This window comes from Sorangium sp. So ce448 (genome assembly GCF_051520915.1).
Taxonomy (GTDB): domain Bacteria; phylum Myxococcota_A; class Polyangia; order Polyangiales; family Polyangiaceae; genus Sorangium; species Sorangium cellulosum_B.
On the sequence record NZ_CP150343.1, the window covers coordinates 3455344 to 3510992 of the forward strand.

Below are 55649 nucleotides of genomic sequence, written 5' to 3' on the forward strand. Positions count from 1 at the left end.
CCGGTCGCCGCGCGCCTCGCAGCTGCGCACGGCGTCGTCGAAGCGCCGCTCCGCCTCCTCGAGCTGGCCGGACCGCGCGAGCACGCAGGCCAGCAGCGTGAGCCCGGTCACGTACGTGTCGTGATCGGCCTCGCGGACGCGCTCCACGCCGTGCGTGAGCCGCTCGAGGGCGTCGTCCAGGTTGCCCTTGCGGAAGGCCGAGCGGCCGGCCGCGATCTCGAAGCGCGCGGCGAGCGCGGCGTCGGCGCGGCCCTCGCGGGCGTCGAGCAGCGGGATCACCTCCTCGACGCGCGCCGCCGATTCCTCCCAGGCGCCCGCCCAGTCGAGCGCGGTCGCCTCCTCGAGCAGCGCCTCCGCGATCATCCGCGGGTCCTTCATCGTCCGGGCCAGCGCCCCCGCGGAGCGGAGATCGTCGAGCGCCTCGCCGGTGCGCAGGACGCGGTAGCGCACGCGCGCGCGGCCGAGGAGCGCGAGGTACCGCTGGCGCTGATCGTCGCCGTCGGCCCAGAGGAGCGCGGACGCGTAGTGGCCCTCCGCCACCGCGTTGTTGTGCCGGTCGCGCTGGAGATCGCCGAGGAGCAGGTACGCGTGCGCCGCGCGCGCGCGCGCCCCGGCGGCCGCGGCGTGGCGCGCGATCGGCTCGAGCAGATCCGGCGCCCTCGGCCGGGCCTCGGCCATGAGCTCCCAGACGGCGAGCGCGTGCCGGTGCATCGCCGCGCGCTGGTCCTCCGCGAGCAGCGCGCAGATGGCCTCCTGCAAGAGCGCGCTCCGGAAGGCGTAGCTGGCGCCGCCGCAGAGGGTGCCCTCGCCGTGCGCGGCGCCGTGCGCGCCGCGGGGGACGAGGAGCCCGCGCGCCACGAGCGCGCGCAGGGCGCTCGGGACGTCGATGCGCGCGCCCGGGACGTCGACGTGGTCGACGCGCTGCGCCTCCTCGCCCTCGCGTTCGAGCGCGCGTTGCACGCTCGCCGCCACGTCCTCCGAGAGCTCGAAGCCGAGCACCGCGCAGAGCCTCGCGCACGCGGCGAGCTCCGGCGGGAGCGCCTCCAGCTGCCCCGCGGCGAACCACTGCCACGCGGGCGACGGCGGGAGCCTCTCCAGCTCGGCGGTCGCGAGCTGGTGGCCGCTCGATCTCGCCCGCAGCCGCACGAGGCCCGCGCGCTTGATCGCCCGGGTGAGCTCCACGAGGGCGCGGGGGTTGTAGCCGGCCCACGCGCAGATGCGCCGGAGCGTCGCGCTCGGCGGAGGCTCCGCGGGCCGGAGGAGCTCCGCGCAGAGCAGGAGCCCCGCGGCGTCGTCGAGCGGCGGGAGCGCGACGTGATCGCGCGCGTGGCCGCGGGCGCTCAGCGCGTGGCGCCGCGGCGTCGGCGAGCAGCGCGCCGGCGCGCCGGCGAGCAGCACCCAGAGCGCGACCGACGCCTCGCGCCGCGTCGCGAGGTCGAGCGCGTCGAGCGTGGCGCCGTCGGCGAGGTGCGCGTCGTCGACGATCACGACGACGGGCCGCTCCATCGCCCTCCGGCGGAGCCCCTCGGCGAGCGCCCGGATCACGCTCCCGCGGCGCGGCGGCGGCCGGCCTGCGGAGCCGCCCGTCCAGCCGAGGATCGCGGCCACGGCGGGCCACACCTCGCCGCCCAGCGGCTCTCCGAGCCGCTCGACGCAGAACGCGCGCGGGTCGCCGGGCGCCGAGAGGGCGCCGTCCCTCGCGCCGAGCACCTCGGCGAGCAAGGCGGCCGCGGTCTGGCTGAAGCCGCCCCCGGGGCGCGCGCCGAGCTCCGGCTCGGCGCGCAGCGAGATCACGAGCGCGCCGGGGTGCGCGCGCCGGCTGCTCTCGGCGAGCTCCTCGGCGAGGCGCGACTTGCCGGCGCCGCGCTCGCCGATCAGCGCGCAGAGGCCGGGCCCGAGGCCCGCGAGCGCGCGCTCGCGGCTCTCCTCGGCGGCGCTCTGGGCGTCGTCGCGCCCGACGAGCGGCGGCGCGGCGCGCGCGGCGTCGCGATGGCCCGAGGGCGGGGGCGCGTCCGGGGCGAAGAAGTAGCGGCCGTCCTCGCTCGCCGCGGCGACGTCGAACCCGGCATGGGCGTTGACGAGCTCGGCGCTGAGCGCGATGCCGCGCCACGGATCCGAGGGGAGCCACGACTCGGGCCGCTCCACGGCGATGCCGGCGGCGTGGACGCCCTCGGCGTCGCGGCGGAGCTTCAACGGCGCGATGTGGATCGCGAGGGGCGCGCCCACCGAAGCGACGATCTCCCGCCCCGCGAGGAGCGCGCGCTCCGCGGCCGCCTCTTTCGGGCCCGGGAAGATCGCGACGAAGCGGTAGCCGCGCTGCCGCGCGAGGTGCCCGTCGTGGCGGGCCACGGCGGCGCGGACCTCGGCCTCGGCGCCGCGGGCCTCCAGGGCGAGCACCACCGTGTCGTGCCGGTCCGTGGAGCCGGTGGCGACGTCGTCTCCCGCGGTCGCCGCGGCGCCGCCGGTCAGGGCGAGCGCCTCGGCGCCCGCCGACGCGAGCGCGGCCCGCAGGCCCGCGGCGTCGGCCGGGCGGCGCGCGCGCTCCTTGGCGAGGCAGGCGAGGACGAGGGCCTCGATGGACGGCGGGACCGGGGCGATCTCGCTCGGCCTGGGGGGGAGCCGGCCGAGGTGCCCCTGCGCGACGTTCGCGGGATCGCCCGCGAACGGAGGGCGCAGCGTGAGCAGCTCGAAGAGGAGCGCGCCGAAGGCGTAGAGGTCCGCGCGCGCGTCGAGCGGCTCGCCCCGGAGCCGCTCGGGCGACGCGACCTCGGGCGTCCCGAGCATGGCGCCCAGCGTGGTGAGCGCGCTGTCCGCCGGGTGGCAGACGACGCCGCGCTCGCGCTGCGTGAGGCCGAAGTCGAGGAGCCGCACGCCGCCGTCGGGCTCGAGGAAGACGTTCTCCGGCGCGAGATCCAGGTGGACCAGGCCGCGCTCGTGCACCACCTGGAGGCAGCTCAGCACGCCGAGCGCGACGTCGAGGGCGGAGCGCAGGTCGGGCGCGGCGGGCAGGCCCTCGAGGTGGGCCGCCAGCGTCTCGCCGCGGAGCCGCTCCATCGCGATGTACGCGCGGCCGTCCTCGAGCACGCCGTTCTGGAGCAGGCGAGGCGAGGCCGGGGGACCGAGCTGCTCGAGCGCCCACGCCTCGCTGCGGAACCGCTCGCGCGCGAGCAGCGAGTGGGCCCTGCTGATCTTGAGCACGGCGGGAGCGCCGTCCTCCGCCCGCGTCGCGGCCCAGAGGACCGAGAAGGCGCCCGCCGCGAGCGGCGAGCCGACGCGGAAGCCCGCGACGGACGGCGGCGTCTCTGCGTCGAGATCGACCGGCGCCGGGCGGGACGGCGCCGTGGCTCCGTCCGTCGAGCAGGAGGTGAGCACTGCGAGTCGGCGATGGCAGGAAGGGCAACGCGGCAAGAAGACCTCGGAAGACCTCGGATGACCTCGGGTGGGGCCCGGCGCGATCCGTGACCGATATTACCGGTTATGGGGGTTGTCACGAGCAGGAAAACCGCATTGCGCGACACCTCCTTATGCCCATGGCGAAAGTGCGTGCTCGGTCTGCTCGGCCTGCTCGGTCACCCGCGACATCGTGGGTGTCGTGTCGACACCGGAGGACAGCGGCGTCCCTCGCGCTGCGCGAGGGGGACCGCGGCTGTTGTCCTCCGAGCAGCGGGGCGAGCGATCGGCAGGGGTGAATCTCCGTCGAACACCCACCTTCGGAGAGGCGGAGTCGGGTCCGCGCGTGACTGTCGCGCACGGACGTCGGCGGGGCTCGGCTGAGCCGCGCCGGTCCGCGAGCTGTGGTGTATGCTGTTCCGAGCGGTCGGAGGGCTGGATGATCCATCGACAGACGGGCGAGATCGAGCTCACATCCGGGCTTCGCATCGGGCCCTCGTACTCGGAAGCGCAGTTCTTGTCGTCGCCGCTCGCGCGGATGGCCAACGCCCTGAGCCAGGCGCAGCCGTGGAGCGGATACCGGACGTCGCGCCAGCGCATCGGCTTCCGGACCTTCCGCATCACGCTGCACTTCTGCAGCGGCAAGATCGCGTGGGTCGAGCTGTTCGAGGTGGGCGCCGAGTCGAAGGCGTTCTGGAACGACTGGTCCGAGAAGGAGGAGGCGGAGCGCAAGGCCAGCCACGACGCCTGGCTGGCGTCGATCCTCGGCGCGCCGCCGTACGAGTATCCCTGGGGAAAGATCAACTCCCAGTACGACCCGCGGGGCGGCTACAGCAGCATCGTCGTGCGCTTCGGCTAGCGCGCCGGGGCGCCGGGGCTCGATGCCGTCGCTGGTGCACGGGCCCGCGCCGCCCTCGGCGTGGGATCCGGGGCGCTACAGCGCTCGCCGATAGCGGATCTCCGGGAGGCTGCCGGCGCCGACCCGCGCCCACCGCCGCGCGCCGTCGCGGGTGAAGCCGGAGAGCTCGTAGAAGCGGCGCGCGCGGGTGTTCCCCTCGAGGACCCAGATCGTCATGGTCCTGTGGCGGCGCCGGGCCAGGTCGGCCTGCGCCGTGTCGAGCAGCGCGGCGCCGAGCCCGCGCCCCCACGCGGCGGGCAGGAGGTAGATCGTGTAGAGCTCGCCGACGTCACCCGGGTCGTCGTCGCGCGTCGGCCCCGCGCTCGCGAAGCCGAGCCCGGCGTCCTCGGCGCAGAGCACCCAGGTCCGCGTCCCCGTCGCGGCGTCGCGGCTCAGGATGCCCCGCCAGCTCATCTCGCGCGCCGGCACGGAGAGGGCGTTGAGATCGGCCGCCGGCACCAGGCCCAGGTAGGCCGCCTGCCACGAATCGACCTCGATGCGCGCGATGACGGCCGCGTCGGCCGGCCGCGCCCGGCGGATGACCGCCCCTGTGATCCTCTCTGACATGGTGTCTCGCACCCCAGGTTGGCTTTCGCCGCGGCGCCCCGCCAGGGCGCCGCCCGCCGTGCTCGCCGGCCGGAGGCGCGATCAAGCGGTGCCCGACGCCGCATTCATCATGATGCTCCATCCCTCGCCCGCGATCGTCCCCTAAGGTCCCTTTGTGCGCGGTGACGCTGCCGAGCGCTGCAAACGGAACCGAAGGAGGGAACCATGCTGTGCAAGGAGATCATGAAGCAAGACATCCAGAGCGTCCTGGCCGACGACACCATCCAGACGGCCGCGTGCAAGATGCGCGACGCGAACATCGGCTTCCTTCCTGTCTGCGACAGCGCCGGGAGGGTGCTCGGGGCGCTGACGGACCGCGACCTCGCCATCCGGGTGCTGGCCCACAACCGGCCGCTGAGCACGAAGGCGGGCGACGTCATGACGCGCGGGGTGGTCGCTTGCCGGCCCGACGACGACGTGCAGCGCGCGGAGCAGCTGATGGGGCAGCACCACAAGTCGCGCGTCCTGTGCACCGAGGCGGACGGCCGCCTGGTCGGCATCATCAGCCTGTCCGATATCGCGCAGAGCGAGGACGACAGGCACACTGCGCAGACCATCCGCCGGGTGACCGAGCGGGAGGCGGTGCAGCACGACAGCACGCGATAGCTCGCCGGGCGCTCGCCTGAGCGCCTCGCGGCGCGTTCACCCCGGCGCTCCGCCGCCGATCGCGCCTATCGCCTCGGCCGTGAGCAGGCGCGTCCTCCGGCCCGACGCGAGCGTGAGGTGCTGTCCCCAGCTCGTCTGGTGCGGCATGTCCCCCTCGACGAGCTCGCTCGCCCGGATCTCGAAGCCCGCCGCGCGGTAGGCCGGGCGCAGCGTGTCATCGACCCACGCGTCCGAGAGCTCGGGGAGGCCGAGCCGCGCCGCGTAGGGCCTGTCGTCGAAGACGCTCTGGTTGAGCAGCGCGATGAGCTCCCCGCCCGGTCGGACGAGCCGGCGCAGCGCTTCGAGCACCGGCGCCTCGGGCAGCACGAGGGCCGAGAGCAGCGAGGCCCAGGGGAAATTGAGGGTAAGGGTGTGGGCGAGCCCGGTGAGCTCCTCGGGCAGCGCCTGCACGGACGCGACGACGAAGAGCGCGTTCGGCCGGCCGCCTCGGGCGACCTTGCGGCCGGCGCGCCATGACACCTCGCGCATCCGCTCCCCCGCGGGGTCGATGCCGATGCAGTACGTCTCGGCGTCGGCGCCGGCCGAGCGGTACACGAAGCGGCCGTCGCCCGTGCCGACGTCGATGAGGACGCGCGCGTGGCCGGCGAGCTTCGCCTCCAGGTCCGCGCGCGTCCACGTGACGGACGTCTTCCCGAGCTGCACGATCATCGTCGCCTCGAGCGCCGCTCTCCCCGGTTCTTCCCTCAGCCGGGGGCGCCCCCGCCCCCCGCGCGGTGCCCCTCGGCGCTCGCCGCCGCGAGCTCCCGGCAGGCGAGCGCCCGCGCGAGGTCGTCGCTCGCCTCGCGGAGCATCCGCACCAGCATCGGCAGCCGCGGCGCCGCCGGCGCGCCGTCCGGGGCCCGCCCGAGCGCCGCGGTCCGCGCCTCCGCGCGGGCGACGAGGTCCCGCTCGACGCGGTACGAGGGGAACAGATGCGTGAAATACGCGGACGCGAGCTCGTGCGTCCGCGTCTCGAAGACCTGCTGCACCCGCTCGAAGAACGCCTGCGCGTACGGCTCGAGCAGCGCGCGCTGGAACGACCAGTTGAAGCCCGACATCGCCGCGCTGGTGAGGTGCAGCGAGCCGTACCCGTCCTCGTGGAAGCGCGCCCACGCCGCGGCCTTCGCCGCCGGATCCGGGCGCGCGGCCTCGGCGCGCAGCGCGGCGCGCTGGCCGCGGTCCGACGGGTCGCGCTCGCGCTCGGCCGCGAGCCGCTCCTCCGCGCCCTCCATGCCGCGCGCGATCCACTTCACGGCGACCGTCCAGCGCATCTCCTGGTCGATCTCGAGGCCGTCCACCTCGATCTCGCCGTCCGCGAGGCGCGCTGCCAGCGCGAGATCCGGCGCGGAGTACGCCGCGTTGAAGAGCGCCCGCGCCCACACGATCTGCGCGTCGCCGCGGGGGGCCGACCGCAGGGCCGCGAGGGCGAGGCCGGTGAACGCGCTCGCCTCGGCCTCGCGCAGGGGATCCGGCACGTAGCGCGCGAGCGCCGTCACCGCGTTCGTGAGCACCGGGTCGACGAGCGAGAGGTCCGGCTCGGCGGGCAGCTTGTCCCTCACCAGCGCGAGGTACGCGGTGGAGGCGAGCTTCTGGTCGCGCACCATGCTCCAGAGCGACGACCAGAGCAGCGTGCGCAGGAGCGGATCCTCCACGCGGCCCATGTGCTCGCGCACGAACGCGAGCGAGGCCGGGTCGAGCGCGATCTTCGCGAACGTGAGGTCGTTGTGGTTGGGGAACACGAGGAGCGGCGCCCGCTGCCCCCGCGCGGCGGCGATCTCGGTCGCCGCGCCGTCGATCTCCGCGGGCACCGAGTCGACGACGAGCGCGCCGCCCTCCTCGCGCGCGAGCGCGACGTCGATGCGGTGCGGCCGGAGGGTCGGGTAGTCGGCGGGCGCCGTCTGCAGCACGCGGAGCCGGCCGATGCGGTCGCCCTCGGGCTCCCACTCGGCCGTGAGCGTGTTGAGGGACGCCTGCTCGAGCCAGAGGCGCGACCACGCGCCGAGGTCGCGGCCGGAGCCCTCCTCCAGCGCGGACAGGAACTCGCGCAGCGTCGCGTTGCCGTACTGGTAGCGCTTGAAGTACCGGCGCATCCCCTCGCGGAAGGCCGGGAGGCCGATCGCCGCGACGAGCTGCTTCATCGCGGCGGCGCCCTTGCCGTACGTGATGCCGTCGAAGTTCAGGAACGTGTGCTCCGTGTCGGCGAGCTCCCCGGCGATGGGGTGCGTCGTCACGAGCTGGTCCTGCCGGTAGGCCCAGCTCTTCATGACGTTGAACGCCTTCCAGACGGCCGGCTGGAACCGGGTCGCCTGTTCCATCGCGAGGAAGGCCATGTACGTGGCGAAGCTCTCGTTCAGCCAGAGATCGTTCCACCACCGCATGGTCACGAGGTTGCCGAACCACATGTGGGCCATCTCGTGGAGGAGCACCTCCGCGCGCGTGAGGCGCTGGTGGTCCGTCGGCGGGTCCCGGAAGATCATGCGCTCGCTGTGGGTCACGGCGCCGACGTTCTCCATGGCGCCGGCGTTGAACTCCGGGACGAAGACCTGGTCGTACTTGCTGAAGGGGTAGGGGTAGTCGAAGAACTCCGGGTAGAAGTCGAAGCCCTGCTTCGTGATCGTGAACAGCTCCTCGGCGTCGAGGTGCCTCGCGAGCGACCTGCGGCAGTAGAGCCCGAGGGGGATGCCGCGGTGCTCGTCGCGGACGCCGCTGTACGGGCCGGCGATCAGCGCGAAGATGTAGGTGCTGAACCGGGTCGTCTCCTCGAACACGCGCGTCGTGCGCCCGAGGCCCGCGCCGAACGTGCGGGTGACGCGGGCGTTGCCGATGACCTCCCAGTCCTCGGGCGCGGTGACGGAGAGCCGGTAGCTCGCCTTGATGTCCGGCTGATCGAAGCAGGGGAAAACGCGGTGGGCGCTGAACGGCTCGAGGTCCGAGTAGACGTAGTCCTCGCCGTCCTCCGGGTCGCGGAAGTGATGGAAGCCGTCGCCTGTGTGATCGTAGTCGTTCTCGTAGACGACGCGCACGCGCGTCTCCGGGGCGAGCAGCCTCCCCGGGAGGAGGATGCGGCAGTCGGACCACGCGGGCTCGATCTCGACGCCGTTGATCTCGAGCCGCTCGATGCGCCCGCCGCGGAAGTCGATGAACGTGTCGCCGTGGCCGCGGACGTCGAAGTACGCGACCGCCTCGCCTCGGTAGCCGCTCTCGCCGCGCGAGAGGTCGAGCGAGAGCTCGTAGCGCGCGCTGCCGATGCGCGCGGCGCGCTCCTCGGCCTCGCGCTGGGTGAGCACGTCCCGTCCAGGGCCACCGGTCTTCTCCGCCATCATGCGCGCACACCCTAGGCCGAAGGGCCGGAGGGAGGCCAGCGATCTGCCGTGGTCGCGGTCGCTGCGCGGTCGGGCGACCGCGCCGCGTGTCCGGCTGCCGCGTGGCCGCGAGGCGGCACGAGGGGGCGCCTGCCAGGCGGCCGGGCGAGGGACGAGGGAGCGGACGACCGAGCGAGTAGGCCGTCCTGCACGGGCGACACACCGGGGCTCGGACCCCTCGAAAACGCCAGGTCGAGCGAGTTTCGGGGCAAGTTTGTGCCAGAGAACGCGTTTTCGGCGAAATTCTGTGCCAAACACCCGCATGCACCCTCCTCGTTGTGCCAGAAGGGGGTGCCGGACCCCTCCGGACCGCACAGCAGAGCGCGCGGGGTGCCGGCTCTCCCCGGGCGCAAGGAGCGCGAGCGGGTGAGCGCTGCGCGGCTCGTCGTGGCCTGGAGCGCCCTCGAGGGGCCGAGGACGTGCGTGTGCCGTGGTTTCGCCTACGCGGGCTCGCTATGCTCGGAGCATGCAGCGCGCGCCGACGTCCTGGGTGATCGACCCCGACGATCCGCGGGCCCCTCCGCAGGAGCTCTGGGACCGCATGACGCCGGAGGAACGGCAGCGCGTCCTCGACACGCTCCCGTCGGAGTTCGAGATCTCCGAGGCGTGCCCTCCCGAGGGCGACTTCCACTTCAACCCGAAGGTGGCGGCCAGGGACGCGCTGGGCGGGTACTTCCAGCGCATCGGCCGGCGCGTGTACCTCGCGTGCGAGCTGCCGGTGTACTACCCGGCCGAGCGGATGTTCGCGCCCGACGTCATCGCGGTGCTCGACGTCGAGGTGAAGGAGCGCGCCCACTGGTCGGTGAGCGCCGAGGGCAAGGGGATCGACTTCGCGCTGGAGATCCTCTGGCGCGGGAAGAGCAAGAAGGACCTCGAGGACAACGTCACCCGCTACGCGTCGCTGGGCATCTCCGAGTACTTCGTCTTCGATCGCAGGCGAAGGCGGCTGCGCGGCTTCCGGCTCGCCGAGGGCAGCGCGCGGTACCAGCCGATCGTCCCGCAGGAGGGCCGGCTCGCGAGCACGGTGCTCGACCTCGACCTGAGCCTGGAGGGAGACCGGCTGCGCTTCTTCCACGGGCTGGCGCCGCTGCCGGAGACGCATGAGTTGCTCGCCCGGCTCGGCTCGATGGTGGGCGATCTCGAGGCGCGCATCGAGGAGACCGAGATGAGCCTCGACGAAGAGCGGCGCCGCCTCGATGCGGAGCGGCAGCGCGCCGACGAGGCCGAGCGGCGGCTGGCCGAGGCCCTGGCGGAGCTGGAGCGCATCAAGCGCGAGCGCGGCTGAGCGCACGCAGAGGCGCGCGACTCCCCTGGTCCCAGCCGAGCTTGGCTCAGGGCGCCGGAGGGCTGCGGCGCCACACGAGCGCGACGGCGATCCCCGCGAGCGCGAAGGCCGCCTGGAGGAGGTGGACGAGCAGCGAGATCGCGACGGCGGAGCTCGCGGTGAGGCCGAGCAGCGGGGCGGCGAGCGTGAAGGCCCCGTCGGTGGCGCCGATCTGGCCCGGGATGAGGTCGCCGGCGGCCGTGCCGGCGGCGCCCACGCCGTACGCGGCGAGCGCGCGGAGCGGGCCGCTCTCGACGCCGACGACGGCGAGCAGCACGCCGTACTGCGCCGCCTGGAGCGCGCGGCCCGCGAGGCAGGCGGCGAACGGCCAGGCCGGGACGGGCGGGCGCTCGTGGACGGCCTCCTGGAAGGCGGCGGCGAGCTGGCCGGCCCGGGCGAACCGCCGGGTGATCCACGCCGAGGCGGCGCGCTGCCGCGCGGCGAAGGCGACGCCGAGGCCGCTCGCGACCAGGAGGGCGGCGTGCGCGAGCACGCCGAGGGCGAGCGGAGAGGCGCCGCCGATGTGGAAGAGGGCGACGGCCGCGAGGAGCGACAGCGGGGCCGAGGACAGGAGCGCGAGCGACTGGTTCGCCGTGGCGATGGCGGCCGCGCGCGCGGCGCCGACGTGGGGGGAGAGCAGCGCGGCCCTGACCGCCTCGCCCGCGGGGCGGCCGGCGGGCATCAGCGTGATGACAGGGTAGGTGACGACGTGGATGCGAAGGAGCTCTGCAATCGGGACGCGGCGCGGCGCGCAGAGCACGCCGGTCGCGAGCGCCTCGCAGCCGATGCGCGCCGCCTCCAGCCCGATCAGGAGAGGCGCAAACGGCGCGGCGCGGGTCACCGCGGCGAGCATCTCCGCCGCGCCGACGTGGCGGATGAGCGCGGCCAGGGCGGCCAGGCCGAGGCCGCCGAGCGCCGCGTGGAGCAGCGCCTTTCGCCGCGCGCGGCGGGCGGCGGGCGCGTCCGGGGCGGCGGGCGGAGCGGCCGGGACGCGCGCCTCGTCGCCCGGCGCTGGACTGGAATCGCTGCCGGCGCATTCCTCTGCCGCTCGGGCCGGAGGCAAGGGAGCCATGGGAAGGGGGTGTGCTGCGAGGAGCGTGCCGGCGCCGTGTGGGTGCGGCGTGCGCACGCGGCGGTGAGCTGCCTCGCGGAGCGCACGCGCCATGCGCATGCAGCGCGCGCACGCGGCGGTGAGCTGCCTCGCGGAGCGCACGCGCCATGGGCATGCAGCGCGCGCACGCGGCGGTGAGGGTTCGAGCTCCTCGGCGAGCAGGAGCTCACGTGGGGGCCTCCGGACGAGCCGCGGTGAGCGCCCCGGTGCTCGCGGGCGCGGCCGCTCACGCCGGATCGAGCGGGGCGTGGAGCCGCGTGCCGGGCACGACGATGCCCCCGCGGTCGCCGGGCGTCAGCGCGCCGTACCGCTCGCGGAACACCGGCGGCAGCGGCCGCGCCCCGGGCGGAGCGAGCCAGAGGCGGAGCAGGTGCCGCTTGCGATCCGGGTCGGGCCAGTCCTCGAAGGCCGTCCGATCGTGGAGCAGCGTGTGGTTGTGCACGAGCTGGATGTCGCCCGGGCGGAGCTCCATGGTCATGTGGAGCGCGGGGTCGTTGGCGAGGGCATCGAACAGGTCGAGCGCCTCGATCTGCCGCGCGGTGAGCGGCGGGACGTCCGGAAAGCGGCGGGCCGACTCGATGTATTGCCGCTGGTAGATGCCGGACAGGAGCCCTGTGTGCCAGCTCAGCACCGGGATGCGGAAATAGGGCCGCTCGCCCGCCGGCACCTCGCTCCGGCGATCGGTCTCGATCGGCGCGAACAGCGCCTCCGTCAGGTCCGGGCGCGCCCGCCGCATCTCGTTGTACAGCGTGACCGAGCTGACGAGCGCCGAGAGCCCGCCTGCCCTGGCGGTCCGGAGGCACAGCAGCGCCACGACATCGCACGAGTCGGTGTGGAAGGTCTGCCGCTCGCGCGTCTGGTAGATGCGCACGCTCGGATCCTGGCTCGACAGGCCGAGGTCCTTCACGTGACCGAGGACGTGCCCTCGCGCGTTCTGCGAGCGCGCGCTCCCCAGGTGGCTGCCGATGCCGAGGAACGCGATCGCGGCCGCGCGGAGGCCGCCGCGGTCGAGCCACGGGCCGCGCAGCCCGCGGAGCAGGGCGAAGCCGCGGCCGTCGAGCACCTCCACGAGCACGCGGCGGAGGCGCGCGGCGAGCGATGGCAGCGGGAAGGCCTCGCTTCGGAGGTGCGCCGGATCGGCGCCGGTCTCGGCGAAGCGGCGGACCGCGGCCTCGACCTCCTCGATCTCCGTCGGCGTGATGTGCTCGATCCAGCCGCCGCTCTGCGCCATCGCGGGGCCGTACCAGGCCGCCGGGCCGGGGATCTGCGCCGGGATCTGCGAGAGGTCGGTGCTCGGTGCGGTCACTTCGGAGCTCATCGTCTGGCCTCGGGCCGCGGCGCTCTGGGCGAATGCCGCGGGCGCGCACCCGGCGCGCTGCGGCTCTCGCTGCGAGACGATCCTCGTGCGGCTTTGCCTGGAGGGGACGGTACCAGCGGAAGTATCTTGCCGCGATGCCGATCCCCGACTTGGCCCGCGTGGGCGCCTTCCTGGAGGAGGTCGCGAGCGAGCACATGCTGCCTTCCTGGCGCCGCCTGGCGCCGGGCGACGTGACATCGAAGGCGACGGTCGCTGACCCCAGCGACGTCGTGACGACGGTGGATCTCGCGGTGGAGCGGCGCCTGACCCGCAGGCGCCGCGCGGCGGCCGCTCGCGGGGAGAGCACCCCCGCGAGCGGCCGTGGTACCGTGCATGCGTGGCTGGCCGGCGCAGCGATGAGCGCGTGAGCGCACCGACGGCGCGCGCGGAGCGGGCCAGGCCGCCGCTGGCCCAGAGCCTCCGGATCACCGTCCTTGCGGGGAGCGACGCGGGCCGCTCGGCGACGATCGCGGAGCGCCGCGCGTCGATCGGCCGCGCCCGCTCCGCGGAGCTTTGCCTGAGCGACCCCGCCGTCTCCTCGTTTCATGTGGAGCTCTCCTCCGTCGAGGGCGGGCTGCGCGTGCGCGATCTCGAGAGCACGAACGGCACCTACTTCGCCGGCGCGCTGATCGAGAGCGCGGTCGTCCCGTCGGGCGCGGTCCTCGAGCTGGGAGACTCCAGGATCCGGGTCGAGGCAGGCCACGCCTTCGCCCTGCCCAGCCACGACGCCAGGAGCTTCGGCGAGCTGCGCGGGGCGAGCGCGGCGATGCGCGAGCTCTTCCACGTGCTCGCGAAGGTCGCGCGCACCGAGCTCGCCGTGCTCTTCGAGGGCGCGACCGGCACGGGCAAGGAGCTGGCCGCGCGCGCCGTGCACGCGGCGTCGGCGTGCGCGGGCGGGCCGTTCGTCGTGCTCGACTGCACCGCCATCCCCGGGAGCCTCGCCGAATCGGTGCTCTTCGGGCACGATCGCGGCGCGTTCACGGGGGCCTCCGAGGCGCGCGGCGGGATCTTCGAGGCCGCCGACGGCGGGACGCTGTTCCTCGACGAGATCGGCGAGCTCCCGCTCGAGCTTCAGCCGAAGCTGCTGCGCGTGCTCGAGCGCCGCGAGGTCCTGCGCGTCGGCAGCACCGCGGCGCGGCCGCTGCGCGTGCGCGTGCTCTCTGCCACATGGCGCGATCTCCGGGCGATGGTGAACCAGGGGAGGTTCCGCGAGGACCTCTACTTCCGCCTCGTCCAGGCGCGGGTCGAGCTGCCGCCGCTCGACGCGCACCGCGAGGACGTGGCGCTGCTCGTCGGCCACTTCCTCGCGTCCCGCCCGGCCGGCGCGCCCGGCGCGCGCGCCATCTCGGACGAAGCGCTCGACGAGCTCTGCGGGCGCGACTACCGGGGCAACGTGCGCGAGCTGAAGAGCGTCGTGGAGCGCGCGGCCGCGCTCGCGGACGGCGAGGTGGTGACGGCGGCGGACCTCGCGTTCGAGCGGATGCTCTCGGGCGAGCGGCGGCGGGCGCCGCACGAGGCGCACAGGGCGCGGAGCTCGGAGCTGCCTCCCGAAGGCGCGCCGGGGGACGCGCTCGCGCCGTTCAAGGAGGCGAAGCGCGGGCTGATCGAGGAGTTCGAGCGCGACTACCTGACACGGCTCCTCGCGCGCGCGGGCAACAACATCTCGCGCGCGGCGGCGCTCGCCGGGCTGGAGCGCCACAGCCTGCGGGATCTCCTGCGCAAGCACGGCCTGCGCGACGCCGCCGGGTAGGGCCGCGCAGGCGCTCCGTCGCCGAAGCAGGCGCAGTCCGTCGCTCCTCCGGCGAACGTGTCCGCCCACCAGTCCTTGCGGCGTCGCCGTACGCAAGGCGCTCGCGCGCGTCGACTCGGCCCTCTAGGATGGGCCGATCGTGATGCGATCTGCGGAGCCTCGCGGAAACGACCTCGTCGCGGGGAGATACCAGGTGATCCGCCGCCTCGGCGCGGGAGGCATGGGAGAGGTCCACGAGGCCCTGGACATGAGGGCGCCGGGCCGCCGCGTCGCGCTCAAGGTGCTCGACGCGGCGCTCGCCGACGATCCGCGCGTCGCCGCGCGGTTCTTGCGCGAGGCCGAGACCGCGAGCGCGATTCGCCATCCCGGCGTCGTCTCGATTCACGGCGTCGAGACGGACCCCGCGCGCGGGCCCGTCGTCGTGATGGAGCTGCTCGAGGGCACCTCGCTCGACCGGGTGCTGGCGCAAAGGCTGCTCGGCGCCGAGGAGGCCGCCGCGCTCGGGATCGAGGTGTGCGAGGCGCTCGCCGCGGCGCATGCGTGCGGCGTGGTTCACCGGGACATCAAGCCGGGCAACCTGCTGCTCCTCAGGGAGCCGTGCGGCGGGGCCTCGGTCAAGGTGCTCGATTTCGGCATCGCCTCGGCCGCCGGCGCGCCTGCGCTCACGGCCCCGGGGGAGTTCCTCGGCACGCCGACGTTCGCGAGCCCGGAGCAGCTCGCGGCCGACCCGGCGGTCGACGCGCGGAGCGACGTCTACTCGCTGGGAGCGACGCTATTCGCGGCCGTGACAGGCGGTCCGCCGCGCCCGCACCCGGACGCCGAGCTGCGCTCACCCGAGCGGATCCGCGAGGCGCTGGCGCGGTCGGGCGCGCCTGCGCCGTTCCTCCGCGCGGTGGAGGTCGCCCTCGCCCCGAGGCCGGACGAGCGCCACGCGTCGGCGCGCGCGATGGCCGCGGCGCTCCGCGAGGCGCTCGGCGACGGCGCAGCGCGCCTCACGGGGCGGCTGCGAGCGCTGTCCGAGCCGACCGACATCGTCGACGCACCGCGCACCGCCAGGGGCCGGATGAGGCGGCCGCGCAGCCCGGAGGAGACGGCGGACGCCGGCGCAGGCGCGCCGCCGCGGCCGCGCAGCCCGGAGGAGACGGCGGACGCCGGCGCAGGCGCGCCGCCGCGGCCGCGCGGCCCGGAGGAGACGGCGGACGCCGGCGCAGGTGCAGGCGCGCCACGGAGGTCCTTGCAGGCGGCGAGCGCGCCGCGTGCAGCGGCTGCGGTGCTCGTCCTGGCCGGAGCCCTCGCGTGCTGGGCCGCTGGGAAGGACGCGCCGCCACCGGCGCTCCAGGCGCGGCGAGCTGCGGCGGCGCTCTCCTCCCCCGCCGTGGCCGCGAGGGAACGCGCGCTCGACGGGGCCCTCGAGCGCACCTGTCGCTCGTGGGGGCGCGCCCTCACCGCGCGCCAGCACGACGGCGGAGGGTTCTCCGGCATCCGCCAGGCGCCGCCGGCCGCCTGGGACACGGCGCAGCAGCTCTATGCATTGCTCGTCGCGGACCGCGCCTGCGGTGGCATCCTCGCCGAGCCGGCGCGGCGCGCGGCGCTCGGGTTCCTCCACGCGTCGCGCGGAGAGCACGGCTGGGCCGGCGCCCCGACCCACGCGGGGGTCGTTCAAGCCACCACGGTGGCGGCGGCGTGGGCCGCGCTCGCGTTTGCAGGCGCGGGCGACGCCGACGGCGCGGCGCGGGCGCTCGACGTGCTCACCGCAGCCCAGCACGCGGACGGCGGTTTCGCGCTCGGCGCAGGCCCTGGCGCGTCGCCGGCGTCTGCGGGATATCCGACCGTCATGGCGCTGTGGGCGCTCGTCGAGGCCGGACAGGCCCTCCCGGCCTCCAGCGCCGCTCGCGGCCGCGCGGCGGGCGAGGGCGCGGCGGCGTACTTGCGCCGGGCCCTCGCGGGCGACGCTGCGCCGGGCCACGCCGCGGCCGTGCGCGGGGTGGCAGGCCTGCTGGAGCAGGCCGCGTGGGTGCTCTGGCGCGCCCGCGCGGCCCACCCCGGCGCGGAGGACGCCGGCCTCGCGGCGCCGCTCGCGGCCGAGCTGATCGCGCGGTGCTCTCCCGAGCCCGACGCTTCCGCGCCGCGCTCGGGCTTCACGTGCGCGCGCCGCCCGAACGACGACGGCTCCGTGAAGCTCGATCTGCGCCAGGGCGCCGAGCCCATCGGCCTGTCGACGTTCTGGTTTCCGTGGGCCGGCCTCGCGAGCGCCGCGCTCGCGGCGGAGCCGGCGGCGCTCGACGGTCCGACGCGCGGACGGCTCGCGTCGCTCGCCCGGTGGGCGGAAGCCCATATCGCCGCGTCGCCCGAGCTCGATGCGCTCGAAGCGTACGTGCTCTCCGAGCACCTGCTCGCCGCCTCGGTGCTGCTCGAGCAACGGCGGGGGCGCGCCTCGAACCCCTCGGCGGGTGCTGTCGTGTTCGGGAGAGGAGCTGCAGCATCCGGAGGGCAGAGGTGAGGGCGCCTGGCATCGCCGACGACGCGGTCGCTCGACCCGCCCCTCCGGAAGCAGCGCGGGATGGCCGGGGTGTGCGCGCCGCGCCCACGCCTTGCGCGGTCACCCCTTGGGCTCGCCCGGGGGTGACGTTGCTCCGGGCTCACGCCGCTGCGCTCGGCGGGCACGAAGCACGGCGTCGGCGCTGAACACCGCGAGCCCGCTCCAGATGAAGGCGAAGCTCACGGCCTGGGCCGTGGTGAACGGCTCGTCGTAGACCAGCACGGCCAGCAGGAACTGGCCGCTCGGCGCGAGGTACTGGAGGAAGCCGACGGTGGTCAGCGACAGGCGGCGCGCCGCGTTCGTGAACCAGACGAGCGGCAGTGCCGTGATGATGCCCGTCGCGGCGAGCAGGAGGTGGGTCCGCAGATCGGCGTGGCCCGCGGCGCCGGCGCCCTCGGCGTGGAGGGCGGCCAGGTAGGCCGCGCCGAGCGGGGCGATGAACAACGTCTCCAGGGTGGAGCCGGGGAGCGAGCCGACGGCGGCGACCTTCCGCAGCAGGCCATACACCCCGAACGAGCTCGCCAGGCCCAGGGCGATCCAGGGGATCGAGCCGGCGCGCACCGCCAGGTACACGACGCCCGAGGCGGCGAGGCCGAGCGCGAGACCCTGGGCGGGCCGCAGCCGCTCGCGCAGGAAGAGCATGCCGAGGAGCACGCTGAGCAGCGGGTTGATGAAGTAGCCGAGGCTGGCGTCGAGCAAGCGCCCCACCGCGACGGCGTAGATGAAGAGGACCCAGTTCGCCGACACGAGCGCGCCGGTCACCGCCATCGCCGCGACGACGCGCCGGTCGCGCAGGGCAGCGCCGAGCGAGCGGCGCTGCCCTGCGGCCAGCGTGAGCGCCACGAACGAGAGCAGGCTCCACACGGTGCGATGGGCCAGGAGCTCGACCGCGCCGACGTGCCGGAGCTGCTTCCAGAAGACTGGGACGACGCCCCAGGAGCTGTAGGCCGCGATCCCGTAGGCGACGCCCCACGCGGCCTCCCTTCGGCTGTCGCGAGCATCTTCGGGCGTGCGCATCAAGGTCGTGCTTCCTCGGCGGCGTCGCTCGACGCCGCCCGTCGCCCGGCGCCGCTGCTGCGAGGCGCCGCTCGCGTTCGATCGGACGGCGAACATGGCGAACCTGCTCGGCCATTTCAAGTCCTGCTCACGAGCGCCGGGCTCGCAGGCTCGCCGCGAGGCCGCATGGCATCCGCGTTGCTGGTTGCGGGGCGCGGCGCTGGAGTCCGCAGCGAGCACAGCGAGGTAGGTATGCGAAGTGTCTACGCTTCAGCAGGGCTATGTGCAGCGATGATGGTCGCGTGCACGGGAGAAACGACCGGCGAGACGCGGCCTGGAGGCGCACACCCTGAAGACATGGGGTTCGTGACCGTCCAGTGGTCCATCGAGGACAAGACCGACGCCGCTCAGTGCAAGGCGCGCGGCGCGACCGCGGTCGAGCTGGTCCTCATCAACACGAAGAGCAACGAGGTCACGCGGCAGGTGGTCCCCTGCGAGCGGTTCGACGCGAGCGTGCAGCTCGTCGCCGACGACTATGTCGGGACGCTCTCTCTCGTCGACGACAACGGCAAGCCGGTCAGCGATCCGCAGGCGGTGGGGCCGTTCGCGGTCTCCGGGGACGAGTCGACGACCCGCAAGGTCAGCTTCCCCGCCGCCGGGAGCCACCGCGGTGCGCACCGGCAGCCCGAAAGGCCACGGCGGTAGGTCACAGGCGGATCGCGCCGGGCGCGCCCGGGCCCCTTCACGCGCCGATCGCGGGCCGATCGCGGCTGCCCGCCCGCGGCGGCGCGCGATCGAGCCGCCCTCACGGCGGCGAGGGCGCTCGGTCCCTCCCCGCACCGCCGGGGAGCCCGCCCCCTTCGATCAGCCGGAGGAGCTTGTCCTTCGTGGTCAGCCCCACATGACGAGCCACCTCCTTGCCCCCGACGAACGCGACGACGGTCGGGAACGCGCGGATGCCGAGGCGGCGGGCGATCGCCGGGCACCGATCGCCGTCGACCGCCACCACCTTCAGGCGCCCTGCGCCTTCCTCCGCCAGCTTGTGCAGGATGGGCGCGAGCGCGCGGCACGGCGGGCACCACTGCGCGGTGAGCTCGACGAGGACGGGCACCCCGGCCTCCAGCACCTCGGCGTCGAAGCTCGCCTCATCGATCTCGCGGACAGGATTCGTGGACATGGCGTGAACCTCCATGCCCTGGCAGGTCTCGAGGGCGGCATCCATTACAGCGCTCACCCGTTGTAATGTGGGGGCGGCTCGACACCTGACCTCCTGGACCATGGGCGCCATCAAGGACGCGGACGATCTCCTCAACCACGTGTCGCACCTTGTGCGCTCCGAGCGTTCGGCGCTCGCGGCGCTGGCGCGCGCGGAGGGGGTGACACCGGAAGATGCGGTCGACTGCGTGCAGGAGGGCCTCTGCACGCTGCTCACGCTCGCGCAGCGGGGCGCCCTCCCGGAGGACGTCGGCGCGTGGGGGGGCGTGCTCGCCGGGACGGTGCGGAACGCCGCGCGCAACCGGCGCCGCCGTCATTTCCGCGCCCGGCCGCACGACGACGTCGACGCGCACCCGGAGGCCGCGGGGGACGCCCCGGCGACCGACGAGGCGATCGCGCGCGCCGAGGAGCACGTCCGCCTGCGCGCGTGCGTCGAGGAGCTCTGCGAGATCCAGAAGGCCGTCGTGACGCTGCGCATGCTCGAGGAGCAACCCGGAGAGGACGTGGCGCGCGCGCTGGGCATCTCGGCCGGCCACGTCGCGGTGCTCCTGCACCGGGCCAAGCTCGCGCTGCGCGCGTGCATGACGTCGCCGCACTGAGCCCGCGCGCCGCGCGTGCTGCCGCGCGCCCTCGCGAGCGCGCGCGCGGCGCGGGCGCGCCGGTGTCTGCTATGTCTTGGGCGAGACGTCATGAGCGCTTCTTCGTCCGCTTCGTCCGCTTCGTCCGCTTCGCCAGCCTTGCGCATCCTCGCGCCCGATGAGCCGCCCGCGTTCGAGGTGGTGAACCCCGAGGGCCGCTCCAGCGCAGTCCTGCTCTGCGACCACGCGTCCAACGCGGTTCCGAGGAGCCTCCCCGAGCTGGGCAGGCAGCACGAGGCGCTCCGCGAGCACACCGGCTGGGACATCGGCGCGGCGCGCCTCTCGCGCCGCCTGTCCGCGCTCCTCGACGCGCCGCTCGTGCTCTCCGGCTACTCGCGGCTCGTCATCGACTGCAACCGGCCGCTGGGCTCGCCGACGTCCATCCCCGAGATCAGCTGCGGCGTGCCCATCCCCGGCAACGCCATCGACGCCGCGGAGGCCCGCGCCCGGGCTGACGCGTGCTTCTGGCCCTACCACCGCGCGATCACCGCGCTCCTCGACGCGCGGCGGGACCGCCGTGAGCGCACGGCGATCCTCAGCGTGCACAGCTTCACGCCCGCGATGCCCGGCCAGGACCGGCCGTGGCACGCGGCCGTCCTCTACGGGCGCGACCGCAGGCTCGCCGCGCCGTTCCTCGAGGCGCTGCGACGCGAGCCCGGGCTCTGCGTCGGCGACAACGAGCCCTACCGCGTGACCGAGGGCGGCGACTACGGGATCCCCACGCACGGCGAGGCCCGCGGCCTGCCCTGCGTGCTCCTCGAGATCCGCCAGGACGGCCTGCTGAGCGACGAGGGCGTGGAGGCCTGGGCCCAGCGCCTCGCGGCGAGCTACCGGGCCATCGAGGCGAGCGGCGTCGACCTGAACGCCCTCTCCACGGACGCCTCCGCCGGTCGGTGACGTAGGCGGGGCTCGGGGCCCGACGGCGAGGGGATCGCGCCCCTCGCCGTGGCGGGGAAAGTACGGCCTGCGATGATTGACAAAAAAAATTGTCAATGATACCCACGGCGGTGTGCTCGACGTCGACGTCATCGAGGATCCGGCCGCGGCAGCGGCAGCGCTCGAGCCTGTCAGGAGCCGGCTGCTCTCGGAGCTCTCGGCGCCCGCCTCCGCCGCGACGCTGGCCACGCGCCTGGGGATCGCGCGCCAGAAGATCAACTACCACCTGCGCGCCCTCGAGGCGCACGGGCTCGTGCGCATGGCCGGGACGCGCAAATGGGGGGGGCTGACGGAGCGCCTGCTGGTCGCGAGCGCGGCTTCCTACGTCGTGTCGCCCAGCGCGCTCGGGCCTGTCGCCGCGGATCCGGAGCGCGCCTCGGACCGCCTCTCCGCGACCTACCTCATCGCCCTGGGCGCGCGCGTCGTGCGCGAGGTCAGCGATCTCCTTCGGCGCTCGCGGGAGGCGGACAAGCGCCTCGCGTCGCTGTCGATCGACGCCGAGGTCCGCTTCCGATCTCCGGCGGAGCGCGCCGCCTTCACCGGCGAGCTCACCCGCGCCGTGACGGCGCTCGTCGCGCGCTACCACGACGACGCGGCGCCAGGCGGGCGATCGCACCGCCTGGTGATCGTCGCTCACCCCACACCCACACCGAACGAATCACCAGGAAAGGAGTCATCATGCCCGTGAGAAAAGACGCGTCCGGCCGTCGCAGCGTCGAGGCCGAGGTCGAGGTCCCCGGCAGCCCCGAGGAGGTGTGGCGCGCCATCGCGACCGGGCCCGGGATCTCGTCGTGGTTCGTGCCGAGCGAGGTCGACGAGCGCGAAGGCGGCACGACCGTCTCTCACTTCGGCCCGGGCACGAGCATGGATTCGGTCGCGACCATCACGGCCTGGGAGCCGCCTCGCCGGTTCTCCGCCGAGGCCCCGGAGGACATGGGACCCGGCGGCCCCAAGGTCGCCACGGAGTGGATCGTGGAGGCGCGGTCCGGCGGGACCTGCGTCGTGCGCGTGGTGCACAGCTGGTTCGCGAGCACCGACGACTGGGACAACCAGTTCGAGGGCCACATGCACGGCTGGGCGGCCTTCTTCCGCATCCTGCGGCTCTATCTGGCCCATTTCCGTGGTCAGCCCTGCGCGGCGTTCCAGCTGATGGGCGCCGGAGCCGAGCCCAGAGCCGCGACATGGGGCGCGCTCATCGGCCCGCTCGGGCTCGCCGGCGCCGCGGAGGGACAGCGGGTGAGCTCCGCCGCCGGCGCGCCGCCGTTCGCCGGGGTTGTGGAGCGCGTCGGCCCGAGCGAGCACCCGGAGCTGCTCCTCCGGCTCGAGGAGCCGGCGCCTGGCATCGCTCACCTGTTCGCCCTTCCCATGGCCGGGCAGATCTTCCTGCCGATCCGGCTGTACCTGTACGGCGACCGAGCGCTCGCCGCGGCGGCGCGCGACGAGCCCGCGTGGCAGGCGTGGATGGCCGAGCGCTTTCCAGTGCGCGGACCCGGTTGACCCTCCGAGGCACCTTGTCTCACGTGTGACGGCCTGACGCAGGCGAGCGTCCGCCGGGGGCGGCGGAGAGCGTCACTCGGGGACGGCGCACTTCGCTGCGAACAGCCCGATTCCCCTCGGTTTCCGGCAAAGGCTCGGGGCGGCACCGTTCGTGTATCGCCAGGCTCAAAGCAGCGCTCGGCCCTCGCGCCGGCGCTCGTTCAACGGAGTCGATGGAGGTACCGATGAACCATGCAGTCAATCCGAGGTGGTGGGATGATCACAAGACGTCCGGCTGGGACCGCGTGAAGGAGGCGCTGCGCCGCGACTGGGAGCAGACCAAGGCGGATTTCACCAGCACCAAGGGGCAGGAGCTCAACCAGGACGTCGGCGATACGGTGAAGCAGGCGCTCGGCAAGCAGCCGATCCCGCCGCGCTACGCGCCGAACACCGACTGGGACCAGGTCGAGCCGGGGCTGCGCTACGGCTGGGGCGCGGCGAGCCATTACAACGATCACACGGACTGGGACGATCGGGTCGAGAGCAAGCTCAAGGAGGAGTGGAACGACCTCAAGAGCGGGCGCACCTGGGACGAGGCGAAGAGCGCCGTGCGGCGCGGGTGGGAGTCGGCGCGGCGCAAGGTCTCCTGAGCAGAGCTCGGGGGCGCGGGCGCTGGACCCGGCAGCGAGGCGCGGGCGCGCAGCCCGGCGAGGAGCGCGGGACGCCGCTGCGCCCCTGCGCTCAGCCGCCGATGAGGTGCCGCGCGTAGCCGTACACGTAGACCGTGATGAGCGCGGCGGCAGCCACGTTGAGCAGGAAGCCTGTCCTGATCATCACCGGGAGCCGCACGTACCCGCTGCCGAACACGATGGCGTTGGGCGGCGTGCCCGCCGGCAGCATGAAGTCGCAGGACGCGGCGATCGTGGCCGCGAACAGCACGCCGAGGTCCTGCGGAAGTACGTTGAGCGCCACGTTCACGGTGGCGGTGTTGGAGGCCAGCGCCGACAGGGCGATCGTGCCGGCGCTGGCGAGCCCGATCTGCGCGAGCAGCGGCGCCTCGGCGACGACAGCGAGCTTCGCGGCCATCCACGCCGAGAGCCCGCCGCCCTCGATGCCGGCCGCCATCACGAAGCTGCCGCCGAGCAAGGCCAGCGTGCCCCAGGGCATCCTGCGCAGGGAGGCGAGCGAGAGGGCGCGCAAGGCGAGCAGGCCAAGCGCCGCAAGGACGGCCACGGTCGCCTCGTAGTGCTTGCCCTGCACCTTGAAGCCGGCCGCGGCGCCCGAGCCGAGCGCGGCGCCCAGGCCCTCGAGCGCGGCCTGGACGCGCGGCGCGAGCGCGGCGCGCAGCGGATCGCCGAGGATCCAGAGCGCGCTCGCCGCGGCGAAGACGGCGGCGACGGTCTTCTCGCCGCGGCTCATCGGGCCCATGGCCGCGAGCTCGCGGTCGAGCGCGTCGCGCGCGCGGCCGGGGCCGAGCCCGTCCCGCTTGCCGACGCGCCACAGGGCGAGCCAGAGCAGCGGGACGAAGAGGACAACGAACGGCAGGGCGATCGCCATGTACCGCAGAAAACCGAGATCGTGGCCGAGCTTGTCGGCGAGGAAGCCGCAGAAGATGGAGTTCGTCCCGCTGCCGATCTTGGTGCCGATCCCGCCGACGTTGGAGGCGTAGGCCACCGCCAGCATGATGGCCGTCCCGTAGTGCGTGAGCCTGCGCCCCCCGGCGGCCGACTCCAGCTGCGCGAGCAGGGCGAGCCCGATGGGGACCATCATCACGGCGGTCGCTGTGTTGGAGATCCAGAGCGAGATGGAGCTCGTCGCGACCAGCATGCCGAGCAGGAGGCGCTTCGGGTCCGTGCCGACGGCCCGCATGATGTGGAGCGCCACCCGGCGGTGAAGGCTCCACTGCTCCATGGCGGCCCCGATCGCCATGCCGCCGAGGAAGAGGAAGATGTAGGCGTCGACGAACGGCGCGGCGGCGCGGGCCGCGTCGCCCGAGAGCCCGCGGCCGAAGACGCCGAGCAACGGGAAGAGAACGAGCGGCAAGCAGGCGGTGAGCGCGACGGGGAGCACCTCGAAGAGCCACCACAGCGCCATCCACGCCGCGACCGCGGCCGCGTACGCAGGGCGGTGGCCGTAACCAGGGACGGCGTGGAGCCCGCTCGGGACGAGCGCGATCGCGAGGGCGGCGGCCGGACCGGAGGCGATACCGAGGCAGCGAAGCAGGCTGAGCCGCGCAGGTGGCGGGTGGCCTCGGTGAGGGGCGCCCGGCGGCGCGGCGGCGTGATCAGGGGGGCCCTGCATGGCGACTCTATCGCACACGTGCCTCCTCGCCGGCAGGCCGCGCCCTGCGCGGAGCGCGGCGGGCGCGACGCACGCGTGCTAGGCGTCAGCCGCTCCGCACGGCGCTCGCGCCGCCCGCAGGGCAGGAGAGCCGCCGTGTCCGATCCCCTCGTCGTCAACGATGCGCTGACCGCCCCGGCCGCGCTCCTCAGCTGGAGCGCCGTTCGCGCGTCGGGGCCCGGTGGTCAGAACGTCAACAAGGTCGCCTCCAAGGTGGAGCTGCGCTTCGACTTCGACGCGTGGCCGGAGCTCGCCGACGACGCCAAGGCGAGGCTGCGCGTGCTGGCGCGCGGTCGGCTCGACGCCGAGGGGCGGCTGTTCATCGTGAGCCAGCTGACGCGCGACCAGCTGCGCAACCTGGACGACGCGCGCGAGAAGGTGCGCGCGCTGATCCTGCGTGCGCTCGAGGTGCCGGTGAAGCGAAGGCCGACGCGGCCGACGCGTGCGTCGAAGGCGCGGCGGCTCGACGAGAAGCGGCGCACGGGCGAGAAGAAGCACGTGCGCCGCGGCGGGGGCGATCACGAGTAACGGCGCGCGCGGGCGCGGGGGGAGGGCGTCCAGCGCCCCCGCGCCGCAACGGCCCTCGCTCAGCGCTTGCGCCGGGAGCCGGCGACGACCTCGGCGGCGGTCGTCGCGGTCGCCGCGCGCTTGATCCATCGCCGTAGCTTGCCCAGATCCTCGCAGCCGGCGATCGCGCGGGCCACCTCGGCCGGCGTGGCGACCCCGCGCGACTCCAGCACCGTGAGGATGGCCTCCTGCGCCATCCTGATCTCGCCGCGCGCTTCACCACGCGCCTCGCCGCGCGCTTCACCACGCGCCTCGCCGCGCGCTTCACCACGCGCCTCGCCGCGCGCTTCACCGCGCGCTTCACCGCGCGCCTCGCCCTCCGCGAGCGCTGCCTCGAGCGCGGGCACGCGCTTGTCGAGCAGCGCGCGCGCCACGGCGTCGTCCGAGGACGCGGCCTCGAGGAGCGCCTGGATCGGCAGCGGGCGCACGAGGCAGGGATCCTCGATGACCGCATCCTTCGGCAGCGGGCGCCAGCCGTCGGTCTCGCGCGACCACTCCATCACCCGGCGCTGCTTCACCAGGATGCAGAACACCCGCCGCACGCCGCGGGCGATCAGCAGGCGCGCCTTCGTGGTCGGAACGGCGAGGGCCTGCTTGTCGCTGACCTCGAACGCCAGCTCCTCCAGCCGCCGCCGGCCCGCGCGGTCGGGCTTCTGCGCGAAGACGCTGGCGTCGGCCGCATAATCGCTGCCGAGGTCGGTCCGGGTCAGCATGTCCACGGCGCCCCGGTAGCCCTCGGCGACGTGGGCGCCGAGGACGTAGGTCAGATCGAAATGCTGTGTCGCGTGCGGCGGATCGGCCGGGGCGGCGTAGACCTCGACGCCGTGGAGGTACTCCACCCGCGTCTCGGGCGGCGCCAGCCGGTCGTCCACGTGCGGCGCGTGCGGGCGCGCCCTGCCGGCCGGAGGCGCCTGGACCGTGCGACCGGAGGCGCCGGCACCGGGAGCGAGGAGGACGTGATCGTGCCTGCGCATGAGCTCCATCCTAGCGCAGCCAGCGACCGGCGGGGATCGCGGCGCCGGCGTCCGCGCGCTTCCATCGCGCTGCCGCGTGGCGAGGCTCAGGCGCTCGCTCTCAGACAGCCCAGCTCGTAAAGCCCCATCCACCCGACCTCCGGGTCGGTGCATGCGCCCTCCCTCAGCTGCTCCACGAAGTCCTCGATCGGCTTCTCTACAACGTCGATGAACTCCGTCTCATCCAGCGCTTGCGCCCTGTCGCGCGCGCAGTCCACGGCCAGGAACGCGTGTCGTTCGATGGTCGAGTAAGCGCACTCCAGCGGGCGGCCGAGCGGCACGAGCCGCCCGGCGACATACCCCGTCTCCTCGAGGAGCTCGCGCGCCGCCGCCGCCTCCGGGGCCTCGCCAGGCTCGACGCCCCCGCCCGGGAGCTCGTCGAGGATCCGATCGGGCCCCGGCCTGTACTGGCGCGCCAGGATCACCCTCTTCTCGCGGGAGATGGCGAGGACGCAGACGACTCGCCCCTCTTTCTTGAGCGAGAACGTGCGGACCTGCCCGTCCGGGAGCTCGAAGGTGACGTCCTCGATCCTCCGCCACGGCGAGTGCTGGACCACGCGCCGCTCCAATGCCTTCCACCGTACGACCGTCATGACCAACCCACATCGTTCGCCCGGGCGGCGCGCCCGGTCAAGACATTGGCGCCGCCGGTCAAGGACGGGACGCGCGCTCGGGATCATTCTCTCTCGCATGACCTACCTCATCCCGAGCCAAGAACAGGCGCACGCGGGTCTGCGTGCCATCAAGGTCGTCCTTACCTCGGCCGGCCCCCTCGACGGGGCGCGGCGCGACGCGATCACCGCGGTGCAGCGGCACCTCCTTCACACCGACCTCGACATCGACGCGCTCGCCCCGATAGCGCCCGAGGAGCTCGCGCGCGCCGTCGAGGATCCCGCGCTGCGCGAGCAGCTCATCAACGGTCTCTGCGCCATGACCCTGTGCGGAGAGCGCGTCGACGAGCGCGAGCTGCTCGAGGTCGAGCGCTTCGCCGCGGCGCTCGGGGCGCGGCCGCACGCGGTCCGCCAGCTCCACCACCTCCACGAGCGGCGGCTGCTCCTCCTGCGCATCGACATCAGCCGGAATTCGCTGCTCGGCAAGAACGTGCGGCGCATGCTGGATGAGGGCGGCCTTTACGGGCTCGCCAGGAACGTCGCGAGCTTCGCGGGCATCCTGGAGAACGAGCCAGTCGCCGCGCGCTACCGCTCGCTCGAGGCGTACAGAGAGGGCACCCTCGGCAAGGCGCTCTTCACCTTCTATCGAGAGAACGGCTTCTCGTTCCCCGGCGAGAAGCGCGGCGTGCCCGAGGGCGTGCTCACGCACGACCTGAGCCACATCCTCGCCGGTTACGGCACGGACCTGCGCGGAGAGGCGATGACGATCGCCTTTCAGGCGGGGTATCGCCGCGAGAACCCGTTCGGCATCCTCGTGTTCCTGCTGGTGCAGCTCCAGCAGGGTGTCCAGCTCACCGTGCTGGCGCCGTCGCAGCAGGGGATGCTCGCGACGCCCGGGCTCGCCGACGAGCTCGTGCGATCGTTCGTTCGCGGAACGAAGATGAGCGTCGACCTGATGGACGACTGGGACTTCTGGGCCGACATGGCGGTGGATCTCGACGAGCTGCGCCGCCGTTACGGCGTCGTCCCCTGGGAGGCCGCGGCCTGATCCGGGTCCTCCGCTGGATCCGCCGGGAGGTGTGGAGGGCTCGCCGCGGCGCAGGGGGGCGCGCGGCGAGCCGGGGGCGCGCGCTTCACCCTCCGAAGCCGCCGGCGGCCGTCTTCGAGAACGACGCGCCGCCCTGGCTGGCGCGCACCGCCGACTGGGAGAACAGCGCGAACGCCTTGCGGACGTCCGCCGCGTCGCTCTTCGGCGTCAGGATCCAGCGGTCGTCGATCCCCATGTCGCGAAAGACGGCGCGGAAATCGGTGTTTCCGTCGTCGATGCCGATCGCCGCCACGATGTGGGCTTCGGCCCGCCGCATGTCACGGACGAGGGCGCACACGTCCTTGGCCTTGGCCCACGTCGAGCCCGCGTCGGCGCCGTCCGAGATGATCAGCGTGACGGTGCGCGCCGGGACGCCGCTCTGCGCGAACTCCTGCGCCTTCGCGATCACCGTTCCGAGCAAGACCACCGTCTGATCGTAGAGGGGCGTGCCGAGCATGGGATCGTAGTTCTTCGTGTCCATCTTCACGGCCTGGGCGATCGGGCAGTACGGATACAGCACCGCCCCGTTCAGGTAGCGGTTGTGCGCCAGGATCGAGTCGCGCTGCCTCGAGTCGGAGAGGGCGCCCACCACGAGGTTGTGCCCGTCCCTCACCGAGGGGGCGTTGCCGGCGAATTTGATGGATCCCGAGTCGTCGGGCATCACCGTGACCAGCACGACCTCCGACGACGCCACGTCGTCCACCTGCACGCCGAAGCCGGCCTGGATCTGCGCGCCCAGGTCGGTGATGTGCAGCGCCTGCATCGCCTCGGGCGAGAGCGCGCCGTCGTCCCGCGCCGCCTCGAAGAGCTGCTCGATGTCGAGCGAGCCATCGCGGCTGGTTCCGCTGTTGTTCTCCTTGTTCTTGCTCATCGGATCCTCCACGGTCATGCGCCCAGGCACGGAATCGGGTCGGTGCTCTTCACGAGGTTCATCCCGGCGGCGGCGAAGCGGGCGAGCGCCTTGTCCGCCTCGGCGGTGAAATCGACGGCGAAGCCCCCCTTGCCGTCGGGCACGGTGACCGGCGACATGCAGTCGGTCATCACGTAGATCTTCTTGGCGAGCGCGCGGTCGGTGAGCGCGATCTCCGTCAAGATGTCCTCGATCGAGCTGCGGACACAGTGGCTCGCGGCCTGGCCGGCGATGATCACCGCGTCGGCGTGGAGCAGCGTCCTCAGGAAGCCCGTGCTCCGCTGCGCGAGCGGCTGGCCGTCGTGCCGCGTCAGCACCTCGGGCTGCATCACCGAGTAGTTCTCGGTGAGCGGGTTGCCGCCCTTGACCTCGACCCACGACTGCACCCCGCGCGCGAACGCGTGGAACATCCGCGCCTCGTGCACGACGCCCGCGAGCGCGTGGCCGTCGCTGCCGAGGATGCAGTGCGGCGGCCACAGGTAGAGCTTGTATTTCCCGGCCTTCTCGAGCTCCTCGCAGTAATACCGGACCTGCTTCATGAGCCACGGGTAGCTCCCGCCGCAGAGCCACTTCGCCACCGCGGGGTTCGGCCGCACCTCCCCCGCGTCGATCTGCGCCGTCGTGATCTCGCGGTGCGCGGTCAGCGGGCGGTCCTCGCGATCCACCCAGAAGGCCGGGAAGAAGATCTGGTAAGCGAAGTGGGTGTCCATCGTGACCGTGATGTTCGTGATCGACGCCAGGTTCCTGTAGATGAACTCGGCGATGCGGCGGCTGTCGTCGACCGCGCCCGTGCCGCTCCTGCCGGCGACGTAGAGCGAGCCCTGCGGGAAGCAGAAGTCCTTCTGCACGTCGATGAGCAGGAGGTGGACGTTCTGCGCGTCCGCGGCCGACGGCTTCACGCCATGCGCCTTCCGCCACGCGGCGGCGGCGGCGTGCAGCGCCTCTTCCTTGGGGTGAAAGCCCCACCGCTCGGCGTTCTTGGCGTCATAGAAGGCGGGCAGGGGGAGCTCTGTCGATTTCATGGTCTCTCTCTCCTCTCGATCGGCCCGCGAGCGCGGGCCGTCAGCTCAGCGTGGATTCACGAGATGCGAAGCAAGGTGATCGCCTGTGCGTCGACGACGAACAGGCCCTCTGGGCCGACGAGCAGCCGGGAAGCCTGGGTGACGAACGGCTCGGTGCCGGGGAACTGCCGGGTCTCCACGAGCGCGCCCCCGCGGACCTCGACGCGGACGACGCCGCTGTCGGTCGCCGAGAGAAGGAACCCGGAAGCCGCGCACTTGCCGGTCAGCGCGCCGAGCCAGGAGCCGCCTTCCCCGTCGCCGTCGGCGACCGCCTCGACCGCGCCGTCCTCGCGCACGACGACGCACCGGTGCACGGTCCGGCCGGCTTGCTCGGCGGCGAGGAACAGCCATGCGCGCCCGGCGCGGGGGCGCCCGCGGCCGTCGTCGGGGCGCCCGCGGCCGTCGTTGGACGGCGAGCTCGGGCCGGCGTCGAAGACGCAGGTCGCCGCGGTGAGCTTGCCGCCCGGGAAAGGCAGCTTGACCGTGTCCTTGAGGCCGGGCCGATCGGCGTCGAAGACGAACGCTATCGAGACGTTCCCGGCGCGGTAGAAGCCGAGCCCGAAGGTGGGACCCACCCAGAACAGCGTTTGCCCGGCGAGCACCTCGCCCATCGGCACGGCGTCCGCCTCGCCCGAGAGCGCGGCGGCGCCCGGCCTCCCGCTGCGCAGGAGCTGCCCGCCGCGCGTCCAGTAGCGGGCGCGCGCGTTGACGTCGAAGATGGGCCTCGTCCCGACGCAGTCCACCTGGATCCGCTCGGGCGCGGCCCCCGGCGAGAGCACCACGAGATCGCCGCCCCGGCCGATCAGCGTGGCGCTCCCGTGCACCGCGAAGCGCATCGCGGGGTGCGGCGCGCCGGACATCACGACGGACCGGTCCTCGCGCAGGAAGCGGCCGCCCTCGTTCACGAGATACGAGAGCCCGCCCGGGCCGAGGGCCGCGGCCAGGATCACCCCGCGCGTGCTCAGGATCCGCGTCGCCAGCACCTCGCCGTGGACGACGGTCGACTCCTTCACGACGGCCCGCGCGGCGCCCGCGCAGGCCGGGCAGGCAGGGCGCGCGTGCTCGACGCCGCACGAAGGGCACCTCGTCCACGCGAGCGCGTCGAGCAGCCGGCGCGGGAACACGCCGCGGCGGTCCTCGACGAAGACGCGGTAGAGCGCGTCCAGGAGGTCGTCCGGCAGGACGCGGTACGGGGTGGCCGGCTTCGGATACCGCACCTCGCGGTCGAACACGGTGATGCGGCGGAGCGGCCTCGCGCTCTCGGGCACCCGCGCCGACGCGGACCGCGGCCGGAAGACGCCGCCATAAGGCCCCACGCAGAGCAGGCTCTGCATGACCATCACGGCGAACGCGTACCAGTCGGAGTCCTGCGAATACGGCCTCGACAGGAGCGGCCGGGGGAGCGAAGGGTCGCAGAGCAGCGGATCCACGAAGCGCTCGGTGAACACCTGGCAGAGGTACGGGCCGAACTGGAAGCTGTCGGCGTCGATGACGAACACCTCGCCGCCGGCGACGAGCACGTTGAGATCGTTGAAGTCGCCGATCACCACGCCCCGGTCGTGGATCGCCGCGACCGCCCGGTGGAGCCGCGCGAGCACCTCGGACACCGCGGCCGACGAGAGCCCGCCGTGGCGCATCGACGGCTCGCCGTAGCGCAGGAGCGGCTCCGCGCCGCGCACGAGGCGCATGGCGTAGCCCACGACGCGCTTCCTGGCTTTATCGGTCGCCAGCTCGAGGGGCGCAATCACCTGATCGGGCAGCGCCGGCGGGAACGCGCGCAGCTTGTCCTGGTGGCGCTCGATGCGCACCTCGGCGGCGCGCTGCTCGACGTCCTGTCCGGCGTAATCCGGGTGATCGGGCGTCTTCCAGACCTTGAGCGCGCGGCCGTCGCCGAGGTCGAACACGTCCGCCTCACCGCCTTTGCCGATCGAGGCCCGAGGGTCGAGTCGAACTCGCTTTGAACCAAGAACAACGTCCACAGTCGCCTCCTCCGGACGCAATCGAACCGAATCGAGCGCAAACACGCGCAAACACGCGCAAACACGCGCAATCAATCGCAAACACGCGCAAGCACGCGCACACGCCCTGTCGTTGCCCTCCGCGACGCCTGCGCCTCCGCGCAGGGCCGCGCCTCAATCGCGGGCGCCCTGCGCCCTCCGCACGACGACCACCGTCGTGTCGTCGCGGAGCAGCCCGCCTTCGCGCTCCATCCGCTCTTCCTTCCACACGGGCCGCGTCACCGATCGGTTGATGAGCGCGAGCCGCCGCCTCACGGCGTCGGGGTTCCGGAAATACCGGTCGTCCTCCCAGAACCTCGACAGCGGGCCGACCTCGCCGCCCCCCGGGATCTGCCGTGACGACGACTCCAGCAGATCGATCGCGCCGTCGGTCCCGAGCAGGGCAGTCCGGAGCGCGCTCGACGGGAAGGCGCGGTGCACGGTGAAGCGCGGCGCCTCGCCGCCGGGCGGCCGATCGAGCAGGCCATACCCGAGGTACGGGGGCTCATCCCTCGGGAAGGGGCCGAGCCGCAGGAGCTCGTCGCCGAGCGCGATGAGGCCGTCGCCGAGGGAGAACGCGCACGCCCTGTCGCCGGAGATCGCGAGGCCGACCACGGTGAAGAGGAAGAAGGTCGACACGACCTCGGCGAAGCTGCCGCCCATCCCGGCGGCCACGTCGCGGAGCGGCGCGAGCGCCCCGCGCCGCACGTCTTCCCACGTCGCGGGCGAATCGAGGTCTCCGCCGCGCCGGAGCGCGCCGAGCACCTGCTCGGTCACGATCCGCGCCCCGAGCGCCGCGCCCACCTCGCTGCGCGCGCCGCTGCCGCAGCCGTCGCACACCACGGCGACGAGAGAGCCGCCCTCGGCCCGGAAGGCATAGGCGTCCTGGTTGGGCCGCCCCGCGGCGAGGTGATCGGTCCCGATCACCGTCCCTCCGGCGACCTCGAAGGCCGAGCCCCCTCCCATGTCAGCCAGGAAAGCGACGTCGCGAAGCATGGAGTTCCCTTCTGCGCCCGGCGAGGGCGCGCTGCGGCCGGACCCGGGCAGACGGAGGCCGGGGCGCGCGGTCCTCCCGGCGCCGGAGCTCTACCGTCCTCTCGGCGGTCAACGCCGACCGTCAGCGCCCGCGCCCGGCGAGCACCCGATCGTTCGTGTATCTTACACACCAAGCTTAGTGTTCGTAGTACACGTTGTCAACCCGGGCGCCGGCGTTCCGGCCGCGCTTCCGGAGGCGTTCGAGCGCGTCGCCGACATGCGAGCCGGCGCCTGCTTCAGATCTCGAAGCTGAAGCCGTCCTTCTCGAGCCGCTCGTACTTCCGACGGTCGAACCGGTAGAGCCGCGCCGCGCGGTGCGCGACGTCCTGCTCGACCTCGTCGAGCTCCACGAGCAGCCCGGTGCCGAGCGCCTTCTTCCGGAAATTGCGCTTGTCGAGCGGGCGCTCGAGGATCGCCTCGTAGAGGCGCTGGAGCTGCGACAGCGTGAACTTCGGCGGCAGGAGCTCGAACCCGATCGGCCGGTACCGCACCTTGCCCTTGAGCCGCTCCAGCGCGACCGGGAGGATCTCGTCGTGATCGAAGGCGAGCGCCGGGGTGTCGTCCACCGCGAACCACGCCGCCTCGCGCGCGTCGGTCGCGGCCTTGACCCGGTGATCCCGGAGCTTCACAAGCGCGTAGTACGCCACCGAGACAACGCGCTCGCGCGGGTCCCGCCCGAGGGCGCCGAACGTGTAGAGCTGCTCCAGGAACACCCCCGAGAGCCCCGTCTCCTCCGCGAGCTCCCGCCGCGCGGCGTCGTCGAGCGCCTCGTCGACGCGCACGAACCCGCCCGGGAGCGCCCACCTGCCGCGGAACGGCTCGAGCTCCCGCCGGATGAGGAGGACCTTGAGATCCTCCTCGTCGAGGCCGAACACGACACAATCCACCGTCAGCGCCGGCCGCGGGTGCTCGTAGGAGACCGACATTCAACCCTCCGTGTAATTTGCACACGAATCTTGGTGTCGATCGGACACCATGTCAACCAGCGCCGCGGAGCTCGGCTCCTCGGAGCGGGGGAAACGTCATCGACCGACCGACAGCCCCTCGACGGCCAGCGCGCGTGCGCGGTAGAAGGCTCCCATGAAGGGGGACGCGGAGTCGGGCGCGGCGGGGGCGGAGACGCGGGAAGAGCTCGAGGCGAAGCTCCGTGAGGCGCGGCTGCTCCTCCGCGCGATCCTCGACCACATTCCGATCACCGTGTGCCGGTACGATCGTGCGGGCGTCTTCACGTTCCACGACGGCAAGGGGATCGAGGTCGCCGGCATGAAGCCGGGGCAGTTCCTGGGAGCGAACGTGCTTGAGCTGTTCGCGAACGACCAGGCGACCCTGGAGACCAACCGGCAGGCGCTCGCGGGCAAGGGCGCATACAACATCTACGAGGCGTACGGCGCCGCCTGGGAGACATGGCACATCCCCGTGCGCGACGGCAGCGGGGAGCCCGACGGCATGATCACCCTCAGTCTGGACGGCTCCGCGGCGAAGCGGCGTGAGCAGGAGCTCCAGGCGAAGATCGAGCTCATCGAGGCGCAGCAGGAGGTCATCCGTGATCTCTCGACGCCCATCATCGAGGTCTGGGACAAGGTGCTGACCCTCCCCATGGTGGGCGTTGTGGACAGCCTGAGGATCTCCGAGGCGATGGACAACCTGCTCTCGGCGATCGTGAGCAAGGACGCGCGGTACGCGATCCTCGATCTCACCGGCGTCGACGCTGTCGACACGCGGACGGCCGGGTACCTCATCGAGATGATCAAGGCCATCCGGCTCCTCGGCGCGGAGGGGATCATCACAGGGATCCGGGCGAACGTGGCGCAGACGATGATCGCGCTCGGACTCGACCTCTCCGGCGTCACGACCGTCGGCAACCTCCGCGCCGGACTCAAGCTCTGCATGCGGCGCATGGCCGCGGCGGGCGAGGGGGTCGAGCGCGCCGAGGCGACCAGCGCGCCGGCGAAATAGCGGCTTCCGGCAGGCGCGCGCGAGGCGCGGCGCGGGCGCGCTCCCGCACCTCCGCGCCGGCCGGCGGCGGCTCAGCGATGGATCACGACGCGCGTGGACGGGTCGTCGCGCGTGGCCTGGACCGCGTACCACTCATCGGGCACGGCGGGCTCGGTCCAGTGGAAGAGCCATTTTGCGTCGGCCGGGGAGAGGTTCACGCACCCGCCGCTCTGCCCCTCACCCCAGCGGTCGTGCCAGTAGGCCGCGTGAAGGAGGTACTTGCTGAAGAAGTGCTGGCTCCACGGCACCTCCGCCTCGATCCAGTCGTCCGCGTCGACGTGGGGCGTGATGAGCGTCTTCGTCACCCATTTGCGGCCGATGCTGTACTGGCCGAGCGGGGTCGTGGAAGGCGGCACGAACGGCTCGGCCTTCTCCGGCTCCTCGGCCCCGTTGCGCCCGGCCGAGATCAGCGTCGCGAACACGGGGCGGTCGTCCTCGTAGGCGATGAGCCAGCCGTCGAGGGCGGCGATCTCGACCCACGTGTTCCTGGGCCCGCCCGCCGGCGCCGAGGGCGGCTCGCCGCCGAGCCGGATGGGGCGGCCCCACGGGTTCCGCGCCCTCCGCGGCTGGACGACCACCGCGTCTCGCTCGAGCACCCAGTGCCCGTCGTCCCGGGTCTCGAGGTACGTCAGCTCGCCGACCCGCTTCGATCGGCCCGTCAGCCCGACCCGGGCGAGGCGTTCCCACACGGCGTCCGTCTTCGCGGGCGGGCCTCCCTCCGTGAGGCGGTACTTCGGGCGCGCCTTGCGGCGAAAGAAGGCCATCGGCAGGCGCGCCTCGGCGCCGAGGTACACCCCCTCGAAGGTGGCGGGCTCGTACGGCTTGACCTTGTCCTTCGGTATGAACGTCAGATCCGACGCCCAGAGCCATGTCGTCCCGCCGGCCTCGACCTCCTCGGTCCAGGCGACCGACGAGCGCGGGCGGACCTGCATGTGCCGCAGATCGTGGAGCCCCTCGGGCCACGCCGGCGCGTCGATGCCGTCCACGCGGAGGAGGCGCTTGAGGCCGAGCGACTCGCCGTAGCGGTACGGGAGCGGCCGATCGGCGAGCGGGGCATGGGGGATCAGCGCCTGGCGCACGGGATCGGCCGTGTCCAGGGTGGCGCGCTCGCCGTCGACACATACGTAGCCGCGCGGCTCCACGGCGTAGAACGCCGGGCAACCGCCGGCGCCGCGGATGGGCTCGAGGCTCTTCAGGCGGACCGAGCCGCCGATCGAGAGCATGCCGATCCACTGGGCCTTGGGCCGCGGCGCGGACCGGATCCACACCTCGCGGCCCCTGGAGTACACGCGCGCGGATCGCGCCCGCGCCGCCTCCACCTCCGGGACCGGCGCGGCCGGGGCCGAGGCGGCCAGCGCCTCCGGCGCGCTGGCGCGCGCGGAGGGCGCGCTGGAGGGCGAGGGCTCCGCGACCGCCACGCCCGCGCTTCCGGCCGCGTCGGCTCGCGAGCCGGCGTCTTGCCGCGACGGCGTGCACCCGAGCCAGAGGGCGCCGAGGGCAGCGAACCACGAGCGGCCAGACATAGGCACGGGACCCTAGCACGTCGAGCCCGGCCGGCGGAACGACGCGCCAGTCTGGACGAAGGCGCGCTGCGAGCGGAGCGGAGGTCGTCGCTCGTGCGGCGATCTGCGGCGATCGCGCCTCGGCGCCAGGATTTCGATCGCCGCGGGTGTCACGCTCGCCCCGCTCGCGCCTAGAGCCGAGGAAGGCCGGCGAGGACAGCCGGTCAGAGAAGACAAGGAGAGATCCCATGCGTCGTTGGCTCAAGGTGACCCTGATCGCGGCCGTCCTCGGAATCCCGGCGGTGGCCTATGCTGGGACGCAGCTCACGGGCGGCTGTCCGTGCGCCGATTGCCCGTGCCCCGACTGCCCCTGCGGCTGAGCACCCAGCGCCCTTGGAACCGCGCGCGCGATCGCTGCTCAACGCGTCGATGAGACGCCTCGCCGACGGCGATCGCGCGGCGTTCGAGCCTGTCTACGCCGCCCTCTGGCCGGCGATCGGCGCGTTCTGCCGCCGCATGCTCGGGGGCGGCGCGGACGCCGAGGACGCGGCCCAGCAGGCGCTGCTCAAGGTGTTCGACCGCGCCAGCTCGTTCGATCCCGACGGGGACGCGCTGACCTGGGCGCTCGCCATCGCGACGTGGGAGTGCCGCACGACGCGGCGGCGGCGGTCCCGGTCGAGGGAGGCTCCGGACGAGCATGTCCCGTCGATCGCGGCCGACGTGCCCACGCCGGAGGAAGCCGCGATCGCCCGGGATCTGGACGACGCGGCGCGCGAGGTGCTCGGCACGCTGGCCGAGGCGGATCGCGAGACGCTGAGGGCGACCCTGCTGGAGGTCGATCGCGATCCGTCGGTGTCGAGCGCGGCGCTGCGCAAGCGCCGCGAGCGCGCGTTTGCGCGCCTGCGGGAGGCGTGGAGGAGGATCTATGGAACGTGAGGCGCTTGCGGGCCTGAGCCTGAAGGAGAGGGCCTATCGCGCGTACGAGCGGGGGAGGGCGAGGCGGGCCGCCTGGGCAGCGGCGCCGACGATCGCCGTGGCGCTCGTGGCGACGCTGATGAGCGACCGCCCGGTCACCACCGCGATCCTCGGCGCGGCGCTCTACGTCGCGGCGGCGCTGCTCTCGTGGCGCGGGCAGCAGCTCGGGCGAGGCGTGCTCCCCGGCGTCGCGGCGGGGCTCGTGCCCTTCGCGGCGGCGCACGCGGCGCGCATCTACGGTCACCTGTGCACCCCGGAAGGGTGTGTATCCATCTGCGTCCCTGCCTGCCTTGCGGGCGGGGTCGCCGCCGGCGTGCTGCTCTCGCGGGTGCTGCGCCGGTCGGAGCGGCTCGGGGCGTCCTGGGCCTCGGCGTGCGGCGTCGCCGCCCTGACGGGCGCGCTCGGCTGCGCCTGCGTCGGCTTCGGCGGCGTGGTCGCCCTCGCGGCGGGGCTGCTCACCGGCACAGCGCCCCTCGCCCTCCGCCCCGCCCGCTAGAGCGACGGTCACCCGCTTCGGATACGGGCCCACCTCGGCGTTTTCGGTGCTCAGCGCACCGGAGTGCGCTTGCGCGCCGAAAACGCCGATCTGGGCCCGTCTCCTGTGCGGGAGACCGTCGCTCTGCTCGGTGTGGTGCAGAGGGGGGCGGAAAGCGCTGTAGGCTCTGCGCATGGCGGAAGCCGCTCGCAAGCGAATCGCGCTGGCCCTCCTGATCGTCGCGGTCATCCCGGTCGGGTTGATCAGCCGGTTCCACGGCGGCCCGGCCTGGCTGCGCAACAGCGCTGGCGCGGTGCTCTATGAGGTCGTGTGGATCGCCGCGGCGCAGATGGTGTGGATCTACGCGCGCACGCACCGGCTGGCGCTCGCGGTCTTCGCCGCGACGTGTGGGATCGAGCTGCTCCAGCTGAGCCAGGCGCCGTGGCTGTGGGCCGCGCGCAGCACCACCCCGGGGCGGCTCCTGCTCGGCGCGAACGGAGGATTCGATCCCGCGGACTTCGCGCTGTATGGCCTCGGTTGCGTGCTGGGTTATGGGCTGTGCCGGCCGCTCCGGGCCTCCGCCTGATGGCTGCGCCGCGCCGGGGGCGTGCGCCGGTTGCCGCGCGTGCCGCGAGAGGCCAGGCTGGCGATCGCGAACTCCAGGAACCAGGAGGCGATGGCCATGTCCGAGGCTCACCACACCGGCGGCTGTTTGTGCGGCGCGATCCGCTACCGTGCGCGCGGCGCGCCGGTGAGCGTCAACATCTGCTACTGCAGCCAGTGCCGGCGCCAGTCCGGCGCGCCCATGCCGGCGTTTGCCACCTACCCCGACGAGCAGTTCGAGCTGCTCTCCGGCTCGCCTGCGACGTACCGGTCGTCCAGCTTCGCTGTCCGCCAGTTCTGCTCGACCTGCGGCTCGTCGCTCTTCTGGCGCCGCGATGGCGCGCGGGAGCTCGATATCTTCCTCGGCACCATCGACCGCCCGGGCGACCTGCCGCCGCCGTCTTTCCAGCTCTGGACGGCGCACCGCGTGCCGTGGCTGCCCGCCATCCCAGGGGCCACCGAGCACCGCGCCGACAAGACCACCGTCTAGGCGAGCGCCTCGATCGCGTTGATCGAGAGTGAAGTGAGGCGCCAAGGACAGAGCAAGTTCGATGCTCGCTCGACTCAGCACTTCGTGGGCGCAGGCAGGCTCGCGCCCGTGGGCTCCGGTCGCGGGCTCGCCCGTCCCACGGCGGCGGCCGCGATGGCGGCGAGCGCCCCGACGGTGGCGAAGGCATAAAAGCCCCACGGGTACGCCACCCCGGCGTCCAGCAGCGTGCCACCGACGATCGGACCGCAGATGGCGCCGAGTCGCCCGACGCCGGCCGTCCAGCCAAGCCCGGTCGCCCTGCTGCCGTCCAGGTAGACGCGCCCAACATAGGCGTACACCAGGGCCTGCGCGCTGAAGACGAAGCAGCCGGCGAGCAGCACGGCCCCATAGACGCCGGCGCCGGGGAGTCGGACGCTGAGCAGCGCAAGGAACACCGCGGCGGCGCTGAACCAGCCGATGACGGACGGGCGCACGCCGAGCCAGTCCGCCACGTGGCCAGCGAGCACCAGGCCGATCACCGCGCCCACATTGAGCGTCAGCAGCATGCTCAACGCCGCGCCGAGCTCGTATCCGGCCTGCCGCATCATCGCCGGCAGCCACGTGTTGAGGCCGTAGATGAGCAGCAGGCCCATGAACGAGGTCACCCAGAACGCCAGCGTCGGGCGCATCAGGCCGGGCCGGAACAGCGCGGCGACCGGGCCCAGAACGTGGCGCAGCGACCGGCGCGGCCGCGCCACCTCGAGGAACGATCCGGATTCCGGCAGGTAGCGGAGCATGAGCGGGATCACGACCAGCGCGGGCGCCGCGCCGATGACGAACATCGCGCGCCACCCCAGCGGCCTGATGACGACGATGCCGAGCAGCGCCGTCAACACGGCGCCGACGTGGTACCCGGTCATGATCGTGGTCGTCGCGCTGCCGCGTTTGCCGGCGCGCGCGTGCTCGGTCACCAGCGCGATCGCCGTCGGCAGGCAGCCGCCCAGCCCGAGGCCCGCGAGGAAGCGGAAGAGCCCGAACACGAACGCGGATGGCGCGAACGCGCACAGGAGCGTGAAGAGGGAGAACTCGAGGACGGCCAGGAGCAGCGCCTTGCGCCTGCCGATGACGTCGGTGACGGTGCCAATGGTCATCGCGCCGATCGCCATTCCGATGAGACCGACCGTCGACAGCATCGCCGCGCCGTCCGGGTCGAGGTCCCACACCTCGAGCTGGAGCAGCACCGGCAGCACCGTGCCGAGCACCACGAGATCGAATCCGTCCAGCAGAACGGCCGCCCAGCAGAGCGGGACGACCCAGCGACCGCCGCCCGGCACGCCAGTCACTTCACCGATAGACATCGTTTCCTCCGCTGCCTCATCGCCCCTTCAGCGCGCTCTCGGCGCCGCATGGCGGATGTGACGGGAGGTACAACGTGGCGGGGAGACGCTTCTGGGTCGATCAAAATGAACATCGACGACATCGAGTCACACCGATGGCTCCCGCGTCCCCGTCCTGACCGGACGTGGATGACGGCGCCGGGGACTCAGCCTGGAACGGCCGCGCGGGCGCGCCCAGCGTCAACGAGGCCATCGACCAGGGTGCCACGGGCTCGGGGCGGCGGCGTCGGCGCCGCCCCTGCAGGCAGCGTTCTCCTCAGGGGCCTTCGTCGGCGTCGCCTCCGCCGGCGGCCTCCTTCGCTTCGTCCTCGGCGATCTTCGCGCGCACCTCGTCCATATCGAGCGAGCGCACCTTCTCGATCACCTGATCGAGCGCCGAAGCGGGCAGCGAGCCCGCCTCCGCGAACAGGAGGACCTTCTCGCGGAAGATGAAGAGCGTCGGGATGGAGCGGATGTTGAAGGCCTGCGCCAGGTCCTTCTGGTCGTCCGTGTTGATCTTCCCGAACACGATGTCCGCGTGCTTCTCGGAGGCCTTCTCGAAGACGGGCCCGAAGACACGGCAGGGGCCGCACCAGGGTGCCCACCAGTCGACGAGGACGATGCCGTTCGACTCGACCGTCTTCTCGAAATTCTCCGCGCTGAGCTCGATGGTACTCATCGGCGGAGCATACCCCCGTGACCCGCCCGTGTCGCCGAGCGAGCGGCCAGGCGCCGCCGGCGCTCAGGGCGCGTTGCAGACCATGATGTGCTCGATCGCCTCGACGAGGAGCTGCTCGACGCGCTCGGGCCCGACGTCGGCGGCGCGGGCGAACCGCTCCAGATCGAACGGCGTGGGGTTGACCTCGAGGTAGGCGAGGATCTGGAGCGGGTGGCCGGTCCAGCGGATGACGCAGAAGCCGACCACGTTGCGGCTCGCCCTGGCCTCGCGCAGGCCGAGGGCGAGCTCGACGCTCGGCGTGTCGTGCCCCTCGTCGAGCACGATGCGCGGCGCGTGCCCCGCCCTGCGGAGCTCGGCGGCGAACTCCTCCATCTGAGGGCGGAGCAGGCGCTCCCGCAGGTCGTCGAACTCGCGGAGGAAATCCGCCTCCGCGGGGGCGCGCGCCTCATCGAGGCGCCGCGCATAGCGGGCCGCGAGGCGCTCGATGCGGAGCCGGTTGTGTTCCTTCACGAGCGGCCTACGGGGCGAGAAGGAGCACCTTGACCTGGCTCGGGACGAGGCTGACCCCGGGGGAGTTGACCGTGTTCTGCAGCGTGATGCTCGTCATCCGCGTGGCGGGCGCGCTGCCCACGAGCACGGTGAACGCCGCCGTGATGTGCCGCGAGGGGCCCATCACCGTGTGCGAGACGACGCCCGTCTCCAGGCCGGCGTTGTCGCCGTTCGTCAGCGGCACCTGGGTGATCATGTTGTGCGCCGGCGCGCACATGAACAGCACGTTATAAGCCGCCGGCACCCCCATCGGCTGCGCCGACAGGTTGGGATAAGGCACCGGCAAGTGCGCCGGCGGCGTCAGGCACACGTCAGGCCCGCCCAGCGCCAAGCCTCCCATCTGCGTGTTCGCGAACATCGGGGCCTCCTGTCAGCCGAGGTGGATCTGCCCACCGTCGATCTTGGTCAGCTCGCCGCTCGAGACGAGCGTCGCCTGCGCCTTGATGTTCACCGCGGCCTTCGCGGTGACCTCGTAATACTGTGTCCGCACCTGCTCCGACTCGGCGATGAACCTGTACGCCCGGTCGAGCCGCTGCACCCAGCGGTCCGCGATCGACTCGACCGACCGCGCGACCGTCTTCACGCGGTCGACCTGCGCGACGAGCCGCTCGCCCACGTACGTCATCGCCCCGACGGCGAGCGAGCCCTCGCCCGCGGCGACGCGCACCTTGCCCGCGGCCACCGCGGCCTCGGCCGGCGTGACGAGGCGCACGCCCTCGCCCGCGGTGATCGTGACGCGCCCGGCCGGGGCGCTCAGCTCCAGGTCCCCCTCGGTCACGAGGCGCGTCGGCGCCTCGCCTTCGCGGTCGAGCACCGCGAGCACGTGGCACCCCGCGTCGTGCAGCGCGACGAGCACCCGGTCGCCGGGCTCCGGCTCGACAAGGCAGCTCACCGCGCGCTTCGCCGCGTAGTCGCCCGACCCGACGCGCACCTGGAACGACCGGTCCATCGCGCCGATCACCGTGCCGACCTCCTGGATCGCGAAGGTCTCCACCCGTTGTCTCGCCAGATTGTCTCGCATCGTCTCTCTCCTGCTGTCGGGAGGGGCATCCCCTCAGGGCGTCCAGCGCTCGGCTTCGAGCAGCTCCGGGTCGTCGCCGAGCGCGGCGGACCGGCTCGTGAAGGTCGCGCCCGCGTCGCGCGTCTGGTGGAAGCGGGCGCGGAACAGCTTCGCATCGGAAAGGTCCGCCTTCTCGACGCTCGCGTGCGAGAAATCGGCGTAGGTCAGGTCCGCGTCGCGGAAGCTCGCGAGCGGGCAGACCGCCCGGTGGAAGATGGCCTGGTAGAGGTCGGCGCCGGCGAGGTCCGCGGCCTCGAGGTCGGCCTCGGAGAAGATCGCCTGCCGCGCCTTGAGGCCGGCGGCCGACACGCCGGCGAGCCGCGCGCCGATGAAGAGGCCGCGCTCGGCGTCCGCGCCGTCGAGCTTCGCCGCGGTGAGGTCCGCGCCCTTGAAGTTCGTCTGGACGAGCCGCGCGCCCCGCAGGTCGCAGCCGGCGAGGTCGGCGTCGACGAGCTGCGCCAGCGTCAGGTCCATGCCCGACAGGTCCTGCCCGCGGAGGCTCGCCCGGATCAGCACGGTGAGGTGCATCGTCGCGCCGCGCAGGCTCGCGGCGGACAGGTCCGCCTTGATGAGGCAGGCCTGCCTGAGCTTCGCCCCGTCGAGCGCGAGGCGCGCCGCCTCCGTCTCCACGAGCGAGAAGCGGTCCAGGTTGGCCTCGCGGAAGCTCACCTCGTCGGCGCGCCCCTTCGCCATGCTGCCGATCGTGAGGTTTGCGCGGTCGAAGCTCGCGCGCGACACGTCGCACTCGGCGAAGTTCGCGGAGACGAGGTCGCAGCCGTCGAGGCGCGCGTGGAGGAGCGTGCACTTCGTCCACACGGCGTGGCGGGCCCGCGCGCCGGACAGGTCGGCGCCCGAGAGGTCGCAGCCGTTGAACATCGACTCGCTGATCTTCGCGCCCTTCAGCTGGGCGCCGCGGAAGCTCGTCTTCTCGAAGACGACGCCCGACAGGTCGAGCCCCGACAGGTCGAGCCCCGACAGGTCCTCCCCGGCGACGACCTCGCCCTCGTCCACCCTCGCGAGCAGCTCGTCGCGCGTCATTGGCTCTGCCCCGTGAACACGACGTTCTTGATGTGCGCGTCGGAGAATGTGGTCCGCTCATCGCCCTTCGCGTCGAGCAGGTTAGCGCGGAAGAGGTTCGCCTTCTCGAAGCGGGCGCCGGACACCTTCGCCTTCTGCAGCAGGGCGTCCATCAGGTTCGCGCCGGTCAGATCCGCCTCGGTCAGGTCGGCCCGCATGAACCGGGCGCCCTTGCCGCCGAGCTGCCCGAGGCGCGCGTTGCGGAGGTTCGCCTCGCTGAAATCCGCGTTGTCGGCCGAGGCGCCCTCGAAGGCGGCGCCCTCCAGGTCGACCCCGCGCAGGTTCGCCCGCGCCAGCTCGGCGCCGGAGAAGTCCGCGCCCGGCAGCGCGGAGGCGGAGACCACGCGCAGGGCCGCGGCGCTCGCCTTCCGGAACGAGGCCTTCTCGCCCTTGAAGTCGACGAAGGCCGCGTCCTCGAGCGCCGCCTCGCCGAAGTCCGCGCCGGCCCCGGCGCACTGGAAGAACGTCGCCCTGCGCAGGCTCGCCCCGGTGAACCGCGCGCCCGCGAGGTCGAGCTTGAAGAAGAGGACGTCGTCTGCCAGGGCGCCCCTGAAGTCCGCGCCGGCGACCCTGGCCTCCAGGAGATCGGCCTCGGCGAGGTGGGCCCCGGAGAGCTGCGCCCCCTCGAGCCACGCCTTGTGGAGGACCGCCTTGCGGAGGTCGGCCCCGTCGAAGCTCGCGCCCGAGGCGCGCACCTCGCCGAGGTTCGCCCCGCGCAGCGTGGCCTTCCCGAGCCGCGCTTTCTCGAGCCGCGCGCGCGTCAACACCGCGCCCGACAGATCGGCCCCGCCGAGCTCGCAAGCCGACAGGTCCGCGCCCTCGAGGAGCGCCTCGCGCAGATCGGCGCCCGCGAGGCTGAGCTCGTGCAGGTCGGCGCCGGTCAGATCGCGCCGGGCGAGCGACTCGCCGGCGGCGAGCGCCCGCTCGACCTCGGCGCGCAGCCCGCATTTCGCGCCCTCGTCCGCGGGCTCGCCCGGCGGGAGGAGGTGGGCGAAGGCGCGGTACGTCGCGCGCACGCCCTCCTCGGTCGCGCGGAGGCTCGCGACGAACGCCGGGTCGGCGAGCCTCGCCTCGAGGTCGTCGATCGGCGCGCCCGCCTTGCGCCCCGCCCCGGCGAGCTCGCGCAGGCGGGCCAGCTCCTCGTCGGCGCTGAACTTCGGCGGGCCGCCCCCCTCGCGCTTGCCCTTCGCGAGCAGCGCGTCGAAGTCGATCCCCTGCTCCGCGCAGAGCTTCCGCGCCTCCGCCTCGGCGTCCTTGCGCTGCGCCTCGGACCCCTCCTGGAGCTCCGCGGCCTCGCGCTCCATCCGCCCCGAGAGCTCCGCGAGCTCGTCGGGCCTCGGCTCCGCCGGCCGCTGGATCTCCCGCGGGAGCCTTTCGTCCGGGTTCATCCCGAGCAGCCGCAGGGCGAGCCGCGCGTTGTCGAGCTCGCGCTGCGCCCGCGTGAACGACCGCCGCTCCATCGCCCCTTCGCGCCGGATGAGCTCGTCCATGTCGCTGATCACCTCGTCCGGGAACGACGGGGCGTCGGGGTCGGGCTCGGGGAGGAGGTCCTTGTCGTTCAGGGCGTGGAGGTGCCCCTTGTCCTTGTCGAGCCGCTTCTCCACCACGGCGCGGTAGTGCTCGACCGGCCTCGGCGCGTCGGCCCGCTCCAGGCCGGCGACGAGCAGCTGCACGTCGTCGGCGTCGTCCTCCGCGACCGGGACGACGCCGCGGAAGATCGCGACGCCGCGCTCCAGGTCGGGGAACAGGAGCACCGTCTCCAGGCGTGTCGCGACCTCCCGGAGGCTCTCCTCCCCGTCCGCCTTCGTGTCGGCGTCCGCCCCGCCGCGCTTCCGTACGAAGCACCGGGCGCGGATCCTCGGCACGTGGGTCCCGAGCTGCGGCCGCGTCGGGTGGAGGTGCTTGAGGCCGATCGGCTCGCCTCCCTGGAAGTAATCCGGCAGGCGCTGGTCCTCCGGGGCCACCTGGAAGTACTCGGGGTCGAGATCCCGCGCGAACCCGGGGAAATCGTGCTGCAGCCACTCGGGCCCGTACGTGCCGAGCTTGGCGATCCGCGAGGCGAGCGTCGGATCGAGCGCCCCGAAGCACGCGGGAGGCGACCTGTCGCCCGGCGACTTGAGGAGGCGCTTCGGGTCCTCGAGGTGCGGCAGGTAGTGCACCTTGGCCCCCTCCTCGTCGACCGGCGCGAGCCCCATCCCCTTCGGGTTCAGCGGGTAGTCGGGGCCGCCAAAGGCGTTCTCCCACACGAGCGGCATCTCGGTGATCGGCTCCGGCTCGGTCGGCGCGCCGTGGTGCCACCGCCGCTTGCCGACCACGGCGATCGACTTGTCGACGAGCGGCTTGTCGGCCGGGCCGACCGTCACGCCCGCGGCGAACGCGGGCCGGGGCTCCCCCCCGGGCGAGAACGCCTTGCCGAAGACGAGGACCTCGCCCTGCGGCTTGGGCATGCCCTCATCCAGGAGGGCGTCCTTGCCGAGCGACGGCATCACCCGCTGCCACATCGAGACCTCGGGCAGCGGCACCTCCGGGGCGTCGAGCGGGAAGAACATGGCGAGCCCGACGCTCAGGTGGTGGCTGCGCCGGATCGTGAGCACGCGCTGGAGGACCGAGAGGCGAAGGGGCTTGATGACGCGCATGTGGCTCGAATCGTGGGTTATGGCCGGAGCGCCTGGCGAGGACCTCGGGGCGGGCGGGCGCCGGCGCCCCGCCGGCGAGCGTGGGTGAGCGCGCGGCGCGGCTCACCCGGGCTTCAGGTGACCATGTAGATGCCGCTCCTGTTGATGTGGGCGGCGACGTTCTTCAGCGTGAAGACCCCGTTCCTGATCCTGACCGTCTCGGCCTCGAATTTGATGTTCTGGAGGGCCAGCTCCGGACCGTTCTTGATGGTCACCGTCGGACCCATGTTGAGGGTCAGCGCGGCCGCGAGGTTCGCTGTCGTCTTGACCCCCATGACGACCTCCGCGTTGGCGGCGCACGACATCGACAGCTTGGTCCCGACCGTGAACTCGAGGGCCCCCGACAGCTTGGCGTCCACGGTCGCCCCTTGCGTGAGCGTCGTGAAGGTGCCCTTCTTGTGATCGTACGTGCTGCCGTCCGTGATCGTCGTGGCGTCGCTGTGCTTGAAATCCTTCGTCGTGCCGAACGTGTGCGACTCGAACGTGCCCATCTTCTCGTCGGTCGTGTTCCCGTGGACGACGCTCTTGAAATTGCCCTGCTTGATCTCCTCGGAGTTGGAGTAGTTCACCGACTTCACGTTGCCGACCGTGTAGGTCGTGCTGTCGCCGTATGTCGCCGTGGTCACCGATCCGCCGGTCCAGACCAGGAACTCGCCCATGCGCAGCAGGGTTTGGTTGCCCCAGATCAAATCGGTCTTGTCTCCGCGGATGGCCTTGCCCTCGCCGGCGTTCTCCCAGGTCACCTTCTGCGCCGCGTAGAACTCCATTCCCCCCGCGTTCGCCTTCGCCTTGTAGTTGCCCGCCTCGATATCCATCGTGACGTGGTCGCGGACGTTGACCGACCAGTTGCCGCCGCCCTGCTTGCCGACGTTCACGTCGAAGTTGCTCCCTGAGTCCCACACGCTGTTGGCGTCGGTCTTGGCGATGAGCTCGTGGCTGTCGTTGGGGGCGCCCATCCGCAGGTACGTGTTCGAGTAAGGCGTCGACAGCGTGATGCGCTGCGCCCCGGCCTGATCCTCCAGCTCCAGGCGGTTCCTGCCGCCTGTCTGGATGACGTTCTTCGTGTGGTTGCCGCTCGTCACCGGGCTCGGCGTGAGCACGTTGGGCACGACGCCGGAGATCACGGGCCGATCCGGATCGCCGCCGAGGAAGCTCAGCACGACCTCGGTCCCCCGCCGCAGCGGGAAGTGGAACCCTTCGACGCCGCCGCCGTGCGGCTGCATCATGCGCACGTACGTGGATCCGCTGCCGTCGCGCGGGCTCGCCTCGTCGAACTTGAGCTTCACCAGGTAGCGCCCGTGGTCGTCGATCTGCGCGTACTCGCTCGACGCGGAGCCGTCGACCGTGCCGTTCTCGTAACCGTAGATGCGCGGCCACGCCGTCCGCGACTCCGCGCGGAACTGCGTCGCCGCCGGGATGGCCGAGACCTCGACGAAATAGACCTCTTCGTGCTCGAGCCCGGCGAGCTCCGCGAAGTCGCTGTGCCCGGCGGACTGGTTGCCGTGGTGGCGCAGCTCGACAGCGAGGTACTTCGCGTTGAACCGCGCGCGCGGGTGGTCCTCGAGCTCGAACGTGGCGCCCGAGCGCAGGTGGAGCCGCGCGCCGGCGGCCTGGTAGACCGCCTCCCGGGCGAGGTACTCCTCGGCGCGCAGCTGGGCCAGCCGCTTGCCCGCGTCGGCGCTGAAGAAGCGCTCGCCGTGGAGGCTGATCTCCCCTGTGCCGTACCGGGACACCGGGGCCGCGCCCGTGAGGGGGAACTGCGGCCGGACATAGTCGTAGTCCTTGAGCTTCACCCGCGACGGCAGCGCCCCGTGCTGGCAGGAGAAGGTGCGGAACGAGCCGGAGGCGCTCCGGTCCTCGCCGGTCTGCGGGTGGTAGCGGACCGGCGCGCCGAGCACCTCGGCCGGGTAGCTCTTGTCGTCGCAGAGGACGAGCTTCTCTCCGTCCTCGGTGTGTTCGAAGTAATAAAAGATCCCCTCCCGCTCCATCCAGCGCGAGATGAAATCAAAGTCGCTCTCGCGGTACTGGCAGATGTGCTCCTCGGCCTCGTAGCTGCCGAGGTTGAGCTCGACGTCGCCGCCCGTGATGCCGTTCTCCTCGAGCACGAGCCTGATCACGTCGGGCACGCTCTTCTTCGTGAAGATGCGGCTGTGCTTCGACAGGGTGAGCCCCCAGAGCCGCGGCACCAGCACGGCGCGCAGCAGCGCGCGCCCGCCGAACTCGTGCAGGAGATCGACGCCGGCGAGCATGCCGGCGAACACGTAGGGCGGGGTCGTGCCGGACTGGCGATCGATCGAGAGCCGCGCCTTGGCCCCGACCATCTCCGCAAAGTCCGTGTCATCGTCGCCGTCGCTCGGGATGGACAGGAAGATCTCGAATCTGTACGGGCGCGAGATCGCCTCCACGCCGCGAAATCCGACGACGCGCGCCGGGCCCTCCAGGATGCTCGAAGAGAAGTTGATGAGGTCGCTCATGGTGGTGTCTCTTCCTGGCGCGAGGAGGTGAATCAATCCGCCTTGAACATATCCAGGCGGCCCGTCCTGTGGAGTTAGGCAAAAGAGCGTCTGGGCGTCAACCTTGTAAAGAAACGTTGAACTCCTCTTCGGGTTCGGGCGGTGGGGTCTCGACGATGTCGCGCAAGATCGCGCCGCTCGACTTCGCGTTTGCGAGCGTGACGCCGTAGAGGTTGGCGCCTGCGAGATCCGCTTCGCGCAGATCGGCGCCATCGACGTTGGCGCAGGGGAGCCTCGCCTCCTTGAGCTTCGCCGCGCGGAGGATGGCGCCGGCGAGGTTGGCGTTCGCGAAGCTCGATCGCGAGATGTCCGCCTTGCTCCCGTTGACGTTGGTGAGGCTCGCCCGGTCGAAGACCGCCTCGATCAGGCGCGCCTGCCGCAGGTCGGCGCCGTCGAGCGCCGCGCCGTCGAAGCGCGCGTGCGAGCCTCTGGCCGAGGTGAGGTCCGCGCTCGTGAGGATCGCCGACGAGAGCGCCGCGCGGTCGAGCGTTGCGCGGGAGAGATCGGCGCGCGTCAGGTCGGCCGCCTGGAAGCTCGCGCCGGTGAGATCCGCGCCGCTCAGGTTCGCCCGGGCGAGGCGCGCGGACGCGAAGTTGCACCGGGCGAGCCCAGCGCCGGCGAGGTTGACGCGCTCGAGCGAGGCGCCGCTCCAGTCGATCCCCTCGAGATCGGCGCCCGCGAGATCGAGGTCGTAGAGCGGCTGGCCGCTCCTCAGGCGAGCGAGCACCGCCGCGCGCAGGCCGCGAGCTTCTGGCTCTGGCTCGGGCGACGCGGCGGCCGGAGGAGGCGCCAGCTCCGGCGGAGGCGGCAGCACCGCCGCGGCGGCGGCCTCGTCGGGCGCGGTTGGCGGCAGCGGATCGACCACGGGGGGCAGGTCGACCATGGGGGGCGGGTCGACCACGAGGGTCGCCTCGTCGAGCCCGCCGAGCGGGGGCTGCACGCGCGCCGGCGGCTCCGGCGGAGAGGCCTCGGGCCCGGCATGGGCGAAGGGCATCGCAAACGGTATCGACCCCGGGAGAGGCGCCGGGCGCGGCGGCGGCTCCGGCGCCGGCAGGAAGGGCAGGGGAGGCGGCGCGAGCAGCGGCGCGACCTGCTGCGTGACGCCGCTCCAGTGCGCCTCCTGGGGCCGCGAGAAGGGCAGGGGAGGCGGCGAGAGCAGCGGCGTGACCCGCTGCGTGACGGCGCTCCAGTGCCCCGCCGGGAGCGCCGTCTCCCCGGCGGCGGGCGCGCCTTCCGGCGCCGCGATCGCGAGAGAGCCCTCCGCCGCCGGAGGCCACAGGACGGGGCGCCCTGCCGTCTCGACGCCGGCGACCACCCGCATCCGCGCCGGCTCGTCGCCCGGCAGCAGCGCGACGTTCCCGCGAAAGATCAGCCAGCAGAGCAGGCGGTCCGCATCGATGGTCAGCGTGTCGGCGACGAGCTCGATCGGCTGCCCGTGGTCGTCGCCTCCAGGCCCGAGCCGGTGGAGCCGCGCGAGCCCGCGGGCCGAAGGCAGGCAGGACTGGATCCGCGGGCAGTGCGGGTGCAGCCCCTCCAGGAGGATCCACTCGTCGCCGCGGAGGAACTCGATCTGCTGGTCCGCGGGTGCGGCGACGAAATAGCGGAAGTCGAAGCTGCCCCCGAGCTCCGGAGCCGGGAGATCGGGCGCCTGATCCCGCGCGAGGAAGGCTCTCCTCGGGGCCCAGTGCCCCGCGACCGGCCCGAAGCCGGCGGGCCTCGTGGGATCGGCCGGATCGACGATGTTCGGGAGCGCCGTCCCGGCGCCGACGCCCACCGGGTTCGCGTCGATGTGGGGGCCGCCGTGAGCGCGCTCGTACGCGAGCGGCATGAGGCCGAACGGACGCGGATCCGGGGCCTCTCGCGTGCGGTCGCCGTAGACGTGGAGCACCTTGTCGAGGACCCAGCGATCCTCGCGGAAGAGCGCGACCCGCACCGAGAGCGCCGTGGCGGTCGTCCCCGCCGGCGCGGCCGCGTGCCCGCGCACGAGGACCCCCGCGCACGGCAGGTAAGGGGCTGTCTCGCTCGCCTCTTCCAGGCTGCCCCAGCCGTCTCGGAGCCGATCGGTGCGGATCAGGCCCGATGGGGCGGCGAGCTCGGCGCTCGTGTCGTGGACGAGGGCAAACGTGGCCTTGACCACGACCGTGAGCCGCGCCGCGCCCTGCGCGCGCCACAGGACGGCCCCACAAGAGGCCGGTGTCAGCGCGACGACGGAGACAGGCCAGGACGATTGCACGGGCGTGAGGTCGACTGGCCCGCGCGCCTTCACCGCCGCGGAGGGCTCTCAGGCAACGGACGATACGCGGCGCGTCGCCCGGGCGCAAGCGCGGGAGTCGGCGGTGACGACCCCTCGTGTCGAGTCTCCTCACGCGACCATGTCGCTGTGAAGATCTCCCACCGAGCGACGCATCGGGCGTGCTCGCTGGTGCGGTGCAAGGACACGAGTGCTCCGCCATCGACGGAGGGCCCCGCGTCCCGGCGCCGCGCGGGCGCCGTGCTACACCAACGGCAGCTCACCGTCGAAGGAGCGCGCGCCATGACCGATGCGTCTGTTCAAGCCCTCGCCGATGCGATGGATCTCGGGTCGTTGCTGCAGGAAATCCGGGATCGACATGGCGAGTTCGATCTCCTCGCGCACTGGAAGCAGGGCGAGTTCCACCACGACGTGGTCCTCCGGGTGCACCGCTTCGCGCCGATGCCGGCGCCGGTGCTCGTCGTCAGCACGAACTGCAACGGCGGCGTAAAGGAGGTGCTCTGCCTGGGCGACGTCCCCGAGCGTTATGCCCTCTGGCACCATCGCTGCCCCGGGGTGCCGGAGTTCTCTGGCGAGCTGCCGCCCATCGCCGCGCAGGCGCGGACGTCGCACTACTTCGATCCGTGCGAGCTGCTCGCGTCCGACGCGCGCAGCGAGCTGCGCCCCGAGTTCCGCGAGCGCGACGTGGGCGGAGGATGGCGCCCGCGGTGCGGACAGGCCGGCTCGCCGTTCGACGCCGAGCCCGGAGGAGCGCGCGGGTCAGCGAAAGGGGAGACGTGCTCGTGATGGGCCGGTGATCCCGGCAGCGCGAGGCCTCTCCGGCGGGCGAGCTCGCTCAGCGGCGCCTGTCGCCCATCGCGCCTCGCCCCGTGGCGCGGGCCGCGCAGAAGGCCGCGTCCAGCCGCCAGGCGGCGCGCGTCGCCTCGCCCGCCGTCGCGCCGCGCGCGCCCGCGGCCGCGGCGATCGCCTTTCTGAAGTGCGCGCCGGCCCTGCGGCGCTCGATCGCGACGAGCGCCAGGCAGAGCGCGACGAGCAGCACGTCGCGGGCGCTCGGCTCCGGCAGCGTCCACGCGAGCCAGCCGGTGGCGATCGCGAGCATCGCGGTACAGAGCTCCCAGGACGCGGCGCGCTCGGTGCCCTCCGACTCCGCCGTGGCGGCCAGCGCGCGCGTCACGCTGGGTGGCGGCTCGAGCTCCCCTCCGGAGAGCTCCGGCGCCCCTGCGCCGGGATTAACGCTCGCGCCGGCGCTCGCCGCTGGGCGCGCCAGGGACGCTGCGACTGCGTTCGTTGCCGCACCGGGATGGATTGAGCTCATACAAACACCCTCCTCGCCTTGCCGTCCGGGCCTGCACGATCCCCAGACTCGCACGTTGCGCGCCAACGTGAAAAGAGCGACCCGACGTGCTCGGCGAGTCTGGAGCACGCATCGCGTGCGCATGTGTTGTGCAGGACACGCAATCGGTGCATGTGTTGTGCAGGACACGCAATCGGCTCGTGCCGCTCGAGGCTTGCTCGCACCGGGGGCGTAGGGGGGCTTGTCGCTCTATATCGTACCTTCGTTGGTCTGGCGCGAGGCGCGGGCTTTCCTGGCGGGGAGGACGGACGCGGCGGCGTCCATCAGGGCAGGGAGATCGGACGAGTGCGCGAGCAGGCGGTCCACCGCGGACGACGTGAGCACGCACGGCGTGGGCCCCAGGCGGCGCCCGTACATGCCCAGGAAATAGCGCGCGAGCGGCAGGATGTCGCCCGGCCGCTGCCAGCACGTGCGCGAGCGTCCCGCCCGTCGCGAGGGGGAGAGCTGCCTTCCCCGCGAGCCCGAACTGCGGCAAGAGGTCGAGGAACGCCTTGAGCGCCCCCGTGTACGAGGCCTTGTAAATGGGTGTCGCGATGACGACCCCGGCCGCCGATGGCAATGCCTGACATGAGCGCAGCATATCAAGGCCCGAGTGATGTCCATTATAGCGGATTAATCGTCCGTCGAAACGGAGCGCGCTGCCGGGGGGGTCGGCCCGGGGGAGGGGCCGTGTGTGGGCACGCGTGGGAGGAGCGGTATCCGAGCGCAAGAGAACAAGAGAAGAAGAGGGCGCCGGTGGGGGGCCGGCGCCCTCTTCATGAGCGAACGCTCGCTCTCGGGCTCACGAGCGCTCGCTCGCGGTCAGTTCTCGAACCGCACGTTGTCGAGGTAGTACGGACCCGAGTTGCTGTTCACGTTGAGGTTGAACTGCAGCTTCACGTCGCTGGCCCCTGCGTTCAGCGCGTTCTTGGTGGCCGTCTGAAGCTGGGCGAACTGGATCTTCACGAACTGGCCCCGGGGGAGCGGGGTGAGCGGGACGTTGCCGGCCCACTGGTTGTTGATACCGGCCGAAGGGATCGAGATCAGCACTTCGATGTTCCCGACCCAGCTCGGGTTCGGCTGAGCGGGAGACACGAAGAGATCGAGCGTGATCTTGTTGCCTACCGGCGCGAGGTTCGCCGAGCTGAAGTTCGGGCTGACGATCGCGTTGAACGCGGAGGGCGTCTGCACCTGGAGCGACGAGATGCCCTCCACCACCCGGCCCGTGTGGACCGACAGCTGGGCCTGCGCCGACGTCCACGCGCCCGGCTTCTCGAATCCGAGGATCGGGTTGTTGAGGAGGAAGTCCGTCATCACGTTCTTCCGGAACGGGATGAATACGCCCGTGAGGGCCTCCGAGATCTTGAAGCGCTGCCCGCCCGGCTCGTCCGGATCGGCCTCCAGCTGCTCGGAGGTCTGCGTGAACGGCCTCAGCTTCGTCAGCGTCGCGGTCGTGCCGAGATCGAGATGGACGCTCGGGGAGCCCGTGGCGTCGCCGATCGGCTCATGGCACCCGCTGCACGACAGGGAGAACGCGCGCCCCACGACCTGATCCGGGGTGAGCGCGCTGCCCATCGCGGTGAGCTTGTTCTGGATGCTCGTCCTGAGGGCCGAGGGCCCGGCGCCGAACGTCGTGAAGTAGTTGTTCTGGAGGCCGATCATCTGGCTCTCTCCGGCGTTCATCGTCGTCGGATAGCTCGGCTCCAGGGCGAAGCGGTTGATGTCGTCCGCCGCGGCGAGCCGCTCCACGAGGCCCGGGAACGACGTGCTCCTGAAGGTGACGGCGCGCGCGTCGGTCGAGGCGGGATCGAAGAGCGGCGCGGCCGGGTTGTCCTTCACGAACGACGGGGTCACGACCAGCGTGCCGCTGCTCCCCGAGCCGCTGTGAAGGAGCCTGAACTCCCGGAGGTTCCACGTCGTGAAAGGCTCGGGCGCGGTGTTGTCGATCGCGGGGGCGAAGAGGAACTCGTTGGTCCGGATCTGGCCGCCGTACGGCCCCGCGTTCTGGCCGTAATGATTGATGTGGAAGACGGGCTCGAACCCCCCGGCCAGGCCGTCGAAATAGAAGGCGAGCAGCTCGTCCCTCCGTTGCGCCAGGCTCTTCGCCGGATCCGACAGGTGGTACCAGAAGTCGGCGACCGGGCGGCACCCTTCCCGGCCAAGGCTCGGGGTCGGGTTGGGCAGCCGGCCCTCGAAGATGATGAAGTTGCGCATCTGGAACGCGCTCTCCGGGATGCCCGAACGCCTGGCGAAGACGACGCGGTATTCACCGCAGTTGGCGCCGTCCGGCGGGGCGAGGTCGAACCGGTTCGACAGGGTCGTCGCGACGTAGGCGTTCGGGGCCTCCTCATCGGCGAAAGGATCCCTGTCGGCCTCCAGGCCCACGACGCGGGGGCAGTCGATCGGCCACCCGTTGATGGACCCGGCCGAGCCGGGGATCACCACGTCGTCGCAGTGCGGGCCGAGGCCGATCCCGTCTGCGGCCTTCCGGTTCGTGTCCATGAACTGCCGGAACAGCTGGAGGGGCGTCAGGCTGACGCCCGCCTGATCGATGAGCTGCTGGAGCACGTCCTTCAGCTTGAACGCGCCCACGATGTCGGTGTTCGTGATGACGAGCGAGCTCCGCTCCTTGATCGGGAAAGGCAGCGAGAGCGCCTGGCCGGCCTCCGCGATCTCCTCCTCGGCGAGATCGGCCGGAGCGCCGTCCGTGGGCCCGAGATCCGCGCAAGAAACCGGCAGTATCGCGAGCGCGGCCAGCGCGGCGCGCCGCGCCCCCTGCCACACGCCGGGGGAGGCAAGATGAGAATGAGAGCGCACCGGACTGCTCGAACTCGATAGCTTCGACGACATGAAACCTCCTGAAATGACCCCGAAGAACGGCGGAGCCGCGCGAGAGCGCGAGGTGCGCGCTCGCGGATGGACGGGGCGGCCCGAAGAGGACGACCGCCGGCGAGCGCCCGCGTCGGTCCGCAAAGAGACGACGCCCGGCGCGCGCCGCATGGGCGGCGTGCCTCGCCGAGGCCGCGCTGCCACGGCAGCCTGGCCTCATCGAGCCGCTGAATCCACCGTTCTGCGATGAAACGCCAGGGCGCCGCCGCCTCTCGGCGCGGCCGCCCGTGAACGCGGGTCGTATGTTAATACTGTTTACGTACAGAGCAAGCGAGATGAACGCTCGTGTTTGTGCTCGCGTTAATTTTTCGCGGTCCGTGCGAGCGTAGTTTTCGTGTCCATTTCGTGTCGTCCGCGCGAGCGT

50 protein-coding genes (1 of these 50 running past the window's edge) are annotated in these 55649 nt (G+C 72.8%); 21 read left to right on the plus strand and 29 right to left on the minus strand.

Going from position 1 to position 55649, the window contains the following annotated elements; all coding sequences use genetic code 11:
* Window positions 1-3372, minus strand: partial view of a serine/threonine-protein kinase gene (locus tag WMF45_RS13360; protein WP_437717287.1) — the 5' portion only. The gene continues 666 nt to the left of window position 1, outside the view; the window shows 3372 of its 4038 coding nt (coding positions 1-3372); the start codon lies at window positions 3370-3372; its stop codon lies beyond the left edge, outside the window.
* Window positions 3373-3829: 457 nt separating this feature from the next.
* Between WMF45_RS13360 and WMF45_RS13365 the strand changes: the two genes are divergently transcribed.
* On the plus strand, window positions 3830-4249 hold the full coding sequence (locus WMF45_RS13365; protein ID WP_437717288.1) for a hypothetical protein: 420 nt from the start codon (window positions 3830-3832) through the stop codon (window positions 4247-4249).
* 75 nt (window positions 4250-4324) lie between these two features.
* On the opposite strand, the gene WMF45_RS13370 is transcribed toward WMF45_RS13365, so the two are convergent.
* Window positions 4325-4855, minus strand: coding sequence for an N-acetyltransferase family protein (locus WMF45_RS13370; RefSeq protein ID WP_437717289.1), 531 nt, complete (start codon window positions 4853-4855; stop codon window positions 4325-4327).
* A gap of 204 nt (window positions 4856-5059) precedes the next feature.
* On the opposite strand from WMF45_RS13370, the gene WMF45_RS13375 reads away from it, so the two are divergent.
* Window positions 5060-5500 carry a CBS domain-containing protein gene (locus WMF45_RS13375; protein ID WP_437717290.1) on the plus strand — a complete coding sequence of 147 codons (441 nt, stop codon included), beginning with the start codon at window positions 5060-5062 and terminating at the stop codon, window positions 5498-5500.
* A gap of 36 nt (window positions 5501-5536) precedes the next feature.
* On the opposite strand, the gene WMF45_RS13380 is transcribed toward WMF45_RS13375, so the two are convergent.
* Both WMF45_RS13380 and pepN read right to left on the minus strand, forming a co-directional pair.
* Window positions 5537-6208 carry a class I SAM-dependent methyltransferase gene (locus tag WMF45_RS13380; RefSeq protein ID WP_437717291.1) on the minus strand — a complete coding sequence of 224 codons (672 nt, stop codon included), beginning with the start codon at window positions 6206-6208 and terminating at the stop codon, window positions 5537-5539.
* Window positions 6209-6243: 35 nt separating this feature from the next.
* Complete coding sequence (pepN, locus tag WMF45_RS13385; protein ID WP_437717292.1) at window positions 6244-8862, minus strand: aminopeptidase N; 2619 nt, start codon at window positions 8860-8862, stop codon at window positions 6244-6246.
* A 505-nt stretch (window positions 8863-9367) separates the two neighbouring features.
* Here pepN and WMF45_RS13390 point away from each other — a divergent pair.
* Window positions 9368-10186, plus strand: a complete 819-nt coding sequence (locus tag WMF45_RS13390) for a Uma2 family endonuclease (RefSeq protein WP_437717293.1) — start codon at window positions 9368-9370, stop codon at window positions 10184-10186.
* 46 nt (window positions 10187-10232) lie between these two features.
* Here WMF45_RS13390 and WMF45_RS13395 read toward each other — a convergent pair whose 3' ends face one another.
* Both WMF45_RS13395 and WMF45_RS13400 read right to left on the minus strand, forming a co-directional pair.
* Window positions 10233-11297 (minus strand): lysylphosphatidylglycerol synthase domain-containing protein, encoded by a 1065-nt coding sequence (locus WMF45_RS13395; RefSeq protein ID WP_437717294.1) that lies wholly within the window; start codon window positions 11295-11297, stop codon window positions 10233-10235.
* A gap of 265 nt (window positions 11298-11562) precedes the next feature.
* Window positions 11563-12654 (minus strand): TauD/TfdA family dioxygenase, encoded by a 1092-nt coding sequence (locus WMF45_RS13400; protein WP_437717295.1) that lies wholly within the window; start codon window positions 12652-12654, stop codon window positions 11563-11565.
* A 134-nt stretch (window positions 12655-12788) separates the two neighbouring features.
* On the opposite strand from WMF45_RS13400, the gene WMF45_RS13405 reads away from it, so the two are divergent.
* The 3 genes from WMF45_RS13405 (at window position 12789) to WMF45_RS13415 (ending at window position 16943) form a co-directional block, all read left to right on the plus strand.
* On the plus strand, window positions 12789-13061 hold the full coding sequence (locus WMF45_RS13405; RefSeq protein WP_437717296.1) for a hypothetical protein: 273 nt from the start codon (window positions 12789-12791) through the stop codon (window positions 13059-13061).
* Window positions 13058-14443: a sigma 54-interacting transcriptional regulator gene (locus tag WMF45_RS13410; protein ID WP_437717297.1), complete on the plus strand. Its 1386-nt coding sequence runs from the start codon at window positions 13058-13060 to the stop codon at window positions 14441-14443. The genes WMF45_RS13405 and WMF45_RS13410 overlap by 4 nt, the downstream gene beginning before the upstream one ends.
* A gap of 142 nt (window positions 14444-14585) precedes the next feature.
* Window positions 14586-16943, plus strand: a complete 2358-nt coding sequence (locus WMF45_RS13415; RefSeq protein WP_437717298.1) for a protein kinase domain-containing protein — start codon at window positions 14586-14588, stop codon at window positions 16941-16943.
* Window positions 16944-17042: 99 nt separating this feature from the next.
* Here the strand turns inward: WMF45_RS13415 and rarD are convergent, their stop codons facing one another.
* On the minus strand, window positions 17043-18095 hold the full coding sequence (gene rarD, locus WMF45_RS13420) for an EamA family transporter RarD (protein ID WP_437717299.1): 1053 nt from the start codon (window positions 18093-18095) through the stop codon (window positions 17043-17045).
* 240 nt (window positions 18096-18335) lie between these two features.
* Between rarD and WMF45_RS13425 the strand changes: the two genes are divergently transcribed.
* The gene (locus WMF45_RS13425; RefSeq protein ID WP_437717300.1) at window positions 18336-18683 is read left to right on the plus strand and encodes a hypothetical protein; all 348 of its coding nucleotides are present in this window, start codon (window positions 18336-18338) and stop codon (window positions 18681-18683) included.
* Window positions 18684-18783: 100 nt separating this feature from the next.
* On the opposite strand, the gene WMF45_RS13430 is transcribed toward WMF45_RS13425, so the two are convergent.
* Window positions 18784-19155, minus strand: coding sequence for a thioredoxin family protein (locus WMF45_RS13430; RefSeq protein ID WP_437717301.1), 372 nt, complete (start codon window positions 19153-19155; stop codon window positions 18784-18786).
* Window positions 19156-19255: 100 nt separating this feature from the next.
* On the opposite strand from WMF45_RS13430, the gene WMF45_RS13435 reads away from it, so the two are divergent.
* From WMF45_RS13435 to WMF45_RS13455, 5 genes are all read left to right on the plus strand, one after another.
* Window positions 19256-19792: an RNA polymerase sigma factor gene (locus WMF45_RS13435; protein ID WP_437717302.1), complete on the plus strand. Its 537-nt coding sequence runs from the start codon at window positions 19256-19258 to the stop codon at window positions 19790-19792.
* Window positions 19793-19882: 90 nt separating this feature from the next.
* Window positions 19883-20728: an N-formylglutamate amidohydrolase gene (locus WMF45_RS13440; RefSeq protein ID WP_437717303.1), complete on the plus strand. Its 846-nt coding sequence runs from the start codon at window positions 19883-19885 to the stop codon at window positions 20726-20728.
* Window positions 20729-20840: 112 nt separating this feature from the next.
* A complete protein-coding gene (locus WMF45_RS13445; protein ID WP_437719532.1) occupies window positions 20841-21455 on the plus strand; it encodes an ArsR/SmtB family transcription factor in 615 nt (204 codons plus the stop codon).
* Complete coding sequence (locus tag WMF45_RS13450; protein ID WP_437717304.1) at window positions 21446-22264, plus strand: SRPBCC family protein; 819 nt, start codon at window positions 21446-21448, stop codon at window positions 22262-22264. The genes WMF45_RS13445 and WMF45_RS13450 overlap by 10 nt, the downstream gene beginning before the upstream one ends.
* Before the next feature lie 224 nt (window positions 22265-22488).
* Window positions 22489-22893 carry a hypothetical protein gene (locus tag WMF45_RS13455; protein WP_437717305.1) on the plus strand — a complete coding sequence of 135 codons (405 nt, stop codon included), beginning with the start codon at window positions 22489-22491 and terminating at the stop codon, window positions 22891-22893.
* Between the two features lie 91 nt (window positions 22894-22984).
* Here WMF45_RS13455 and WMF45_RS13460 read toward each other — a convergent pair whose 3' ends face one another.
* Window positions 22985-24544 carry an SLC13 family permease gene (locus WMF45_RS13460; RefSeq protein WP_437717306.1) on the minus strand — a complete coding sequence of 520 codons (1560 nt, stop codon included), beginning with the start codon at window positions 24542-24544 and terminating at the stop codon, window positions 22985-22987.
* Between the two features lie 135 nt (window positions 24545-24679).
* On the opposite strand from WMF45_RS13460, the gene arfB reads away from it, so the two are divergent.
* Entirely contained in the window at window positions 24680-25111 is a 432-nt protein-coding gene (gene arfB, locus WMF45_RS13465; protein WP_437717307.1) for an alternative ribosome rescue aminoacyl-tRNA hydrolase ArfB, read from the plus strand.
* A 59-nt stretch (window positions 25112-25170) separates the two neighbouring features.
* On the opposite strand, the gene WMF45_RS13470 is transcribed toward arfB, so the two are convergent.
* Both WMF45_RS13470 and WMF45_RS13475 read right to left on the minus strand, forming a co-directional pair.
* Window positions 25171-26124 (minus strand): Uma2 family endonuclease, encoded by a 954-nt coding sequence (locus tag WMF45_RS13470; protein WP_437717308.1) that lies wholly within the window; start codon window positions 26122-26124, stop codon window positions 25171-25173.
* A gap of 86 nt (window positions 26125-26210) precedes the next feature.
* Window positions 26211-26756, minus strand: coding sequence for an NUDIX hydrolase (locus tag WMF45_RS13475; RefSeq protein ID WP_437717309.1), 546 nt, complete (start codon window positions 26754-26756; stop codon window positions 26211-26213).
* A gap of 97 nt (window positions 26757-26853) precedes the next feature.
* On the opposite strand from WMF45_RS13475, the gene WMF45_RS13480 reads away from it, so the two are divergent.
* Window positions 26854-27822 carry a hypothetical protein gene (locus tag WMF45_RS13480; RefSeq protein ID WP_437717310.1) on the plus strand — a complete coding sequence of 323 codons (969 nt, stop codon included), beginning with the start codon at window positions 26854-26856 and terminating at the stop codon, window positions 27820-27822.
* An 85-nt stretch (window positions 27823-27907) separates the two neighbouring features.
* Here the strand turns inward: WMF45_RS13480 and WMF45_RS13485 are convergent, their stop codons facing one another.
* From WMF45_RS13485 to WMF45_RS13505, 5 genes are all read right to left on the minus strand, one after another.
* Entirely contained in the window at window positions 27908-28732 is an 825-nt protein-coding gene (locus WMF45_RS13485; RefSeq protein ID WP_437717311.1) for a hypothetical protein, read from the minus strand.
* Window positions 28733-28746: 14 nt separating this feature from the next.
* Window positions 28747-29793: a nicotinamidase gene (locus WMF45_RS13490; RefSeq protein WP_437717312.1), complete on the minus strand. Its 1047-nt coding sequence runs from the start codon at window positions 29791-29793 to the stop codon at window positions 28747-28749.
* 56 nt (window positions 29794-29849) lie between these two features.
* Window positions 29850-31811 carry a hypothetical protein gene (locus WMF45_RS13495; RefSeq protein ID WP_437717313.1) on the minus strand — a complete coding sequence of 654 codons (1962 nt, stop codon included), beginning with the start codon at window positions 31809-31811 and terminating at the stop codon, window positions 29850-29852.
* A 153-nt stretch (window positions 31812-31964) separates the two neighbouring features.
* Window positions 31965-32825, minus strand: coding sequence for a protein phosphatase 2C domain-containing protein (locus tag WMF45_RS13500; RefSeq protein WP_437717314.1), 861 nt, complete (start codon window positions 32823-32825; stop codon window positions 31965-31967).
* A 275-nt stretch (window positions 32826-33100) separates the two neighbouring features.
* Window positions 33101-33790 (minus strand): NUDIX hydrolase, encoded by a 690-nt coding sequence (locus WMF45_RS13505; protein WP_437552160.1) that lies wholly within the window; start codon window positions 33788-33790, stop codon window positions 33101-33103.
* Window positions 33791-33944: 154 nt separating this feature from the next.
* Here WMF45_RS13505 and WMF45_RS13510 point away from each other — a divergent pair, with 154 nt between their 5' ends.
* Complete coding sequence (locus WMF45_RS13510) at window positions 33945-34820, plus strand: STAS domain-containing protein (protein ID WP_437717315.1); 876 nt, start codon at window positions 33945-33947, stop codon at window positions 34818-34820.
* A 71-nt stretch (window positions 34821-34891) separates the two neighbouring features.
* Here WMF45_RS13510 and WMF45_RS13515 read toward each other — a convergent pair whose 3' ends face one another.
* Entirely contained in the window at window positions 34892-36382 is a 1491-nt protein-coding gene (locus WMF45_RS13515) for a L,D-transpeptidase (protein WP_437717316.1), read from the minus strand.
* A 227-nt stretch (window positions 36383-36609) separates the two neighbouring features.
* On the opposite strand from WMF45_RS13515, the gene WMF45_RS13520 reads away from it, so the two are divergent.
* The 5 genes from WMF45_RS13520 (at window position 36610) to WMF45_RS13540 (ending at window position 38904) form a co-directional block, all read left to right on the plus strand.
* A complete protein-coding gene (locus WMF45_RS13520; RefSeq protein ID WP_269454239.1) occupies window positions 36610-36741 on the plus strand; it encodes a hypothetical protein in 132 nt (43 codons plus the stop codon).
* Window positions 36742-36790: 49 nt separating this feature from the next.
* A complete protein-coding gene (locus WMF45_RS13525; RefSeq protein ID WP_044968331.1) occupies window positions 36791-37297 on the plus strand; it encodes an RNA polymerase sigma factor in 507 nt (168 codons plus the stop codon).
* Window positions 37287-37832 (plus strand): hypothetical protein, encoded by a 546-nt coding sequence (locus WMF45_RS13530; protein ID WP_437717317.1) that lies wholly within the window; start codon window positions 37287-37289, stop codon window positions 37830-37832. The genes WMF45_RS13525 and WMF45_RS13530 overlap by 11 nt, the downstream gene beginning before the upstream one ends.
* Before the next feature lie 172 nt (window positions 37833-38004).
* Window positions 38005-38397 (plus strand): DUF2809 domain-containing protein, encoded by a 393-nt coding sequence (locus WMF45_RS13535; RefSeq protein WP_437717318.1) that lies wholly within the window; start codon window positions 38005-38007, stop codon window positions 38395-38397.
* A gap of 96 nt (window positions 38398-38493) precedes the next feature.
* Window positions 38494-38904 (plus strand): GFA family protein, encoded by a 411-nt coding sequence (locus WMF45_RS13540; RefSeq protein ID WP_437717319.1) that lies wholly within the window; start codon window positions 38494-38496, stop codon window positions 38902-38904.
* A 74-nt stretch (window positions 38905-38978) separates the two neighbouring features.
* On the opposite strand, the gene WMF45_RS13545 is transcribed toward WMF45_RS13540, so the two are convergent.
* The 9 genes from WMF45_RS13545 to WMF45_RS13585 all read right to left on the minus strand — a co-directional run bounded on the left by WMF45_RS13545 (window position 38979) and on the right by WMF45_RS13585 (window position 51045).
* The gene (locus WMF45_RS13545; protein ID WP_437717320.1) at window positions 38979-40241 is read right to left on the minus strand and encodes an MFS transporter; all 1263 of its coding nucleotides are present in this window, start codon (window positions 40239-40241) and stop codon (window positions 38979-38981) included.
* Window positions 40242-40536: 295 nt separating this feature from the next.
* On the minus strand, window positions 40537-40938 hold the full coding sequence (trxA, locus tag WMF45_RS13550; RefSeq protein WP_437717321.1) for a thioredoxin: 402 nt from the start codon (window positions 40936-40938) through the stop codon (window positions 40537-40539).
* A gap of 63 nt (window positions 40939-41001) precedes the next feature.
* Window positions 41002-41448 carry a hypothetical protein gene (locus tag WMF45_RS13555; RefSeq protein ID WP_437717322.1) on the minus strand — a complete coding sequence of 149 codons (447 nt, stop codon included), beginning with the start codon at window positions 41446-41448 and terminating at the stop codon, window positions 41002-41004.
* Between the two features lie 7 nt (window positions 41449-41455).
* On the minus strand, window positions 41456-41845 hold the full coding sequence (locus tag WMF45_RS13560; RefSeq protein ID WP_437717323.1) for a DUF4150 domain-containing protein: 390 nt from the start codon (window positions 41843-41845) through the stop codon (window positions 41456-41458).
* 12 nt (window positions 41846-41857) lie between these two features.
* Window positions 41858-42508 (minus strand): DUF3540 domain-containing protein, encoded by a 651-nt coding sequence (locus WMF45_RS13565; RefSeq protein WP_437717324.1) that lies wholly within the window; start codon window positions 42506-42508, stop codon window positions 41858-41860.
* Window positions 42509-42541: 33 nt separating this feature from the next.
* On the minus strand, window positions 42542-43585 hold the full coding sequence (locus WMF45_RS13570; RefSeq protein ID WP_437717325.1) for a pentapeptide repeat-containing protein: 1044 nt from the start codon (window positions 43583-43585) through the stop codon (window positions 42542-42544).
* On the minus strand, window positions 43582-46260 hold the full coding sequence (locus tag WMF45_RS13575) for a DUF2169 family type VI secretion system accessory protein (RefSeq protein ID WP_437717326.1): 2679 nt from the start codon (window positions 46258-46260) through the stop codon (window positions 43582-43584). The genes WMF45_RS13570 and WMF45_RS13575 overlap by 4 nt, the downstream gene beginning before the upstream one ends.
* Before the next feature lie 113 nt (window positions 46261-46373).
* A complete protein-coding gene (locus WMF45_RS13580; protein WP_437717327.1) occupies window positions 46374-48773 on the minus strand; it encodes a type VI secretion system Vgr family protein in 2400 nt (799 codons plus the stop codon).
* Between the two features lie 97 nt (window positions 48774-48870).
* Window positions 48871-51045, minus strand: coding sequence for a DUF2169 family type VI secretion system accessory protein (locus WMF45_RS13585; RefSeq protein WP_437717328.1), 2175 nt, complete (start codon window positions 51043-51045; stop codon window positions 48871-48873).
* A gap of 300 nt (window positions 51046-51345) precedes the next feature.
* On the opposite strand from WMF45_RS13585, the gene WMF45_RS13590 reads away from it, so the two are divergent.
* Window positions 51346-51849 carry a hypothetical protein gene (locus WMF45_RS13590; protein WP_437717329.1) on the plus strand — a complete coding sequence of 168 codons (504 nt, stop codon included), beginning with the start codon at window positions 51346-51348 and terminating at the stop codon, window positions 51847-51849.
* Window positions 51850-51898: 49 nt separating this feature from the next.
* On the opposite strand, the gene WMF45_RS13595 is transcribed toward WMF45_RS13590, so the two are convergent.
* The 3 genes from WMF45_RS13595 to WMF45_RS13605 all read right to left on the minus strand — a co-directional run bounded on the left by WMF45_RS13595 (window position 51899) and on the right by WMF45_RS13605 (window position 55213).
* Window positions 51899-52237, minus strand: coding sequence for a hypothetical protein (locus WMF45_RS13595; protein WP_437717330.1), 339 nt, complete (start codon window positions 52235-52237; stop codon window positions 51899-51901).
* A 55-nt stretch (window positions 52238-52292) separates the two neighbouring features.
* Window positions 52293-52997: an NAD(P)H-dependent oxidoreductase gene (locus tag WMF45_RS13600; RefSeq protein WP_437719533.1), complete on the minus strand. Its 705-nt coding sequence runs from the start codon at window positions 52995-52997 to the stop codon at window positions 52293-52295.
* A 221-nt stretch (window positions 52998-53218) separates the two neighbouring features.
* A complete protein-coding gene (locus WMF45_RS13605; protein WP_437717331.1) occupies window positions 53219-55213 on the minus strand; it encodes a hypothetical protein in 1995 nt (664 codons plus the stop codon).
* Window positions 55214-55649 lie beyond the last annotated feature (436 nt).

Coding starts and splice junctions, on each gene's coding strand:
- WMF45_RS13365 (WP_437717288.1), top strand. CDS start 3,830: ATGATCCATCGACAGACGGGCGAGATCGAGCTCACATCCGGGCTTCGC.
- WMF45_RS13370 (WP_437717289.1), bottom strand. CDS start 4,855: ATGTCAGAGAGGATCACAGGGGCGGTCATCCGCCGGGCGCGGCCGGCC.
- WMF45_RS13375 (WP_437717290.1), top strand. CDS start 5,060: ATGCTGTGCAAGGAGATCATGAAGCAAGACATCCAGAGCGTCCTGGCC.
- WMF45_RS13380 (WP_437717291.1), bottom strand. CDS start 6,208: ATGATCGTGCAGCTCGGGAAGACGTCCGTCACGTGGACGCGCGCGGAC.
- pepN (WP_437717292.1), bottom strand. CDS start 8,862: ATGATGGCGGAGAAGACCGGTGGCCCTGGACGGGACGTGCTCACCCAG.
- WMF45_RS13390 (WP_437717293.1), top strand. CDS start 9,368: ATGCAGCGCGCGCCGACGTCCTGGGTGATCGACCCCGACGATCCGCGG.
- WMF45_RS13395 (WP_437717294.1), bottom strand. CDS start 11,297: ATGGCTCCCTTGCCTCCGGCCCGAGCGGCAGAGGAATGCGCCGGCAGC.
- WMF45_RS13400 (WP_437717295.1), bottom strand. CDS start 12,654: ATGAGCTCCGAAGTGACCGCACCGAGCACCGACCTCTCGCAGATCCCG.
- WMF45_RS13405 (WP_437717296.1), top strand. CDS start 12,789: ATGCCGATCCCCGACTTGGCCCGCGTGGGCGCCTTCCTGGAGGAGGTC.
- WMF45_RS13415 (WP_437717298.1), top strand. CDS start 14,586: ATGCGATCTGCGGAGCCTCGCGGAAACGACCTCGTCGCGGGGAGATAC.
- rarD (WP_437717299.1), bottom strand. CDS start 18,095: ATGTTCGCCGTCCGATCGAACGCGAGCGGCGCCTCGCAGCAGCGGCGC.
- WMF45_RS13425 (WP_437717300.1), top strand. CDS start 18,336: ATGGGGTTCGTGACCGTCCAGTGGTCCATCGAGGACAAGACCGACGCC.
- WMF45_RS13430 (WP_437717301.1), bottom strand. CDS start 19,155: ATGTCCACGAATCCTGTCCGCGAGATCGATGAGGCGAGCTTCGACGCC.
- WMF45_RS13435 (WP_437717302.1), top strand. CDS start 19,256: ATGGGCGCCATCAAGGACGCGGACGATCTCCTCAACCACGTGTCGCAC.
- WMF45_RS13440 (WP_437717303.1), top strand. CDS start 19,883: ATGAGCGCTTCTTCGTCCGCTTCGTCCGCTTCGTCCGCTTCGCCAGCC.
- WMF45_RS13450 (WP_437717304.1), top strand. CDS start 21,446: ATGCCCGTGAGAAAAGACGCGTCCGGCCGTCGCAGCGTCGAGGCCGAG.
- WMF45_RS13455 (WP_437717305.1), top strand. CDS start 22,489: ATGAACCATGCAGTCAATCCGAGGTGGTGGGATGATCACAAGACGTCC.
- WMF45_RS13460 (WP_437717306.1), bottom strand. CDS start 24,544: ATGCAGGGCCCCCCTGATCACGCCGCCGCGCCGCCGGGCGCCCCTCAC.
- WMF45_RS13470 (WP_437717308.1), bottom strand. CDS start 26,124: ATGCGCAGGCACGATCACGTCCTCCTCGCTCCCGGTGCCGGCGCCTCC.
- WMF45_RS13475 (WP_437717309.1), bottom strand. CDS start 26,756: ATGACGGTCGTACGGTGGAAGGCATTGGAGCGGCGCGTGGTCCAGCAC.
- WMF45_RS13480 (WP_437717310.1), top strand. CDS start 26,854: ATGACCTACCTCATCCCGAGCCAAGAACAGGCGCACGCGGGTCTGCGT.
- WMF45_RS13485 (WP_437717311.1), bottom strand. CDS start 28,732: ATGAGCAAGAACAAGGAGAACAACAGCGGAACCAGCCGCGATGGCTCG.
- WMF45_RS13490 (WP_437717312.1), bottom strand. CDS start 29,793: ATGAAATCGACAGAGCTCCCCCTGCCCGCCTTCTATGACGCCAAGAAC.
- WMF45_RS13500 (WP_437717314.1), bottom strand. CDS start 32,825: ATGCTTCGCGACGTCGCTTTCCTGGCTGACATGGGAGGGGGCTCGGCC.
- WMF45_RS13505 (WP_437552160.1), bottom strand. CDS start 33,790: ATGTCGGTCTCCTACGAGCACCCGCGGCCGGCGCTGACGGTGGATTGT.
- WMF45_RS13510 (WP_437717315.1), top strand. CDS start 33,945: ATGAAGGGGGACGCGGAGTCGGGCGCGGCGGGGGCGGAGACGCGGGAA.
- WMF45_RS13515 (WP_437717316.1), bottom strand. CDS start 36,382: ATGTCTGGCCGCTCGTGGTTCGCTGCCCTCGGCGCCCTCTGGCTCGGG.
- WMF45_RS13520 (WP_269454239.1), top strand. CDS start 36,610: ATGCGTCGTTGGCTCAAGGTGACCCTGATCGCGGCCGTCCTCGGAATC.
- WMF45_RS13525 (WP_044968331.1), top strand. CDS start 36,791: ATGAGACGCCTCGCCGACGGCGATCGCGCGGCGTTCGAGCCTGTCTAC.
- WMF45_RS13530 (WP_437717317.1), top strand. CDS start 37,287: ATGGAACGTGAGGCGCTTGCGGGCCTGAGCCTGAAGGAGAGGGCCTAT.
- WMF45_RS13535 (WP_437717318.1), top strand. CDS start 38,005: ATGGCGGAAGCCGCTCGCAAGCGAATCGCGCTGGCCCTCCTGATCGTC.
- WMF45_RS13540 (WP_437717319.1), top strand. CDS start 38,494: ATGTCCGAGGCTCACCACACCGGCGGCTGTTTGTGCGGCGCGATCCGC.
- WMF45_RS13545 (WP_437717320.1), bottom strand. CDS start 40,241: ATGTCTATCGGTGAAGTGACTGGCGTGCCGGGCGGCGGTCGCTGGGTC.
- trxA (WP_437717321.1), bottom strand. CDS start 40,938: ATGAGTACCATCGAGCTCAGCGCGGAGAATTTCGAGAAGACGGTCGAG.
- WMF45_RS13560 (WP_437717323.1), bottom strand. CDS start 41,845: ATGTTCGCGAACACGCAGATGGGAGGCTTGGCGCTGGGCGGGCCTGAC.
- WMF45_RS13565 (WP_437717324.1), bottom strand. CDS start 42,508: ATGCGAGACAATCTGGCGAGACAACGGGTGGAGACCTTCGCGATCCAG.
- WMF45_RS13570 (WP_437717325.1), bottom strand. CDS start 43,585: ATGACGCGCGACGAGCTGCTCGCGAGGGTGGACGAGGGCGAGGTCGTC.
- WMF45_RS13575 (WP_437717326.1), bottom strand. CDS start 46,260: ATGCGCGTCATCAAGCCCCTTCGCCTCTCGGTCCTCCAGCGCGTGCTC.
- WMF45_RS13580 (WP_437717327.1), bottom strand. CDS start 48,773: ATGAGCGACCTCATCAACTTCTCTTCGAGCATCCTGGAGGGCCCGGCG.
- WMF45_RS13590 (WP_437717329.1), top strand. CDS start 51,346: ATGACCGATGCGTCTGTTCAAGCCCTCGCCGATGCGATGGATCTCGGG.
- WMF45_RS13600 (WP_437719533.1), bottom strand. CDS start 52,997: ATGCTGCGCTCATGTCAGGCATTGCCATCGGCGGCCGGGGTCGTCATC.